This is a genomic window from Bacillus cereus group sp. BfR-BA-01381 (assembly GCF_022663555.1).
GTDB classification, from domain to species: Bacteria; Bacillota; Bacilli; order Bacillales; family Bacillaceae_G; genus Bacillus_A; species Bacillus_A pacificus.
Genome location: NZ_JAKUFR010000033.1, coordinates 1 through 51,492, shown reverse-complemented (window position 1 = coordinate 51,492; position 51,492 = coordinate 1). Strand labels below are relative to the sequence as shown.

The window sequence follows — 51,492 nt, the reverse complement described above, 5'->3', positions numbered from 1 at the left end:
ATGGATAACAATCAACCACCGAATGTGATGCCGCCGAATCCGTATTATCAACAACAAAATCCATACTATGGTATGCCGTATCAGCAAGGAGTGCCGTTTGGACCACAGTATACGTCTATGCCAAATCCAAATATGATGCCGATGGATAATAATATGCCGCCGCTTGTGCAAGGCGAGGAAGATTGTGGATGCGGTGGAGAGAGTAGGCTATATAGTCCACAACCTGGAGGGCCACAATACGCGAATCCTTTATATTATCAACCAACTCAATCAGCATATGCACCACAGCCAGGAACGATGTATTATCAACCAGATCCACCAAATGTATTTGGGGAGCCAGTTTCAGAAGAAGAGGATGAAGAAGTTTAAAAAAGGTGGGATTATTCCCACCTTTTTTGTATGTAGATTCATTCTGGAAACGAAAGGTTTACACCAAATGTTAGAAAATTCCCAGTGAAATATTAACAGTGTAAAAACCTGCTCTGTTACTCATCATAAGAGGGAGCTTTTCAGAAGAGAAGTTCATTCTAACAGAGGGGGTTTTTCTATTGAATACGAAAGTAAAAGTGATTGCTGCTTCTTTGTTAGTTACTAGTGCATTAGCTGCATGTGGTACACCAAAAAACAATGCAATGGATGGACGTAACTACAATTACGAGCGTACATCTTATAATGATACACACCAGTATCGTGATAATGTGACGCGTAACGATCGATATACAGACTATGTAACATATAGAAATGGTCGTAACGATACAGGATACAACTATTACCGTGATGTAAATTACAACGGTCAAATTGCTAATCCGCATCCAACACGTAATATTACAATGAACAATTCATACATTAACAATGATGGTAAAACTGCAGAAAGAATTACAAATCGTGTGAAACGTATGAATAACGTAGACCGCGTGTCTACAGTTGTATATGGCAACGATGTAGCGATTGCAGTAAAACCACGTAATACAGTGACAAATGAAACGGCGATGGCGAATGAGATTCGTCAAGCAGTTTCAAATGAAGTTGGAAACAGAAACGTATATGTTTCTGTAAGAAATGATATGTTTACTCGTGTCGATGCAATGAGTACACGTCTACGTAACGGTACAGTTACAAACGATTTTAATCGTGACATAGGAAATATGTTCCGAGACATTCGTTACGGTTTAACTGGTACAGTGCGATAGCAAAATAAAAGAGGAAGGGTAGCCCTTCCTCTTTATTCATCGTTATCCTGTAAACGACGCTTTTTTATAAAATAACTAACGGAGTAAGATACTAAAAAGCATATGAAGAGAATACTGCCTGTTAAAATGGCTTCAAAGAGAGGTCTTTCTGGACTGAAAATAATATAAATAATAGCCATAACACTCCCAACGATAAGGGAGCGAAAGACAAGTTTATAATAAGGAGTTAATTGTATGTCCTTTTCGCTTTCTTCTACATCGATTGAAATGCTTAACTGTAAATAACTAAGCACAATACTCGTAAGAATAAATAATAGCCATAATGGAGATTTCGTCATTTGATCTAGTCCTTCAGTGAATCCAATATAGCCTAAAATTCCAATTATACCAAGTGATTGAAAAAGAAAGGCAATACGTATATTTTTTAATGTTTGCAGAATGAGACGTTCATCTTTTATTTTTTTCACAATATCCATCTCCTGTTTATGATGATTTTGCTGTTATATTAATTGTAACATATATGTTGCATTTATCAATTTATAATTTACATATAATTTGTTTGGATGAAAGAGGAAATAAAATATTTTTATAAACATGTTGCACTTATACTTTATTAATGTTATATTAGCAAAGCGATGAGCTAATTTACGTAAGACGAGAGATATGCTTAAGTGCTAAACACGCGAATGTGGTCGCCTGGTCTCTCGCCGTAAACGCATCAAGACGCCTGCTTTGCAGGCGTCTTTCATTTTATATGAATGTAATGGGAAGAGTGGAGGAATCCAATCTTCCTTTTTTTATCGAAGAAAAGTCTGAAAATAAAGTTATTTACAACTGCGAATGAAAGAGTTACTATTTAATGGTAATATATTACATGTTATATATATAAGGTTGGGATGAATAGGATATGGAGAATTTTGAATGTAGAAATACAGAAGTTGTATTAGAGAAATTTCAGGTCGTAACACCTATATTTCAGGCGTTGGGAGATGAGAATCGTCAGCAAATTATTATGCTGTTATTAGAAAATAAACAGATGAATGTCACGCAAATAACAGATAAAATGGGGATTTCTAGACCAGCTGTTTCGCATCATTTGAAAATTTTAAGACAAGCAGAACTAATTGTAGCGAATCGAAATGGAAAAGAAATTTTTTATTCTATAATAGCCGGAGAATTTTTAAAACAGGTGAAAGATTTACTTCAAGCAATAGAATCAAATTATTAATTTTTTTTAACTAACAAGTAAACAAGTTTAAACTTTTAAACTTGTTTACTTGAAAGGGGTAATAAAAATGAAAAAAATAAATCGTATGTATGTCATTATGTTACTTGTTCCTTTATTTTGGGGTGGGTCTTTTGCAACAGCAGAGCATGTTATTACTGAAATTCCACCGATTACTGCGGCAACAATTCGTTTTGGTCTAGCAGGTTTTATTTTAATAGGCATAGTTTTTATGAAATCTGAGTGGAATACAAGTTTGTTATTAAAGAATTGGAAAGGGTTGTTATTTGTATCATTAACAGGTATTTTTGGCTACAATGTTTTTTTCTTTATGGGACTTAACTATACTTCCACTTTGAATGGCTCGCTTATTATTGCTACAATGCCCGTTTTTGTAACATTAGGAGCAATATTATTTTTTAAAGAGTCTTGGAGTATAAAAGTCGGAATAAGTTTAATGTTGTCTCTTATCGGTGTAATAGTTGTTATTACGAGTGGTTCAATGAATACACTTATGTCTTTGTCATTTAATAAGGGCGATCTTTTATTTATAGCAGCTTTAATCTGCGGGGTGTTATATAGCTTAACAGGAAAAAAAGTTATGAGTGGTGTCTCCCCTTTGTTAACTACAATGAGTATGACGGTATTGGGTACTTTGTTTTTAGCAGGCCTTTCTCTATATGAAGATGGATGGGGAAAGGTTGGGACGTTTTCTTTACAGGGATGGATAGAAATGTTGTATATGGTCATATGCGGGACGTTAATTGGATATATCGTGTTTAATAAAGGAGTAGAAGAGCTAGGTGCAAGCAAAGCGAGTATGTATTTAAATCTAACTCCTATTGTAGCTACTTGTATATCAGTTGTCCTATATGGAGCAGCTGTTACGTGGCAACAAATAGTTGGAATGGCAATCGTATTAATTGGAGTCTATATAGCGACAGTACAATCAAATAAAGATATAAAAAAGCTTTCAAGTAATCAATATGTTTCGAAATAGGTAGAAATCATTGGACTCTATAAGTCTTAATGAGAGTAATCTATGAATTAGGGATAAAACCCCCATTTCCGGAAAAACTACTAATGAAAGTTTGATCATGCCTAAAAGAGGTGAACGGAAATGAAATGGATACTGATTACAATGCAAGCGTTCGTTATGATGTTTTGTTTAGTTTATGAAACGAGTGCAAGGGCGGAAGGGCCAGTACCAGAAGTAACAGAAAAAGAACCGGAAGTTACAATTTTATTAGAGCGCATGTATGTTGATGGAGAAGTAAGTGAAGAAATATTTACAGAAAAAGTAGCGGATTTAGAAAAGTTTTTACAGCAATATAAAGAATGGCAACTCGTTGATCGCGATGATGTACAAATTGTATTACAAAAGAAAGTTGATGATATTTCTCCTTTATTAAAAACGAGTGGTTATTTCGGTGTTTCAGAGGAAGGGATATTACAAATCTTTAAAGGTGTGCCGAAAAGTGATAATGCGATTCATTCCTTTTTTCAAATTGATATGAAAAAGCTAGAGAGTTATGAACGGGCGAAGTTGAAGCGTGGTATTCGTATTAAGTCAAAAGAAGGATTCGTGAAGACAATCGAAAAAATGAAGCAATACGCAGTACAAAGTAAGAAAAAAAGCAGCTCATGGTGAGCTGCTTTTTCTTATTTATTTTTATCTAAAATTTGTTTTGCGATTTCATCAATTAGCATATCTTTTCCGATTGGATTGAAGGCTTTCGTATTGAATATTTCGTTTGATACTTCATATACGTGATTGCTTTTTACTGCGTTATTATCTTTCCAAACGGCACTGTTTTTATAGTCTTCGTACACTTTATCAGCTTCTCCGCCGAAGTTTACAACGAACATTTGGTCAGGCTGGAATGCAACAAGACCTTCTAGCGATACTTGCGCCATCGTTTGTTTTAAATCTGTACCTTTTGTTGCTGGAAGTTTTAAGTCGTTAAAGATGATGTCACCGTACCCGAAGCTACCGTATACACGGAAGTTTTGTGGTGTAACTGCGACGAACATAAAGCTCTCATCTTTTGTTTTCTCTTTAATCTTTTTAGATAAAGAGTAGGCTTTTTTATCGTAGTCTGCAATCCATTTGTCGGCTTTCTTTTCTTCGTCAAATAGTTTACCTACTTCTTTAAACTTACCGCGCCAATCTTCTAAGTTTGTTTCTAGAACAACTGTCGGTGCTACTTTTTCTAGTTGATCATAAATTTTTAATTGACGATTGTTCAAAATAATTAAGTCTGGTTTTAAAGCAGTAACAGCTTCTAAATCAACTTTAGGTGCCCAATACCAACCTACTGCTTTTACTCCGTCTAGCTTTTCTGTCAAATGCTTTTGGATTTTATCTTTATATGTATTTGCTGTACCAACAGGTTTGTGTCCAAGAAGTAATAATTCTTCTGTTGAACCAGATAAATCAACAATTCTCTTTGGATTTACTGGAATTGTAGCTTCCCCTTTAGCGTGTTTTACAACTTTTGTTTTCGGTTGTTCTTTTGCTTTGGATTCTTCCTTTTGAGAAGAACAGCCAACGATAGAAAGAACGACTAGCATGATAGTAAATAAAATAAATACCTTCTGTTTCATCCTGATGTAACCCCTTTAATTAGTATTGATAATCATTATCGACTTCTGTATATTAATGTGCTTCAACCTTTCTGTCAATGGAAAATAACAGAAGTTTCAAATAGAGAACATTTGTTGGGGCAGTCTCGCTTTTCTATCATTAAATATGTTAAAATGGAATACATGATTTAAGAGGGAGAGATTGTATTTTGTTTGAATATGTTACAGGTTACGTGGAGTATGTAGGGCCGGAATATGTCGTAATTGATCATAATGGAATTGGTTATCAAATTTTCACACCGAATCCGTATGTATTTCAAAGAAGTAAGCAAGAAATCCGTGTCTATACATATCATTATGTGAGAGAAGATATTATGGCGCTTTACGGGTTTAAAACACGTGAAGAGCGTTTATTATTTACAAAGTTGTTAGGTGTGTCTGGTATTGGACCAAAAGGCGCTCTTGCAATATTAGCTTCTGGTCAAACAGGACAGGTCGTTCAAGCGATTGAACATGAAGACGAGAAGTTTTTAGTGAAGTTCCCGGGCGTAGGAAAGAAAACAGCGCGCCAAATGATTTTAGATTTAAAAGGAAAACTAGCAGACGTTGTACCAGATGCATTTGTTGATTTATTCTCAGACGAAGAACGTTTTGATGAGAAGAAAGGTTCGTCAGCGGAGCTTGATGAGGCGCTGGAAGCTCTGCGCGCACTTGGATACGCGGAACGAGAAGTTTCTCGCGTTGTACCAGAGTTATTAAAAGAATCATTAACGACGGATCAGTATATTAAAAAGGCACTTAGTCTTTTACTAAATGGTAAGAGGTGAGTATAATGGACGAACGTCTCCTTTCAGGGGAATCTGCATATGAAGATGCGGATTTAGAATATTCATTACGGCCACAGACGCTCCGTCAGTATATTGGCCAAGATAAAGCGAAACATAATTTAGAGGTGTTTATTGAAGCGGCGAAAATGCGTGAAGAAACGTTAGATCACGTGCTTTTATATGGACCACCAGGTCTTGGTAAAACGACGCTTGCGAATATTATTGCCAATGAAATGGGCGTAAATGTTAGAACAACTTCAGGACCGGCAATTGAAAGACCAGGTGATTTAGCAGCTGTATTAACAGCACTTCAGCCAGGGGATGTATTATTTATTGATGAAATTCATCGTTTGCATAGATCAATTGAAGAAGTACTATATCCTGCGATGGAAGATTTTTGTCTTGATATTGTAATTGGAAAGGGACCTTCAGCACGGTCTGTACGATTAGATTTACCGCCATTTACATTAGTTGGAGCAACGACGCGTGCAGGTGCGTTATCAGCGCCGCTTCGTGACCGTTTCGGTGTGCTTTCAAGATTAGAGTATTATACAGTAGATCAGCTTTCTGAGATTGTTGAACGTACAGCAGAAGTATTCGAAGTTGAAATTGACTCGTTAGCCGCACTAGAAATTGCAAGACGTGCTCGTGGTACACCTCGTATTGCAAATCGTTTATTACGACGTGTACGAGATTTTGCACAAGTTCGTGGTAATGGAACGGTTACGATGGAAATTACACAAATGGCATTAGAGCTACTGCAAGTAGATAAATTAGGTCTAGATCATATTGACCATAAATTATTGCTTGGTATTATTGAGAAGTTCCGTGGTGGTCCAGTTGGATTAGAAACGGTTTCGGCAACGATTGGAGAAGAATCTCATACGATTGAAGATGTGTATGAGCCGTATTTATTACAAATTGGCTTTTTACAACGAACGCCAAGGGGGCGAATTGTAACGCCACTTGCATACGAGCATTTCGGAATGGAGATGCCAAAAGTATGACGGAGATGCCAAAATTGCTTATTACAGCAGGTATCTTACTTATCGTTGTTGGCTTAGCTTGGAAGTTCATTGGAAGGCTTCCAGGCGATATTTTTGTGAAAAAAGGAAACGTTACCTTTTATTTTCCTGTCATCACATGTATTGTGTTAAGTATTGTATTATCTTTTATTATGTATATAATAAATCGATTCAAATAAGAAATAGGTGGATATAGTTATGGATATTAATCTGTTTGATTTTCATTTACCAGAAGAACTTATTGCACAAGTTCCATTAGAAGAGCGTGAAACATCAAGATTAATGGTGTTAGACCGTGAAACAGGCGATATTGAGCATAAACATTTTACGGACATTCTTTCTTACTTACATGAGGGGGATTGCTTAGTTTTAAATGAAACGAAAGTAATGCCTGCTCGTCTGCATGGTGTGAAAGAAGATACAGGCGCACACATTGAAGTACTTCTTTTAAAACAAGAAGAAGGCGATAAGTGGGAGACGCTTGTTAAGCCAGCGAAACGTGTAAAAGAAGGAACTGTTATCTCTTTTGGCGAAGGGAAATTAAAAGCAACTTGCACAGGAACTGCAGATCAAGGTGGACGTCAGCTTGAATTTTCATATGACGGCATCTTCTATGAAATTTTAGATGAACTTGGAGAAATGCCACTTCCTCCATATATTAAAGAGACGCTAGAAGATCGCGATCGCTATCAAACAGTATATGCGAAAGAAATCGGTTCAGCAGCAGCGCCGACTGCAGGACTTCACTTTACAGAAGAGTTACTGGAGAAGTTAAAACAAAAAGGCGTTGAGTTAGCATTTATTACACTTCACGTAGGGCTTGGAACATTTAGACCAGTTTCTGCTGATACGATTGAAGAACACCATATGCACGCAGAATATTACCATATGTCTGAAGAGACGGCGGCATTATTAAACCGTGTAAAAGAGAATGGTGGACGTATCATTACGGTAGGTACGACATCAACTCGTACGTTAGAGACAATTGCGACAGATCATGATGGCAAGCTTTGTGCTGCTTCTGGCTGGACAGACATTTTTATGTACCCAGGTTACGAATTTAAAGCAATTGATGGTTTAATTACAAACTTCCATTTACCGAAATCAACATTAATTATGCTTGTAAGTGCATTTGCAAACAGAGATAATGTACTTCATGCTTATAATGAAGCAGTAAAAGAAAAATATCGTTTCTTTAGCTTTGGTGATGCAATGTTCGTTGCCTCTCACGCTAAAATGGGAAACAAATAAAAGGAGTAAATTATGACAGCAATTCGTTATGAATTTATTAAAACTTGTAAACAAACAGGTGCCCGTTTAGGACGTGTGCATACGCCGCACGGTTCATTTGATACACCAACATTTATGCCAGTTGGTACACTTGCAACAGTTAAGACAATGTCACCAGAAGAATTAAAAGCAATGGATTCTGGCATTATTTTAAGTAATACGTATCATTTATGGCTACGTCCAGGTCACGAAATCATTCGTGAAGCAGGCGGTTTGCATAAATTTATGAACTGGGATCGTGCAATCTTAACGGACTCTGGTGGTTTCCAAGTATTCAGTTTAAGTGACTTCCGTCGCATTGAAGAGGAAGGCGTTCATTTCCGTAACCACTTAAATGGAGATAAATTATTCTTATCACCAGAAAAAGCGATGGAAATTCAAAATGCATTAGGTTCAGATATTATGATGGCATTTGATGAGTGTCCACCATTCCCAGCTACTTTTGAATATATGAAGAAATCTGTAGAGCGTACAAGCCGCTGGGCAGAGCGTTGCTTAAAAGCACATGAACGTCCACAAGATCAAGGTTTATTTGGTATTGTACAGGGCGGAGAGTTCGAGGAGCTTCGCCGTCAAAGTGCAAAAGACCTTGTTTCAATGGACTTCCCTGGTTACGCGGTAGGTGGTTTATCTGTAGGTGAGCCGAAAGATATTATGAACCGTGTACTTGAGTTTACAACACCACTTCTTCCAGATAATAAGCCACGTTACTTAATGGGAGTAGGTTCTCCTGACTCATTAATCGATGGTGCAATTCGTGGTATCGATATGTTTGACTGCGTACTTCCAACTCGTATCGCTCGAAATGGTACATGTATGACAAGTGAAGGCCGTCTAGTTGTCAAAAATGCGAAATTCGCAAGAGACTTCGGTCCGCTTGATCCAAACTGTGATTGCTATACATGTAAAAATTACTCTCGTGCGTACATTCGTCACTTAATGAAATGTGATGAAACGTTCGGAATTCGTTTAACGTCTTATCACAACCTTCATTTTCTGTTAAACTTAATGGAGCAGGTGAGACAAGCTATTCGTGAAGACCGTCTTGGCGATTTCCGCGAAGAATTCTTTGAACAGTATGGCTTTAATAAACCGAATGCTAAAAACTTCTAATACATAATTTAAAAGGAGGAACAAAAGATGAATCCAGGTATGATGAATATCGTTATGATCGTTGCGATGTTTGCGATTTTCTATTTCTTATTAATTCGCCCGCAACAAAAACGTCAAAAAGCAGTTGCTCAAATGCAAAGTGAGTTAAAAAAAGGTGATGCTATCGTAACAATCGGTGGTTTACACGGTACAATCGAATCAGTAGATGAAACGAAAATTGTTATTAAATCTGGTGGCTCACACTTAACTTTCGATCGTAATGCGATTCGTGAAGTTGTGAAAAACTAATGAGGAAGGCCCTGCATGAAATGTGCAGGGCTTTTTTTAGTTATTTTGTTTGGACATATTTACACCGAAAATGCCACCGAGTGTACTCGCGCCCATTAATGCTAATTGATAAAGTAACTGTGAGTTCGATAAAGTTTGAGAGAAACCTAAATAGTTAACTAGAAAAACAAGTATAGTGAATGTAAGTCCTGTTGTGAAGCCTACTAGCCAACCTTTCCCTTGTGCTTTTTTGCCGGCAGTAAACCCGGATATAAGCATAGATAAAAGTGCTAGTATAAAAATAGTAATAGCTAATGTTCCTTCATTCATATCTGTAAATTTTAATAAAAGAGCCATAATCATGCTAGTAACTGTTGCGAGAATTAATAGGATAACGATACCGAAGCCGATTGCAGTTGATAATTTTTTCGTTCCATCCATTTATACATTCCCCCTTTTTAATACAAGCATATTTTCCTTTTGCCTAAGTTAGACTATTTTCTTTTTTATAGGGGAGTCTATACGTAAAAAGGAGATGTAGAAATGGAATGGGTATCAATCATTGGCCGGACGATGCTGTTGTATATCATCATCTTAATTATTTTTCGTCTTATGGGTAAACGTGAAATTGGAGAGCTAAGTGTATTAGATTTAGTCGTATTCATTATGCTTGGTGAAATGGCAGTAGTCGCAATTGAAAATACCGATAAATCACTTTGGCACCAATTAGTTCCGATGACGTTTCTTATGTGTATACAAATTATTTTGTCAGTTATTTCGTTAAAGTATCAACGCTTTCGGCATTTAATAGAAGGTGAGCCAGCCATTCTTGTAAATGCAGGAAAGATTGATGAAAAGAAGATGAGAAAGCAACGTTATAATATAGATGATTTAATGATGCAATTAAGGGAACAAGGAGTTGGAGATATCCGGGATGTAGAATACGCTATTTTAGAACCATCTGGGAAGTTATCTGTCTTTCAAAAACAAAAAGGTGGGCAGGATGCATTGCAGTTTACGCTTCCCCTTATTATCGATGGAGAAATTCAATCTAATCATTTACAAATGATTGAACATACAGATGAGTGGCTTGTTGAAAAATTAAAAAACTTAGGCTATAACGATGTAACAAAAATTTTATACTGTAGCTTTCAAAATGGACAATTTTTTGTTGATTTGAAAGAAAACTAGAGGCTTACTATACGACATAGTAAGCCCGTTTACTTCAAAAATGAAAGTTTTCGAATGATAGGGAGACGACTTAACTCTTCTTTTCGAATGAGCTTGAAAATGAAGAGGAGCACAATATAAACGAGTGTTGTTAAAGTGATTTCCCATAATGTTTGTATGCCAAGTGAATGAGAGAAAACTATATACTTATGAAGGTAAAAACCGAAGGAGCCTGCGATACCGATGGCAAGTCCGCCAAAAATATAGTCTTTTGCGTAAATGGTAAATGTAATTTTCTTTAAAACAGTAGCGTAATGAAGAAATGTTACCGTTACGATATTTGCTGCAATTGCAAGGGCAACCCCCATCATTTGAAACTCTGGCCTTGAGGCTAGTACGAAAATAACGATTAATTTCACGATTGCACCAATAAACGTATTCATCATGGCCGCACGTGCTAAGTTTAAAGCTTGTAAAACAGAGGTAAGTGGACTTTGAAAATAATGAAATAAAAAGCAAGGTGCAAGAAGCTGGATGAACGCTGTTGCACTATCCGATCCATACATAAGAGTTAAAACAGGAGAAGCAAATACGTATAATATAACGACTGACCACCCGCCAGTAATGAGTGAGATCCGAAGAGCTTGTTGTAAGCGGTGTTCTACTAATTTATGTTGTCTTTTTGCCATTGCCTCGCTAATAGATGGAACAAGTGCTGTCGAAAGAGCGTATGTAATAAAGGCTGGCAGTGAAAGAAGGGGGAATGCATACCCGTTTAATATACCGTATTGCTGAGTTGCGACGGAGGCAGCAACGCCGGCAATCGCTAAGCTTTGCATAACGACGATAGGTTCAAAAAAATAGGAAACGGAACCGATTAAACGACTTCCTGTAGTTGGAAGTGCAATATCCATAAGAGAATAAAATGTCCCTTTGCTTTCTTTTACAGTAGTGAAAAATCCAGAGCGTATAGATAAATGTTTTTCACGCTGGAATAAAGTGAGTAAAAATAATAACGATGCCACTTCACCGAGAACGGCTGATAACATAGCGCCAGCTGCAGCATATTCTACGCCGTAAGGTAAAAATAATTGAATACATATAGCGATAATTGTAATGCGGACAATTTGTTCTATAACTTGGGCGTAAGCGCTAGGTTTCATATTTTGTTTCCCTTGGAAATAGCCGCGTAAAACAGAAGAAACAGCAATAACAGGAACGACAGGCAAAATGGCCATTAATGGATAATACGTTCGTTCATCAGTTAATAATGTTTTTGCTAAAATAGGTGTGAGGAGCATAATTCCAATTGTTAAAATGATACTAATAACGGATGTAACAGCTAATGATACGGTTAATATTTTTTTAACTTTTTGTTTATCATTCACAGCTTCTGCTTCTGCTACAAATTTTGCGATTGCGACAGGAAGACCGATTTGTGTTAATGTAATTGCTAGAATAAATGTAGGGACGGCCATCATATAAAGGCCAACGCCTTCTTCTCCTAAAATACGTGCCATTACAATACGATTAATAAATCCTAGAATTTTGGTAATAAAGCCGGCTATCATTAAAATAAATGCGCCTTTTAAAAAGCTTTGTCTCGTCATGGTCTTCTCCTACCTTCTCAAAATCAGTGGAATGATTTACAATAATTTATATGCACGTACGAGACAAGAATGACAAGCATTTAAGAGAGTGCTCTTGAAAGTAGTTATTGCTGTCCATTAGAGCGGGATTAAAAGCGACTTTTCGTGCTGAAATAAGAAGGAGATGTTATATATGTTAGATAGAGAGGCTTTGGTAGAATCATACCGCGGACAGTTACAAGTCGTTTTAGAAAGTAAAGTAGAAGAGTTCCAAATGTTCGGCTACGACCGAGTAACAGATGATGACATTTGGAAGTTTCTTAAAGTGAAAAAGTGGAAGAAGATAGACAGTGACGTTAGATTGTATGAATTAGTTAATGACGTATTAACAGTAACAGCTAATGAATATATGACGTATTTAACTGTTGAAGCATATCAAGCGCCACTTTGGTCATTTGATGAATATGAAAATAAATAACCGACTGCAATTGGTTTGTTCTTCCTTTTGCAGTATAATGATAGGTATTGATAATGAGGAAATAATTATGTCTAAGATTATATATAAAGGGGGTAGTGAAGAGAGAAAACAAATAATGAAAGTGTAGGTAATGTGAAAACTTACCGGCACAGCTAGTGATGAGCTAGCAAAATTATAGAAAGGAAGTCTACTAACTAGGCGTATGCACACGTGTGAAAGTGAATCGTAAAAGATTTATTTGAAGTGTTAGTAGCGGAAAGAGGGTACATATGGCAAAGCGTGGTACGAGAATTGCCGCCTTTTTCCTCATCGTTTTATTAATCGGTGGAGTAATTGGTGCGGCAGGAAAAGACATAGCAAAAGGAATTAGTCTAGGACTAGACCTTCGCGGTGGTTTTGAAATTCTTTATGAAGTAAAACCAGCCAAAAAAGGTGATAAAATTGACCGAGAGGCACTTGTAAGTACAGTAGGTGCTCTTGAAAATCGTGTCAATGTACTCGGTGTAAGTGAACCGAACATTCAAATTGAAGGGCAGGACCGAATTCGTGTACAGCTTGCTGGTGTACAAGATCAGCAAAAAGCACGTGAAATGTTATCAACGCAAGCGAAATTAACATTCCGTGATGTAGATGACAACCTTCTTATGGATGGAACGGATTTAAAAGGCGGCGGAGCGAAGCAAACATTTGATGACCAAGGCCGTGCGAGCGTAGGTCTTACATTAAAGAGTGCTGAAAAATTCCGCGAAGTAACTGAAAAAATTTCAAAAATGCCACCACCAACGAATTTAATGGTAATTTGGCTTGATTTTGAAGAAGGAAAAGATTCGTACAAAGCAGAATCTGCAAAACCGAATCCGAAGTTCTTATCAGCAGCAACAGTAAACCAAGTGTTTAACCAAGCTGAAGTATCTATCGTAGGTGGAAACTTTACAGTTGAAAGCGCGAAACAACTTTCATCTTTATTAAATGCAGGTGCACTTCCTGTTGATTTAAAAGAAATGTATTCAACATCTGTTGGAGCGAAGTTTGGTCAACAAGCGTTAGAGCAAACAATTTTCGCTAGTGCGATTGGTATCGCTCTTATTTTCTTATTTATGCTTGTATTCTACCGTTTACCAGGACTTGTAGCGGTTATTATGTTAGGTCTATACATTTTCGTTACATTACTTGTCTTTAACTGGATGCATGCAGTTCTTACGTTGCCAGGTATTGCGGCGTTAGTGCTCGGGGTAGGTATCGCGGTTGATGCGAATATTATTACGTACGAGAGACTGAAAGAAGAGTTGAAAATTGGTAAGTCAATGATGTCGGCATTCCGTGCTGGTAACCACCGTTCATTAGCAACCATTTTAGATGCGAACATTACAACACTTGCAGCAGCTGGTGTATTATTCGTTTATGGTAATAGCTCTGTAAAAGGGTTCGCAACAAGTTTAATCGTAAGTATTTTAGTCGGTTTTATTACGAACGTATTCGGTACTCGTTTCTTACTAAGTTTACTTGTAAAGAGCCGTTACTTCGATAAGAAACCAGGATACTTTGGTGTGAAACAAAAGGATATTATTCCATTAACAAAAGGTGTAGTACATCCACCGACAAGATTTGATCGTATTAACTTCGTAAATGTCGGTCATAAATTCCTTATCTTCTCGATGGTAGTTGTAATTGCAGGTGCAATTATTTTACCAATTTTCAAATTGAATCTTGGTATTGACTTTGCGAGTGGTACACGTATCGACTTGCAATCAAAACAAGCAGTTACTGTGTCTGATGTTCATAAAGATTTCAAAGAATTGAACATTGACGTGAAGGAAGAAAATATTGTACCGACTGGAGATGACAATAAAGGATTCGCAGTTCGTACATTAGGTGTTCTATCAAAAGATGAAATTGCGAAAACAAAAACATTCTTCCACGATAAATATGGTACAGATCCAAACGTAAGTACAGTTTCACCAACAATCGGGAAAGAAATTGCACGAAATGCATTTATCGCAGTATTAATTGCTTCTGCGGTTATCATTTTATACGTAAGTATTCGTTTCCGATTTACGTATGCATTATCTGCAGTACTTGCATTATTACATGATGCATTCGTTATGATTGTTATATTTAGTATTTTCCAGTTAGAGGTAGACTTAACGTTTATCGCTGCGGTATTAACAATTATCGGTTATTCTATTAATGACTCGATCGTTACATTTGATAGAAACCGTGAATTATACAAACAGAAAAAACGAGTACGTGATATAAAAGACTTAGAAGAAATCGTAAATGCAAGTATTCGTCAAACGCTTGGTCGTTCGATTAATACCGTATTAACAGTGCTATTCCCAGTAATTGCATTGCTTATTTTCGGCAGTGAGTCACTACGTAACTTCTCGTTTGCGTTACTTGTTGGATTAGTTGTAGGTACGTATTCTTCTGTTTTCGTTGCTTCTCAAATTTGGTTAATGCTTGAAAACCGTCGTTTGAAAAAGGGCAAAAACAAGAAAAAGGTTGAGAAAGTAGAATCTGAACCGCAAGTATAAAAAAGATGATGTCTCTTTATGAGGCATCTCTTTTTTCGTTTGTGGATACAATAAGATAGCAACTTTTAAAAGTGGGAATGGAAAAAAGTGGAGATATTATCGCTGTTTTTGTTACAATAAAGTGAAACTTTAATCAGTGGCGGTTTTCTTCATCCCTCACTGATTATTAGTTGAACCAATCGGACTTTAATGGGCAGCCCGACCCCCACCTTACTTCTTTGCTTTCGCTGAATTTTGAGGTGGGGGTCTTACTGCCCGTTAAAGTGGGATAAAAAGATAGGTTAAGAAAAGAAGGGATTTTAATGATGGAAAAAGATGAGCGTTTTAAACAGGCCGAGTTCGGTGCTATTGTCGGGATCGTTGGTAATATTATATTAGCAATTATAAAGGCGGTAATTGGTTATATTGGGAACAGTAAAGCGCTATTAGCGGATGCTGTGCATTCTGCATCAGATGTAATTGGTTCGCTAGCTGTACTGTTTGGATTGCGAGCAGCAAAGCAGCCGCCCGATGAAGATCATCCGTATGGTCATGGTAAAGCGGAATCGATTTCAGCGATTATTGTTGCAGTATTATTATTTATTGTGGGAATCGAGATAGCAATTTCGTCCATAAAAGCTTTTTCGCAGGAACTAGAACCGCCGAAGGGAATTACGATTTTTGCTGTTGTTCTTTCGATTATCGTGAAAGAAGGAATGTTTCAATATAAATTTCGATTAGGGAAAAGGGTAAATAGTGATGCAATTATTGCAAATGCATATGAGCACCGTTCAGATGTATTTTCTTCAATTGCAGCTTTAATCGGTATTTGTGCAGCGATTATTGGTGGTAAGTTCGGGTTCGATTGGCTTGTGTATGCTGATCCAATTGCAGGATTATTTGTTTCACTTCTTGTTGCAAAAATGGCATGGAGTATTGGGGCAGAAGCAATTCATGCAACGCTTGATCATGTTCTTCATGAGGAAGATGTTGTTCCGCTTAGAGAAGCAGTACTTCAAATAGATGGTGTGAAAAAAATCGGTTCGTTATATGCGAGGGAGCATGGTCATTACGTTATTGTAGATATTAAAGTTTCTGTAGATCCATATATTACTGTAGAAGAAGGGCATCGCATTGGCAAGCATGTGAAAGAAACGCTTATGCAGCAAGATAACGTACAAAATGTGTTTGTACATATAAATCCGTATTCTCCAAATTAAATATTATTAACATTTTAGTATATAGATATTGCAGCGTAGTTTGCATTATATTGTCACCCCTTAATCTGTCTTGTATAATGAACAGGTTAAGGGGTGATTTCGTGTTACAACCGAAGACGCGTTGGAAAGAAAAAGAATATAATAGCGAGCGAGTGAGTGAATTAGCAAGTAAATTACAATTATCACCACTTGTCGTTTCGTTATTCCTCGGTAGAGGAATAGATACAGAAGATAAGATTTTAGATTTTTTAAATACAGAAAATCAAGAATTTCATGATCCGTTTTTATTAGAAGGAATGGATAGAACGGTAGAACGTGTAAATAAGGCGATTCAAAATGGAGAGCAAATATTAATATTTGGTGACTACGATGCGGACGGAGTAAGTAGTACAACTGTTTTATATGTTGCCTTACAAGAATTAGGTGCAGACGTAGAATTTTATATCCCAAACCGTTTTACAGAAGGTTATGGACCGAACGAAGAAGCATTTCGTTGGGCGCATAGCGCAGGATTTTCACTCATTATTACTGTCGATACTGGTATTGCAGCTGTACATGAAGCGAAGGTAGCAAAGGAACTTGGGATAGATCTAATTATTACAGATCACCATGAGCCACCACCAGAATTGCCAGAAGCACTTGCGATTATTCATCCGAAATTAGATGGCGGTGTGTATCCGTTTCACTATTTAGCTGGTGTAGGTGTTGCGTTTAAAGTTGCACATGCACTACTGGGCCGTATACCAGAACATTTATTAGAAATTGCAGTGATTGGTACGGTAGCTGATTTAGTATCACTTCACGGTGAGAATAGATTGTTAGTGAAGCGCGGTTTAAAACATATGCGCATGACGAAAAATATCGGACTAAAGGCGCTATTTAAAGTTGCTAACGTTTCGCAAAGTGAAATTACAGAAGAGAGTATTGGCTTCTCAATCGCACCTCGTATTAATGCAGTTGGACGTTTAGAAGATGCTACGCCGGCTGTACATCTTTTATTATCAGAGGATCCCGAAGAAGCGAAAGAGCTGGCTGAAGAAATTGATGAGCTGAACAAACTGCGAAAAGATATTGTAAAGCAAATTACAGAAGAAGCTATTGCTGAAGTGGAAACGAATTTTCCGCCTGAAGACAATAAAGTATTAGTGCTTGCAAAAGAAGGATGGAATCCAGGTGTAATTGGAATTGTCGCTTCTAAATTAGTTGAACGTTTTTATCGTCCAACGATTGTATTATGCATTGATCCTGTAAAAGAAACTGCAAAAGGTTCAGCGCGTAGTATTGCAGGATTTGATTTGTTTGCAAACTTGTCAGATTGTAGAGAGTTATTGCCACACTTCGGAGGACATCCGATGGCAGCGGGAATGACGCTACATATGAATGATGTAGATGAATTACGCCGCCGTTTAAATGAACAGGCAGATACAATTTTAACAGAAGAAGATTTTATTCCAATTACAGCTGTCGATGCCTTTTGCAAAGTGGAGGACGTAACACTTGCAGCGATTGAAGATATGCAAAAGTTAGCGCCATTTGGTGTTGGAAATCCAAAGCCACGTATTGCGGTGAAAGATGCGGAGTTAGAAAGTATTCGTGCAATCGGATCAGATGGTTCTCATTTAAAGATGTCTCTTCGTGATGGACAAGCAACATTGGATACAATTGGATTCGGTTTTGGCGCATATGCGAAAGAAATTTCTCCAGTTGCAAAAGTATCTGTAATAGGAGAAGCGTCTATCAATGAATGGAATAATTTTAAGAAGCCGCAATTAATGGTACAAGATATTGCTGTAGAAGCATGGCAATTATTCGATTGGCGTAGTATGCGTAACGTAGAAGCAAATTTAGCAGAACTTCCGAAAGGGAAAATCACGATGGTGTATTTTTCTGAAGAGGTATTGAATAAATTTTCTTTAGAAGACTATAAAGAGCATATGATGCATGCATCAGAAGTGACCGAGTTAGATGATCAATACATCGTATTCCTTGATTTACCAAAAGGGACAGATGAATTAAGAGAGCTATTTAAAGTAGGATTCCCGTCGCGAATTTATACACTATTTTATCAAGAGAATAATCATTTATTTAGTACTGTTCCAACGAGAGAACATTTTAAATGGTACTATTCGTTCTTGAGCCAAAAATCACCATTTTCTTTAAGACAATATGGAGCGCAACTATGTCAGCATAAAGGTTGGTCAAAAGATACAGTAAATTTCATGACACAGGTGTTTTTTGAGTTAGAATTTGTTACAATAAAAGATGGCGTCATTTTTATGGCAGAAAAAAAACAAAAGCGTGATTTAATTGAATCGAGCACATATCGTGAGAAAATGAACCACTTACAATTAGAAAAAGAATTGGTTTATAGCACATATCAGCAACTATATACATGGTTTGAAACGATTCGTAATCATAAAGAAGTAGAACAGTTAGGGTAAAGGATTTGTATTTACAAACCTTTTAGATCTGAGGAGGATTCAGAAATATGGATTTCAAGCAACATATCGCAATTGTACCGGATTATCCAAAAGAAGGTATTGTGTTTAAAGACATTACACCGTTAATGAACGACGGTAAAGCATACAAAGCAGCAACAGATGCAATCGTTGAGTATGCAAAAGAGAGAGACATCGATCTTGTAGTAGGACCAGAAGCTCGTGGTTTCATTATCGGTTGCCCAGTTTCTTATGCATTAGAAGTAGGATTTGCGCCAGTTCGTAAATTAGGAAAATTACCACGTGAAGTAATTACAGTTGACTACGGTAAAGAATATGGTAAAGATGTTTTAACGATCCATAAAGATGCAATTAAACCAGGTCAACGCGTATTAATTACAGATGACTTATTAGCTACAGGTGGAACAATTGAAGCGACAATTAAGTTAGTTGAAGAGCTAGGCGGAGTTGTAGCAGGAATTGCATTCTTAGTAGAACTTACTTACTTAGATGGTCGTAAAATGTTAGATGGTTACGATGTATTAGTATTAGAAAAATACTAATCACTATATAGGTAAAACTACGGTGATAAAAAGTACCCGTGAATCTCTTGGAGAGGAGCGGGTACTTTTGTATAATTGAACAAAAAATTATAGTGAAATGTCAGTAAAATCTTTTCCTTTTCACAATTCACAATCATTGGGTTATAATGATAGAATATAATTTATTCTATTCAATAAAGATAAAGTCAATTTTCAATAAAAGGTGATTCGATGGCAAATGAGCAGGTACTAACAGCTGAACAGGTACTCGAGAAAGCAAGTCAATATTTAGTGGATGAAGATATTGAGCTAGTAGCACGTGCCTATGAATATGCACGCGATGCGCATAGCGAACAATACAGAAAATCGGGTGAACCATACATTATTCATCCAATTCAAGTTGCAGGTATTTTAGTTGATTTACACATGGATCCAGCTACAGTATCAGCAGGTTTCTTACATGATGTAGTAGAAGATACAGAGATTACATTAGAAGATATTGAACGGGAATTTAATAAAGAAATTGCTATGCTTGTCGATGGTGTGACAAAGCTCGGAAAGATTAAATATAAATCTCATGAGCAACAACAAGCAGAAAACCATCGCAAAATGTTTATTGCAATGGCTCAAGATATTCGAGTTATTTTAATTAAACTAGCCGATCGTCTTCATAACATGCGTACATTGAAACATTTGCCTCAAGAGAAGCAGCGTCGCATTGCGAATGAAACGTTAGAAATCTTTGCACCTTTAGCACATAGACTCGGAATTAGTACTATTAAATGGGAGCTAGAGGATACGTCACTTCGCTACTTAAATCCACAGCAATATTATCGTATTGTAAATTTAATGAAGCGTAAACGTGCAGAACGTGAAGAGTATTTAGAGGAAGTAATGACTGGTATTCGTGAGAAATTAGATGAAGTTGCAATTCAACCTGAAATTTCTGGAAGACCAAAACATATTTACAGCATTTATCGTAAAATGGCACTGCAAAATAAACAGTTCAATGAAATTTATGATTTATTAGCTGTACGTGTCGTTGTAAATAGTATTAAAGATTGTTATGCAGTACTTGGAATTATTCATACGTGCTGGAAGCCGATGCCAGGTCGTTTTAAAGATTATATTGCAATGCCGAAAGCAAATCTATATCAATCTCTTCATACGACTGTAATTGGGCCGAAAGGTGATCCGCTTGAAGTGCAAATTCGTACGAAAGAAATGCATGAGATCGCAGAATTCGGGATCGCGGCACACTGGGCGTATAAAGAAGGAAAAACAGCAGAAACAGCAGGTACATTAGAGAAGAAACTTACATGGTTCCGTCAAATATTAGAATGGCAAAATGAAGCTTCTAATGCAGAAGAGTTTATGGAGTCATTAAAAATTGATTTATTCTCTGACATGGTATTCGTCTTTACACCGAAAGGCGATGTAATGGAATTACCACTTGGATCTGTTCCAATTGACTTTGCATATCGTGTGCATTCAGAAATTGGAAATAAAACAATTGGTGCAAAAGTAAACGGGAAAATGGTGACACTTGATTATAAATTAAAAACAGGTGACATCATTGAGATTTTAACATCGAAACATTCGTATGGACCAAGTCAAGATTGGGTGAAACTTGCTCAAACATCTCATGCAAAAAACAAAATACGTCAGTTCTTTAAGAAACAACGTAGAGATGAAAATATTGAAAAAGGCCGTGAACTTGTTGAGAAAGAAGTGCGTAGCCTAGAGTATGAGATGAAAGAAGTGTTAGCTCCTGATAATTTAAAACGAGTTGCTGAAAAATTCAACTTTGCAAATGAAGAAGATATGTTTGCGGCAGTTGGATATAATGGCATCACTGCATCGCAAATTGTTACGCGACTAACGGACAAGTTCCGTAAGCAACGTGAAGAAGAAGAGATTGTTGAAGTTAAAGAAGTTCGTAAACCGATGAAAATTCGAAAATGGGATTCTGGCGTTAAAGTAAGTGGTGCAGATAATTTATTAATTCGTTTATCAAAATGCTGTAACCCAGTACCTGGTGATGATATCGTTGGGTATATTACGAAAGGCCGAGGCGTATCGATTCACCGCCGTGACTGTGTAAATGTTCATACAGAAGAAGCTATAGAACGTTTATTAGAAGTAGAGTGGGAAGGTAGCCCTGAAAAAGAAATTGAGTATAACGTTGATATTGAAATTTCAGGTTACGATCGCCGTGGTTTATTAAATGAAGTATTACAAGCTGTTACAGAGACGAAAACGTACATTTCGGCAGTTTCTGGTAGAAGTGACCGTAATAAGATGGCGACAATTAATATGTCAATCTCTATTCGTAACTTACAGCACTTGAAAAAAGTAGTAGAACGCATTAAACGTGTTCCAGAAATTTATGCAGTACGACGCATGATGCATTAATAGGGAGTGTAGAAAAGATGAGAGTTGTTTTACAACGATCAAAGGAAGCGTCTGTCACAGTAGACGGTGAGATCGTAGGACAAATTCCGTTCGGTTTAACATTACTAGTTGGCATTACGCATGAAGATACAGAAAAAGATGCAACTTACATTGCAGAAAAAATTGCGAACTTACGTATTTTTGAAGATGAGAGCGGAAAGATGAACCATTCTGTACTTGATGTAGAAGGACAAGTTCTATCCATTTCGCAATTCACATTATACGGAGATTGCCGCAAAGGAAGACGTCCAAACTTTATGGATGCAGCTAAACCTGACTATGCAGAGCGTTTATATGATTTCTTTAATGAAGAAGTACGTAAGCAAGGATTGCATGTAGAAACAGGGAAGTTCGGAGCAATGATGGATGTTTCTTTAATCAATGATGGTCCGGTGACCTTAATTGTGGAAAGTAAATAGTGTTGCTGAAGAAGAGAGGGGATGAGCCCCTCTCTTCTTTTGTGGTTTTTAATGGTATATTTTTCTAGTTATTGTTATGATAGTTAAGAAAATAAACGATATAATCGGGGGATTATGGGAGGTAAATCTTATGGAAACATTTGTACTCGTTCATGGAGCATGGGATGGCGGTTATGTTTGGAAAAAACTAGCTAAACTTTTAAGGGAACAGGGTCATAGTGTATATACTCCTACATTAACTGGACTTGGGGAACGAACACATCTTATGCAACCTAATATAGGGCTGAAAACATTTATTCAAGACATTGTTAATACTATTAAATATGAGGGTCTAAGAGATGTAATTTTAGTAGGGCATAGTTATTCTGGTATGGTAATTACAGGTGTAGCAGAAGAGATTCCCGAGTTTATTAAAGAGTTAGTATACGTGGATGCAATGCTTCCGGAAAATGGTGATTCTGTTATGGATATTTCTGGGCCGGAAATGGCCGCACATTTTATAGAAGAAGTAAAGGTATACGGGGAAGGATGGCGTGTTCTTCCTAGAAATATAATAGATGAAAAAAAATCAGCGATGTCATTGTTGGCTTTTACACAATCGATTGAAATAAAAAACTCTAAAGCGCAACTTATACCTCATATATACGTAGAAGTAAAGGATAATCCAGAACATTGGCCAATGACGCCTATCTTTTTAGAATCAGCAAAAAAAGCAAGGGATAGAAAATGGGAAGTTTTTTCTATTGAAGTTGGTGGGCATTGGGTAATGGAAACTAATCCAGAGGCGTTGGTTCGTATATTGAATCAGTGTGTAGAAGTAGTTTAATGTATGCTTTATTTCCTGTGGAAGAAAGGGAAGTGCAAGGTATATTACATGTAATGTTAGAAATGATCGTATTTGGGCTAGGTATTGCAGTGTTGTTATATTCATTTGAAGCATCATATGCTAGCGAGTGGACTGGCTAATTATTATAAATACAATAATACTAATGTTTATTTTGAGTCAATAGCTTTTTCGTTTATGTATAACTCTCTAATCAATATGGAACAATAAAAAGTAAAACATCCATATTGAATGTGAGGGATATACGTATGCGTATGAATGAAAAAGGGCATTCTGTTACAAATGGTGCAAATCAACTGTTTAACGTGAATTTTCATGATTTTATTTCAAAAGAGCAAAACAATACTTCGATGGAGCTTGCTTCTGAGTTTGGCATTTCTCTTCAAGATGTAAAGCGTCTAAAGAAGCAGATTGAACGCTCTTAGAGCACTTGACAATCCTACTGAACAAACGTATAGTAATTTTATATTTACATATGAATATAACCGTTGATAGAGAAGAGTAAATGAGACACACATGGAAAGAGAAGAAATGTCTTAGGCTGAAAACATTTCTACATGATGACTGATTGAATGACACTCTAGAGGTTTCAACTTGAACGGCATATACGCTTAGTAGGGATGAACGCACATTTAAGCGTTATTAAAAAAGTGGAAGCATACGTGCTTCAATTAGGGTGGCACCACGGGTATAATACTCTCGTCCCTACTGTTCAAACAGTAGAGGCGGGAGTTTTTTTATTTTTATTAAGATTAAAACAATTTGAGGAGGAACTGAATATGTCTATTCAAATCCCACGCGGAACGCAAGATATTCTTCCAGGCACTGTTGAGTTATGGCAGTATATCGAAGGGCAAGCACGCGAAATTTGCCGTCGTTACAATTATAAAGAAATTCGTACACCAATTTTTGAACACACGGAGCTATTTTTACGTGGTGTTGGTGATACGACAGATATCGTACAAAAAGAAATGTACTCATTCCAAGATCGTGGAGAGCGTAGTTTAACATTACGTCCAGAAGGTACTGCACCTGTTGTACGTTCTTACGTTGAAAATAAAATGTTCGGTGACGCAACACAACCAACGAAATTATATTATATCGGTCAAATGTTCCGTTACGAAAGACCGCAAGCAGGTCGCTATCGTCAATTCGTACAATTTGGTATTGAAGCAATCGGTAGTAACGACCCTGCAATTGATGCAGAAGTAATTGCACTTGCTGTAGAGTTTTACCGCGGCATGGGCTTAAAAAATATTAAAGTTGTATTAAACAGCTTAGGTGATGCGGCGAGCCGTCAAGCGCACCGTGATGCGTTAATCGCACACTTTGAGCCACGTATCGGTGAGTTCTGTTCTGACTGTCAATCTCGTTTAGAAAAGAACCCTCTTCGAATTTTAGATTGTAAGAAGGACCGTAACCATGAATTAATGGGAACAGCACCATCTATTACAGAATACTTAAATGAAGATTCAGCAGTATACTACGAAAAAGTTCAAGAACTATTAACGATGATGGATGTTCCATTTGAAAAAGATCCGAACTTAGTACGTGGTTTAGACTACTACCAGCACACTGTTTTTGAAATTATGAGTGAAGCAGAAGGTTTCGGTGCTATTACTACATTAAGCGGTGGTGGACGTTACAACGGACTTGTACAAGAAATCGGTGGACCAGAAATGCCAGGTATCGGTTTTGCGATGAGTATTGAACGTTTAATTATGGCGCTAAAAGCTGAAAACATTGAATTACCAATTGAACATAGCATTGATTGTTACGTTGTAGCGCTTGGTGAAAAAGCGAAAGACCATGCTGCAAAAGTTGCGTTTGATCTTCGTAAAGCTGGATTATCAGTTGAAAAAGATTATTTAGACCGCAAAATGAAAGCACAATTTAAATCAGCAGATCGTCTAAAAGCGAAATTTGTAGCTGTATTAGGGGAAGATGAGCTAGATAAAGGCATCATTAACTTAAAAGATATGGCAACAGGCGAACAAGAAGAAGTGGCGTTAGATGTATTTGCTTCATACGTAGCAGAGAAATTAATATAGGGGGAACTTACAGTGGCTGAAAGAACACATGCATGTGGAAAAGTAACAGTAGAAGCAGTTGGACAAACAGTTCAATTAAAAGGTTGGGTACAAAAACGCCGTGATTTAGGTGGATTAATCTTTATCGACTTACGTGACCGTACAGGTATCGTACAAGTTGTATTTAACCCAGAAACATCAAAAGAAGCGCTAGAAGTAGCAGAAGCAATTCGTAGCGAATACGTATTACACGTAGAAGGTACAGTTGTTGAGCGTGGTGAAGGCGCAATTAATGACAATATGGCAACTGGTCGTATTGAAGTACAAGCAACAAAGGTAAACGTATTAAACGCAGCGAAAACAACGCCAATCATTATTGCTGATGATACAGATGCATCAGAAGATGTGCGTTTAAAATATCGTTATTTAGACTTACGTCGTCCTGTAATGTTCAATACATTCAAAATGCGTCATGACGTAACAAAAACAATTCGTAATTTCTTAGATACAGAAGAGTTCTTAGAAGTAGAAACACCAATTTTAACGAAGAGCACGCCAGAAGGAGCTCGTGATTATTTAGTACCAAGTCGTGTACATGATGGTGAGTTTTATGCGTTACCACAGTCTCCACAGCTATTTAAACAGCTTCTTATGGTCGGCGGATTTGAGCGTTACTATCAAGTAGCACGCTGTTTCCGTGACGAAGATTTACGTGCGGACCGTCAGCCAGAATTTACGCAAATCGATATTGAAGCTTCATTCTTAACACAAGAAGAAATTTTAGATATGATGGAGCGCATGATGACGAAAGTTATGAAGGATGCGAAAGGTGTAGAGATTAGTGCACCATTCCCTCGTATGACTTACGCTGATGCAATGGCTCGTTACGGTTCTGATAAGCCAGATACACGCTTTGAAATGGAACTAACAGACTTATCTGAGTTTGCAGCAGGTTGTGGATTTAAAGTGTTTACAAGTGCTGTAGAAAGCGGCGGACAAGTAAAAGCAATTAATGCAAAAGGTGCTGCGAGCAAGTACTCTCGTAAAGACATCGATGCATTAACTGAATTTGTAAAAGTATACGGTGCAAAAGGTTTAGCTTGGCTTAAAGTGGAAGAAGACGGCTTAAAAGGACCGATCGCGAAATTCTTCGGTGAAGAAGATGCAAACGTGTTAATGACTACATTAGAAGCTACTGCTGGTGATTTATTACTATTCGTAGCAGATAAGAAGAGCGTTGTTGCAGATAGCTTAGGTGCACTTCGTTTACGTCTAGGTAAAGAGCTTGGGTTAATTGACGAAAGTAAATATAACTTCCTATGGGTAACGGATTGGCCGCTTCTTGAGTATGATGAAGATGCAGATCGTTACTTCGCAGCTCACCACCCATTCACAATGCCATTCCGTGAAGATGTTGAGCTATTAGAAACAGCACCAGAAAAAGCACGTGCACAAGCATATGACCTTGTATTAAACGGTTACGAGCTTGGTGGTGGATCACTTCGTATTTACGAGCGTGACGTACAAGAAAAAATGTTCAAAGCACTTGGATTCTCACAAGAAGAAGCGCAAGAGCAATTCGGATTCTTATTAGAAGCATTCGAATACGGTACTCCACCACACGGTGGTATTGCATTAGGTTTAGACCGTCTTGTTATGTTACTTGCAGGTCGTACAAACCTTCGTGATACAATTGCATTCCCAAAAACAGCAAGCGCAAGCTGCTTATTAACAGAAGCTCCAAGCCCAGTTGCAGAAGCACAGCTTGAAGAACTGAACTTAAAGTTGAACGTGAAAGAAGAGAAGTAAGAAAAAAGTCTAGATGGTTATACTATAGCCGTCTAGACTTTTTTTGAGAGGTTGTTTAAAAAGTCCGGTTTACACTATGTTTTTATTTTCGAAATATGTATTTTTAGGAATTCTATAACTTTTTCTATACAAATAGTCGGAAAAACGCTAGAATACATGGTAGACCATTTTTGTAATAGGAGTGTAGAGCTGAATGTTACATCAATTTTCACGTAATGAATTAGCCTTCGGTAAAGAAGGACTTGAAATATTAAAAAATAGTACAGTCGGTATTTTAGGAATTGGCGGCGTAGGTTCTTTTGCAGCTGAAGCGTTAGCACGTTCTGGAGTTGGGCGTCTCGTATTAGTAGATAAAGATGTTGTAGATATTACAAACGTGAACCGTCAAATTCACGCTTTAGTATCTACTGTAGGACGTTCAAAAGTAGAATTAATGAAAGAGCGTATTGCAGACATTAACCCAGAGTGTGAAGTAATTGGACTAGAAATGTTTTATACAGATGAAACATATGAAGAGTTCTTTAAACACGGTTTAGACTTTGTAGTGGATGCATCTGATACGATTACGTTCAAAATTCATTTAATTAAACAATGTTTACGTCGTAAAATTAAAATTATCTCAAGTATGGGTGCAGCAAATAAAATGGACCCAACTCGTTTCCGTATTGCGGACATCTCTAAAACACATACAGATCCAATTGCGAAAGTCATTCGTACGAAGCTTCGTAAAGAGGGTATTAAAAAAGGTGTAAAAGTTGTCTTCTCTGACGAAAACCCAATCGTAATTCGTGAAGAAGTACGTAAAGAAATTGTACCAGACGAAAATGCAAAAATTCGTAAAGCGAAATTACCACCTTCATCAAATGCATTCGTCCCATCTGTGGCAGGCTTAATTATGGCAAGTCACGTTGTACGTGAACGCATTAAAAATGTAGAAGTGAAACGTGTAGGACAAGAATAAAATGAAAGCATATATCCATTTCGGATATATGCTTTTTTAGATGTGCTAAAAAAATAGGGGTATTTGCATTGCTACTAGTTCAAATATAAGCAAGGCCAGTAAGTAATAATCATATTTGTCTGATTTATAACCTGAGGTCTTTTTTAAACTATGAATGGTAAAAAGGCCTAACGTTAGAACGAGAATACCGAGTGTTATTTTGAAGGCTACTAATGAAATGGCAATCAGCTCCTTTCAATCGTATATGTTTATAGTAACATTTAAGTAAAAAATATCCAGTTAATTCAGGGAGTTCTTTGTATAGCAGGTCTACTTATTTTGTAAATATTTGTCGGTAAATCGATATTCCTTGTCGAATAGTCGATATAATTAAAAAATCGTTGATATGTTGTAAGTTACGATAGATATATTCGAAAAATCGCCGATATAATTTCATTTACCAATACGCTATCCATCGAAGAAACAAAAAAAGGATGTCACTTAGCCGGAAAATAGGGCTAGGTGACATCTTTTTTAATTCTCTGCAGAATAAATAATATCTAAATTTCCATTTTGATCTGTCTTGAAAATGGGAGCGATCTGCTCTTCTTGTTCTTCAACTGAAACGAGTTTTCGAGCACGATCCATAATTCTAACGAGCATTGCATAATCTTCTTCGATTGCTTGTTGTTTTTTTGTGAGTACAGCTAATTTAGTTTCGAGCTCATCATTCGTTTTTTGCAAGGAAGTGAGCTGAGTTTGTAATACTTCATTTTCAGTTTGTAACTTTGCGAGTGAAGGATTATTGTGCTCCAAGTTTTGCAAAAACGAGATGACATTTTGCATTGTAAGTTCTTGTTTACTTGGTACAATATCTTCTGAAAACTCAGCATCGATTACGAGTTGTTTCGTTTTTGTGAACTGATCTTTTTCTATTTTAGCTTCAGAGCGCTTTAATTCTTTACGTTGTTTTTTCGCAAGCTGTACCGCATCTTCATAATTCGGTCTTACTTCAGCGTTCCATCTAAAACCGCAAGCTGCGGAAGTGCGGTTTAAAGCATCGCCGACTTCATCGAATGCTTTTATTTGTGTACTGCCGCTGCGAATATGTCGTAAAACAGTTTCTGCTAAAAGGAGATCGTCTTCTTTTGTCCATGCATCTTGACGTGTTTTCATAAGCGAAGCCTCCATAATGGTGACGTTTTCGCTTATGTTACCCTTTATTTTTCGTTTTATTCGAACTTTGTAATCTTTCATATACAGTAGAAAGTGCTTGTTCAAATTTCCCTGTCATTTTCGGTTTATAATATTGTTTGTTTTTTATTTTATCAGGTAAGTATTGTTGCTGTACCCAACCATTTGGATGGTCGTGTGGATATAAGTATCCAATGCCTCTTCCAAGTGCCTCTGCGCCTTTGTAATGACTATCTTTTAAATGACTTGGGATGTCGCCTGTTTGACCGTTCCTTAAATCGTGTAAGGCAGCATCAAGTGCTTTATAAGCTGAGTTTGATTTTGGTGATAGGCAAAGCTCAATAACGGCATTTGCAAGTGGTATGCGTGCCTCTGGGAATCCAACTCGTTCAGCTGATTCTATTGCGGCTAGTGTACGCGGTCCAGCTTGCGGGCTGGCAAGTCCAATATCTTCATATGCCATAATAAGAAGACGTCTACCAATGCTTTGCAGGTCACCGGCTTCAATAAGACGTGCTAAATAGTGAAGTGCTGCGTTTACATCACTTCCGCGCACTGATTTTTGAAATGCTGATAATACGTCATAATGAGCATCTCCGCCTTTATCGTGAACGAAGCTCTTTTTTTGTAAGCATTCTTCGGCGATTTCCAGCGTAATTTCCGCAGCTTTGTCATCAGTTGTAAAGCTAGATAAAACAGCGAGTTCCAGTGCATTATAAGCGGAACGCATATCTCCGCCTGATGCATTTGCGAAGTGATGTAATGCTTCAGGCGTAACAGTTACATCATATTCCCCAAGACCTTTTTCTTTATCTTCAAGTGCTCGTTTTAAGCCAATTAAAAGATCATTTTCTGTTAATGCGTGTAATTCGAAGATTTGACACCGACTTCGAATAGCAGAATTAATAGCATGGAACGGATTACTCGTCGTCGCACCAATTAAGGTAAGGAGTCCACTTTCTAAATGAGGTAATAGAAAATCCTGTTTTGCTTTATCTAGACGGTGTACTTCATCTAAAATTAAAACGAGGTGTCGATGCATCTTTGCCTCTTGTACGACAACTTCCATATCTTTTTTATTGTGAGTAACAGCGTTTAATAGGCGAAAAGGGGTTCCGGTACTTCCTGCAATTGCGCTCGCGATGGATGTTTTTCCAGTGCCTGGAGGGCCATATAAAATCATAGATTGAAAATGATTTGCTTGGACCATTCGCCATAAAATTTTTCCTTCACCAACTAAATGTTGTTGTCCGATAATTTCTTGAATATTTGTAGGGCGCATTCGATGTGCGAGTGGTTGTTTCATTTTTACCGTCTCCCTTAATGTGTAATCTCTTTCTATCGTATCATTTTTTTTAGTGGAATTTGAAATAGGATGCTGTTTTGTGGGAAAAATGAATATGAATATTTTCATTTTTCTTTCAATTGTAATAATTTCCGAGTTTTTCAATGTGATTTTATGTTATCATTTTGATACACAAGTTGAAATTTCTTATAATACTATATTATGCTATAATTTCATAGGATTTTAAATTGTGTTCTTTTATAAATAAGATATAACCAATAGAAGTGAAAATTTGAAAAGAGGTGCAAAATAGATGAAGATTTCAACGAAAGGCCGTTACGGCTTAACAATTATGATCGATCTTGCAAAAAAGTTTGGTGAAGGTCCAATTTCCTTAAAATCAATTGCGCAGGCACATGATTTATCGGAACATTACTTAGAGCAATTAATCTCACCACTTCGTAACGCGCGTCTAGTAAAGAGTACACGCGGAGCATATGGCGGGTATGTATTATCAGATCAGCCAGCTAACATTACAGCTGGGGATGTAATCCGTGTATTAGAGGGTCCGATTAGTGTTGTAGAAATGATAGAAGAAGAAGAACCAGCACAACGCCAATTATGGATGCGTGTTCGTGATGCGGTGCAAGAAGTGTTAGATAGTACAACGTTAGAAGATTTAGTACGTTATGAGGAAGAAAATCACGGGGGCTATATGTTTTACATTTAATTCCTTGTGAAACGATTTGGAAAGAAGGAGATTTAATGGAACGCATTTATTTAGATCATGCTGCGACATCTCCGACTCACCCGGAAGTGGTCGAAAAGATGATTCCATATATGACAGAAACATTCGGAAATCCGTCTAGTATTCACTTTTATGGACGTCAAACGCGCCATGCAGTAGATGAGGCGAGACGCGCATGTGCACGTAGCATTCATGCGAATCCGAATGAAATTATATTTACGAGTGGTGGTACGGAAGCGGATAATTTAGCGCTTATCGGTGTAGCACGTGCGAATCGTCATAAAGGTAACCATATTATAACGACGCAAATTGAACATCATGCAATTTTGCATACGTGTGAATTGTTAGAACGTGAAGGATTTGAAGTGACATATTTACCTGTTGATGAAACAGGACGCGTTCAAGTTTCTGACATACAAAAAGCATTAACAGAAGAGACAATTCTTGTATCTATTATGTTTGGGAATAATGAAGTTGGGACGATGCAACCAATTGCGGAAATAGGTAAGTTGCTAAAAGATCATCAAGCTTATTTCCATACAGATGCGGTACAAGCTTACGGTTTAGTAGAAATTGATGTGAAAGAGTTTCGTGTTGATTTATTATCAATTTCGGCTCATAAAATTAACGGACCAAAAGGTGTCGGGTTCCTATATGCTGGTGCAAACGTGAAATTTGAACCGTTATTAATAGGTGGGGAGCAAGAAAGAAAACGCCGTGCTGGTACTGAAAATGTACCGAGTATCGTTGGGTTGCAACATGCAATTTTGCTAGCTGAAAAAACTCGTGAGCAAAAAAATGCCCAATATGAAGAGTTTAAAGATATAATGGTATCTGTCTTCAAAAATGAAGACATTACTTTCGAGGTAAACGGAAACTTAGAATATCGCTTACCGCATGTGCTTAATATTAGTTTTACAGGAACGAACATCGAACCGTTTCTTGTGAACTTAGACTTAGCTGGCATTGCAGTATCAAGTGGTTCGGCTTGTACAGCTGGTTCGATTGATCCATCACATGTATTAGTAGCGATGTTCGGAAAAGACTCCGATCAAATACGTTCATCCGTACGCTTTAGTTTCGGACTTGGAAATACGAAAGAGCAAATTGAGAAAGCGGCGTACGAAACAGTGAAAATCGTGAAGCGATTAACACAAAATTAGCATGGGAGGTGACAAGATGAACAAACTACCTCACGAAACACGCGTTGTCATTGGGATGTCCGGTGGCGTCGATTCATCTGTAGCGGCTCTTTTATTAAAAGAGCAAGGTTATGATGTAATCGGAATTTTTATGAAAAACTGGGATGATACAGATGAGAATGGTGTCTGCACAGCAACAGAAGATTACAATGATGTAATTGAAGTGTGTAACCAAATTGGTATTCCGTATTATGCAGTAAACTTTGAAAAACAATACTGGGATAAAGTATTTACGTACTTCTTAGATGAGTACCGAGCTGGTCGTACACCAAACCCAGATGTAATGTGTAACAAAGAAATTAAATTTAAAGCATTTTTAGAGCATGCCATTGCGCTTGGTGCTGATTATGTAGCAACAGGCCATTATGCACGCGTTGCTTATATGGACGGCGAATATAAAATGCTTCGCGGCGTTGATGACAATAAAGACCAAACGTATTTCTTAAATCAATTAAGCCAAGAGCAATTATCAAAAACAATGTTCCCGCTTGGTGAACTGAAGAAACCACAAATTCGTGAAATGGCGAAAGAAGCTGGTTTAGCAACAGCGGCGAAGAAAGATAGTACAGGTATTTGCTTCATTGGTGAGCGTAACTTTAAAGATTTCTTAAGTAACTATTTACCAGCGCAACCAGGTGTGATGCAAACATTATCTGGCGAAGTGAAAGGAAAGCATGACGGTTTAATGTACTACACAATTGGACAACGTCATGGCCTTGGTATTGGTGGTAACGGTGATCCGTGGTTTGCTGTTGGGAAAAACTTGAAAGAAAACATTTTATATGTTGATCAAGGATTCCATAATGAACTTCTATATGGCGATGAAGTTATTGCTACGAATGTTGGCTGGGTAAGTAATGAAGCGAAAGAAAAAGAATTTAAGTGCACAGCGAAATTCCGTTATCGTCAAGAAGACAATAAAGTAACGGTTCAAATCGTTGATGAAAATACAGTTCGTATTCTTTGTGACGAGCCAATTCGTGCAATTACACCAGGACAAGCAGTTGTTTTCTATGATGGAGATGAGTGTTTAGGCGGTGCCACAATTGATGAAGTGTACCGTAGCGGTAAGAAATTGGATTATTTAGGATAAAACGAGGAGCCTCTGCCGATTCGCGGTTAGAGGTTTCTTTTACATAAGGAGAATTTTCGTTCGCTTGGAAAATACATTCTTTGTTATAATTTGTTGTAGAGGTGAAGGACATGTCAAATAAACTTGAAACAGGTATTCAATATATGCAAGAAGGAAACTGGGAAGAAGCTGCTAAAAATTTCACAGAAGCAATCGAAGAAAATCCGAAAGATGCGCTTGGATATATTAATTTTGCAAATTTATTAGATGTACTAGGTGACAGTGAGAGAGCAATTTTATTTTATAAACGTGCATTAGAGTTGGATGATAAATCAGCGGCTGCATATTATGGATTAGGAAATGTATATTACGGTCAAGAGCAATTTGCAGAGGCTAAAGCTGTATTTGAGCAAGCGATGCAAGCTGGATTACAATCAGCTGATGTAACATTTATGCTAGGTATTACACATGTGCAACTTGGAAATGATCGTCTTGCACTGCCGTTTTTACAAAGAGCAACAGAATTAGATGAAAACGATGTAGAAGCTGTGTTCCAATGCGGACTTTGCTTTGCGCGACTAGAACATATTCAAGAGGCGAAACCTTACTTTGAAAAGGTATTAGAAATGGATGAAGAGCATGCAGATGCGTATTATAATTTAGGTGTTGCGTACGTATTTGAAGAAAATAACGAGAAGGCTCTTGCTTTATTTAAGAAAGCAACTGACATTCAGCCGGATCACTTTTTAGCTGGTAATGGTGTTCGTTTATTAGAGCAAGAAGCTGAATAAGATGAAAATATAGTTTAATGGGTAGTTATCCCTCATCTAAAGAGGTGGGGGATGTACTGCTCATTAAAGTGAAAAGAATTCGGAAAGGAGAGGAAAGATGGGAAATCAACATGCAATGGATTTGTTTGAGGAAGAGAAAAAGTTTATAAAAGCGCAAGTTCTTCATACCATTTTCCACAACGAAGAAAACCTCTATTCCGTTGTCAGTATGAAAGTCATTGAAACGAATGAAACGTACGACGAAAAGAAAGTAATGATAAACGGTCATTTTCCCCGCATGCACGAAGATGAAGTGTTTACATTGACAGGTCATTTTAAAGACCATCCGAAGTATGGAAAACAATATATGGTTGAAACATTTAAGAAAGAATTGCCACAAACAAAAGCCGGTATGGTGCAATATTTAGCGAGTGATTTATTTAAAGGAATAGGAAAGCGTACAGCTGAAAAAATTGTAGATCATCTCGGAGAACATGCTATTTCTAAAATTATGGATGACCCTGAGGCATTAAATGGTGTTGTTAATAAACAAAAGGCTCAGGAAATATATGAGACAATTGTTGAACATCAAGGATTAGAGAAAGTAATGAGCTTTTTAAATGGCTACGGTTTTGGAACGAAACTTTCTATTAAAATTTACCAGCAATATAAAGAGATGACATTAGAAGTGATTCGTAATAACCCGTACCAACTTATCGAAGAAGTGGACGGGATTGGTTTTGGAAGAGCGGATGATATAGGGCGTGCGTTAGGGATATCGGGTAATCACGACGACCGTGTACGCGCAGGATGTTTTTACACGTTAGAGAATGTTTCACTGCAACTTGGTCACGTTTATATGAGGAAAGATCAACTTGTAAGAGAAACGATGTCACTTTTAAACAATCAAGAAGGAAGAGTGGCTGAGGAAGACGTTGTAGGCTGTATTGAAATGATGCAAAGTGAAGGGAAAGTCATCATAGAAGAAGAGCGAGTGTATTTAGCGACGCTGTTCTACTCTGAAAAAGGTGTTGTAAAGTCTATTCGCAGGCTTATGAATCAAGAAGAAACACCTTCATTTCCAGAAGCAGAAGTGTTAAAAACATTAGGTGAAATTGAAGAACAACTGAACGTACAATATGCACCGTTTCAGCAAGAAGCGATTCAAACGGCACTTCATAAACCGATGATGTTATTAACAGGTGGACCAGGAACAGGGAAAACAACAGTTATTAAAGGAATTGTTGAGATGTATGCTTCACTTCACGGGTTATCGTTAAATCCGAATGAATACAGTGATGATAATCCATTTCCGATATTATTAACGGCCCCAACAGGAAGAGCAGCGAAGCGAATGAGTGAATCAACAGGTCTTCCAGCTTGTACAATTCACCGTTTACTTGGCTGGACGCCAGAAGGGTCTTTCCAGCGTAATGAAACGGATCCGGTACAAGGGAAATTGCTCATTATTGATGAATTCTCAATGGTTGATATTTGGCTTGCAAATCAGCTATTTAAGTCATTGCCCACGAACATTCAAGTTATCGTTGTAGGAGATGAAGATCAATTGCCATCTGTAGGACCTGGACAAGTGCTGAAAGATTTATTGAATGCAGGTGCAGTTCCAACAGTAAAGCTTACTGAAATTTATCGTCAGGCGGAAGGCTCATCAGTTATTCAACTTGCCCATGCGATAAAAAATGGAACACTCCCTCCAGATTTAGCGCAAAATCAAAAAGATCGTTCATTTATCGGCTGTACAGGAGCTCAAATTGTTGAGGTTGTTAAAAAGGTTTGTGAAAATGCTAAGACAAAAGGGTTTAGCGCAAGAGATGTACAAGTATTGGCCCCGATGTATCGTGGCCCGGCCGGTATTAATGTACTAAACGAAGCGTTGCAAGAAGTGTTTAATCCGAAAAGGGAAAAAAGTAAAGAAATTGCTTACGGTGATGTTGTATATCGAAGAGGCGATAAAGTCTTGCAACTCGTGAATCAGCCTGAGAGCCAAGTGTTTAATGGTGATATCGGAGAAATTGTTTCGGTGTTTTATGCGAAAGAAAACGTTGAGCAACAAGATATGATCATCGTTTCATTTGATGGAATTGAGGTAACATATACAAAACCAGATTTAAATCAAATTACACATGCCTATTGCTGTTCGATTCATAAATCACAAGGCAGTGAGTTTCCGATTGTGATTATGCCGATAGTAAAAAGTTATAATCGTATGTTACGTCGTAATTTAATTTATACTGGTATTACAAGAAGTAAGAAGTTCCTTATTATTTGCGGGGAGGAAGCCGCTTTCCAGTCTGGTGTAAATCGCCTTGATGATGCAATGCGTCAAACGACTTTAGCTAATCGCTTGCAGGAATCACAAGGAGAAGTACAGATGGTAACAGTTAATGGCGAAGAAATGGACGTGGAAAACATTTCACCGTATGATTTCATGTAACAAGGTGAAATTATATAGTGAAACTTTCAAACGTATAACGTTGAAAGGCTCCAGCAATGTATAAATGAATGTAGTTTGGACATAATGGCGAATAGAATCCGGGAGACTGTAAGGAGATGAACGCCATATGTTTATTTGTCCAAATTGCAAAGGGAAAGACATTGGAAAAATAGGTGTCAACCAATTTTATTGCTGGAATTGTTATATCGAATTATCGGTTTCAAAGGGGAAAATCCATACGCATCAAGTAGAAGAAGATGGTTCGTTAAGCTCTCTTGATGATTTATTTGATGAGAATGAAAGAACAATCGGATAAGGAAAAGGGGGATTTACTTTGAATCTACGCAATTCATTAATCGCATTAGGTGTTGGAGCGGCAGCATATCAATATGCTCGCAAACAAGATGTATTTTCAAAACGCAATATGAAAAAAGCACGTAAGATGATTAAATCTTATTTATAAGCGTAAAAAACTCCCTTCATCAACAAGGGAGTTTTTTTATGCATTTGTATGCAAATATAAAAGTCCAATTTCAGAGAAGAGATAAGATAGGCCGTAACATCCAACGCCAAGCATTCCGTAATGAAATAAATGCTTCGCTCTTTCTTTTCGTGAGGAACGAATAAAGAAACCTTTCCAAATACCAAACCCGATACAAATCCATTCAAGAATCATAAAAAGTGCTGATAATACGAGCATAAATAAAACCATTATGAGCCCTCCTGATTAAATTGTTTCAAGTTGCGTTCTCAGGGGTGGTTGTCCTTGTTATGTATGTATATGTGCGTCTTTATAAAACAGTATGGTCTGCACGAAAAGATTTTAAAACTTTTGCACATAACCTACCCTATTTATTTTCACAATAAAGGTGGAGGAGGTTTTTCGTGTGAAGAATCTTAAAATCATTTGGATATACCGTTTAGGATTATTGTTACTTGTCTTTCTTTGTTTGCTCGTCTTTTTAAAAATTAAGCCGCTATGGGCACCGATTATTTTTGTGTTTAAAGTGGCCATTACACCGTTTCTTATTGCATGTTTTATTGCGTATTTATTGCATCCTTTAATCGAAAAAATTCATAAGGAAGGGATGCCGCGCACACTCGCTATTTTGCTCATTTACATCCTTTTCTTTGGTGGAATTGGTTATGGGATTTATAAAGGAACGCCGGTTGTGATTAAGCAATTACAAGAAATCAATGAACAATTCCCACAGTTTACAAAAATGTATGATTCTTGGATGGATGGTGTTACAGAACAAACAGCGAACTTCCCGTCATTTATTCATGAAAAGGTGAAACAAATTTTTGTTGGAGTAGAGACGAAGATACAAGCACTTTTAAATAAAGTGATGAGCACAGCTCGCGGTGTACTGGATTCGTTACTCATTATTTTCTTAATTCCGTTCATTGTATTTTACATATTAAAAGATTACGGCGAGTTTTATCATATCTTTTGGAAACTAGTTCCGAGTAAGTGGCGTAGTACGGGGCAAATGTTGGCGAAAGAAATTGATAAATCACTTGGAAGTTATATTCGAGGACAATTATTTGTTTGCTTAGTATTAGGGGGCGTATCTGCACTTTCCTTTTGGTTTATCGGTATGAAATATCCATTGTTACTCGGGATTATTATTGGGGTGACGGATATAATACCGTACTTTGGCCCTATTTTAGGGGCGATTCCGACATTAATGATTGCGGCAACGGTATCAACAAGTTTACTCATTAAAGCGGGGATTACGATTGCTATTTTGCAATTCGTAGAAAGTAACATTTTATCCCCTTATATAGTTGGTAAGTCGCTTCGCATGCATCCTGTCATTATTATGCTTGCACTACTAGTTGGGGGAGAAGTGGCAGGAATTATAGGATTATTAATATCAGTTCCTGTTTTAGCGGTCATTCGTACAGTGATCGTTCATGTAAGGCCTCTTTGGAAAAAAGAAGATGTGTAATAGGAAGGCCCTCTACTTATAAAAGTAGAGGGCTATCATTATTTAGAGAGTTGCTCGTTTATTTTTTGAATGAGAGAGCTTACATCATTTGTTTGAATATGTTTTATTTTTTTCCATTCATTATCGTACATAAATACAATTTGATTGCTGAAAAGCCGCTTTTGCTCTTTTAAATTTGAAATTTTCGCGAAAGCGTACTCTTCAAATAATGGGTTCTTACTTACATCTGGTCCATAGAAGAAGAGCCGTTTGTCCGTTAAAATTAACAGGCCTGGCCTTGCGACGGAACGATAAATAAATATATCTAGTGAACAGGCTACGTAAAACAATATTGTTTCATCAGTCTTTAACATATTTTTAGCTTTGTTCAATAAGGTTGTCACTATAATCGCTCCTTTATTATTGATAATTTAATTATAACAAAAATGAAATATTCGGAAAAGTGCGCGGGAGTAGTACAATTTAGTAATACATGCATAATATATGAAAAGGCTGTTAAGAATGAATAGTAGAATAGCTATGATTAATAAGTAATTGATATAATATAAATGATTATCTACATTGACAAACTTAAGAGAATTCTATTATATTTAGTCATATAATACATTAAATCAATGACGGAACAAGTACGTTACAGTCCATTTATAGAGAGAAGCTTCCATATGGCTGAAAGAAGCTTTAAATGAAGGGTAACAGAAAGCTAATCCTGAGAGCAGCTAATCACTGCCGTTTTGCCACGTTACGGCACCATGAGGTGATGAATTGATTCATATAGTAATCAATTCATAATTAGGGTGGTATCGCGAGTTAACTCTCGTCCCTTTTATAGGGGCGGGAGTTTTTTATATTTAAGGAGGAAAATACAATGAAACAACTAACAGGCGCACAAATTCGTCAAATGTTTTTAGACTTTTTCCAAGAAAAAGGACATGCAGTAGAACCTAGTGCATCACTAGTTCCACATGAGGATCCATCTCTTTTATGGATTAATAGTGGTGTAGCAACATTAAAAAAATATTTTGATGGACGTGTAATCCCGCAAAATCCACGTATTACAAATGCTCAAAAATCAATTCGTACAAACGATATTGAAAACGTAGGGAAAACAGCTCGTCACCATACATTCTTTGAAATGTTAGGAAACTTCTCAATCGGTGATTACTTCAAAGAAGAAGCAATTACTTGGGCTTGGGAATTCTTAACGAGCGACAAATGGATCGGATTCGATAAAGAATTACTATCCGTTACAATCCATCCAGAAGATGAAGAAGCATTCACAATTTGGAATGAGAAAATGGGTGTTCCAAAAGAGCGTATCATCCGCTTAGAAGAAAACTTCTGGGACATCGGTGAAGGACCAAGTGGACCGAATACAGAGATTTTCTATGACCGCGGAGAAGCTTACGGTAATGACTTTAGTGACCCAGAATTATACCCAGGCGGAGAAAACGAGCGTTACTTAGAAGTATGGAACCTTGTATTCTCTCAATTTAACCATAATCCAGATGGTTCATATACACCACTTCCTAAGAAAAACATCGATACAGGGATGGGTCTAGAGCGTATGACATCTATCGTTCAAGATGTGCCTACAAACTTTGACACAGACTTATTCATGCCAATGATTGGTGCAACAGAAACAATCTCTGGCGAGAAATATCGTAATGGTGATTTAGAAAAAGATATGGCGTTTAAAGTAATCGCTGACCATATCCGTACAGTAACATTCGCTGTTGGTGACGGTGCTCTTCCATCTAACGAAGGCCGTGGTTATGTGTTACGTCGTTTATTACGCCGTGCTGTTCGTTACTCTAAGAAATTAAACATTAACCGTCCGTTCATGTTTGAATTAGTACCGGTTGTTGGAGAAGTAATGAAAGACTTCTATCCAGAAGTACTTGAAAAGAAAGATTTCATCGCAAAAGTTGTGAAAAATGAAGAAGAGCGTTTCCACGAAACACTTCATGATGGTGAAGCAATTTTAGCTGAAGTTATTGCAAAAGCGAAAGAAGAAAAAACAACTGTTATTTCTGGAGTAGATGCGTTCCGTCTATATGACACATACGGTTTCCCAATTGAATTAACAGAAGAATATGCAGAAGAAGCTGGTATGACAGTTGATCATGAAGGCTTTGAAAATGAAATGGAAAAACAACGTGAGCGCGCACGTGCTGCTCGTCAAGACGTTGATTCTATGCAAGTTCAAGGCGGTGTCCTTGGAGAAGTGAAAGTAGCGAGCGAGTTCGTTGGTTACGGTACGGTTGCAACAGAAAGTAACGTTGTTGCACTTGTGAAAAACGGTGAATACGCAGACAGCTTGCAAGCAGGTGAAGAAGGACAATTAATGCTTGATGTAACACCATTCTATGCTGAGAGCGGCGGACAAATTGCAGACCGTGGTTACCTTCTTGCTGACGGCGTGAAAGTTCTTGTAAAAGACGTACAAAAAGCACCAAACGGCCAAAACTTGCACAAAGTTGTAGTTGAAGAAGGTACATTAACGAAAGATGCGGCTGTAAAAGCTATTATCGATACGAAAAACCGTAGTAGCGTTGTGAAGAACCATACAGCAACTCACTTACTACACCAAGCGTTAAAAGACGTACTTGGAACGCACGTTAACCAAGCAGGTTCTCTTGTAACTTCTGAACGTTTACGCTTTGACTTCTCTCACTTTGGTCAAGTACAAGCTGACGAATTAGAAAAAATTGAGCGTATCGTAAACGAGAAAATTTGGGAAAGTATTGATGTTGAGATTTCTCAAAAAGCAATCGAAGAAGCAAAAGAAATGGGCGCAATGGCATTATTCGGTGAAAAATACGGTGATGTTGTACGCGTTGTACAAGTTGGCGACTATAGCTTAGAGCTTTGCGGTGGTTGTCACGTTGATAACACAGCTTCTATCGGTATTTTCAAAATCGTTGCTGAGTCTGGTATCGGTGCAGGAACTCGTCGTATTGAAGCAGTAACTGGTAAGTCTGCTTATGAATTAATGAACGATCAAGTAGGTTTATTAAAAGAAGCAGCTGGAAAAATGAAAACAAATCCAAAAGACATTTTAACAAGAGTAGATGGTTTATTTGCTGAAGTAAAACAACTTCAAAAAGAAAACGAATCTCTTGCAGCAAAATTAAGTAATATTGAAGCTGGAAACTTAACTGATTCAGTAATGACAGTTGATGGCGTAAACGTATTAGCGGCAAAAGTAAATGTTGCAGATATGAACAACTTACGTACGATGATGGATGACCTGAAAAATAAATTAGAATCTGCAGTTGTCGTATTAGCGTCTGTAAATGATGACAAAGTAAACATCTTAGCTGGCGTAACGAAAGATTTAATTAGCCAAGGATACCATGCTGGTAAACTTGTGAAAGAAGTAGCTTCTCGTTGTGGCGGTGGCGGTGGTGGCCGTCCTGATATGGCACAAGCGGGCGGTAAAAACCCAGCGCAAGTTGAGGAAGCTTTAGCATTTGTACAAGAGTACGTTAAATCTGTTTCAAAATAAAGAGATAGTAGTGTACAATGGTAGGGAGAGGAGAAGTTCTTCTCCCTATACTTACTATATAAGTGAGGTGCTTGAAATGGACGGTTTTGATAAAACAATGAAGTTTAGCATTCAAGATGAAAAACAGAGTGTCCATGTAAATGATGTACTTTTAACTGTGTATGATGCACTTCAAGAAAAAGGCTATAATCCGATTAACCAAATCGTCGGTTACTTATTAAGTGGAGACCCAGCATACATACCTCGCCATAAAGATGCGCGAAGCATCATTCGCAAGCTTGAACGTGATGAATTAATTGAAGAGCTTGTGAAGTCTTACTTGAAACATCATCGTGAGGAGTAATTTATGCGGATATTAGGTTTAGATGTAGGTACAAAAACAGTCGGAGTTGCAATTAGTGACGAAATGGGCTGGACAGCACAAGGGCTTGAAACCATCAAGATTAATGAAGAACGAGGTCAATTTGGTTTTGACCGCATTTCTGAGTTAGTAAAACAGTATGATGTGGACAAGATAGTAGTAGGTTTACCTAAAAATATGAATGGTACAATTGGCCCGCGTGGTGAAGCATGCCAACAATTTGCAGAAAACCTACGAGAGCTGTTACAATTAGACGTTGTAATGTGGGACGAGCGTTTGTCAACGATGGCAGCGGAACGTCTACTAATTTCAGCCGATGTAAGCCGTAAGAAGCGAAAGCAAGTAATTGATAAGATGGCTGCAGTCGTAATCTTACAAGGATTTTTAGATAGTAAATAAGAGGTGACCAAAATGGAAGAAAATCAAATTACAATTGTAGACGAAAAAGGTAACGAACATTTATGTGAAATTATTTTCACTTTTGACGCTGAAAAATTTGGCAAAAAATCATACGTAGTCTTCTCTCCAATCGGTGAAGTAGACGAAGATGGAGACCAAATTTATGATGCAATGGCTTATGAGCAAAATGAAGAAGAGGGCGGAACTTTACTTCCAATCGAATCTGAAGAAGAGTGGGAAATGGTACAAGAAATGTTTAACACTCTAGCTGATGAGCAAGAAGCTGAATAATAAGTACTGAAAAGGTGGACGGTATATCGTCCGCCTTTTTTATATGTAAAATGAAAGATTTTTTGTCGAAACGGCGCAATCCTTTGTAGTATAATGAGACGGATTGTAGAAAATAAAGTATCTGTCAAAAATGATAGGTAAATGTATTGTGATTTTTCATCGTGTTGTATAGAAAGATGTACATATGGCCTACAATTGAATAAGGAGGAAGAGTTTTGGTAGAGAATCAAGTGAAAAAGAAGCGTAGACGCATTTTTTTATTCTCGATAATTGCACTGCTTTTAGTTTGTGGTTCAGTCTATGCGTATATTTCATCCGCATTAGGACCGGTTGATAGCGGGAATAAAAAAGAGATTGAAGTAGAAATTCCAAAGGGATCATCTACTAGTAAAATTGGTGAGATTTTAGAAGGAAAAGGTGCTGTGAAAAACGGTACAGTTTTTAGTTTTTATACAAAGGCTAAATCTAAAAATTTACAAGCGGGTACATATTTATTAAATCCTTCAATGAGTGCAAAAGATGTTATTGAGCAAATGTCATCTGGTAATGTACATCGTCCAGCTCTTTATAAAGTGACGGTAAAAGAAGGGGCACAAGTAACTGAAATTGCAGAAACGGTTGCAAACGAATTAAAGTGGAATAAAGATGATGTTGTACGTCAATTAAACGATAAAGCATTTATTCAAAAAATGCAGCAAAAGTATCCAAAGTTGTTAACGGATAAAATCTTTGATAGCAATATTAAATATCCATTAGAAGGTTATTTATATCCTGCGACGTACTCTTTCTATAAAAAAGATACGACGTTAGAAGAAATTGTCATTCCAATGCTTGAGAAAACGAATGCAATCATTGTTCAAAACGAAGCAAAAATGAAAGCGAAAAACTGGGATGTTCATCAGCTTTTAACATTGTCTTCACTTATTGAAGAAGAGGCAACAGGCTTTACAGATCGTCAAAAGATTTCTAGTGTCTTTTATAATCGTTTAGCAAAAGGTATGCCGCTGCAAACGGATCCAACGGTATTGTACGCACTTGGAAAGCATAAACAACGTGTATTATACGAAGATTTAAAGATAAACTCACCGTACAATACGTACGTTGTGAAAGGATTGCCGGTGGGCCCGATTGCAAACTCTGGTAAACATTCAGTGGAAGCAGCGCTAGAGCCTGCGCAAACAGATTATTATTATTTCTTAGCTGCACCAACTGGTGAAGTGTACTATGCGAAAACATTGGAAGAGCATAATGCACTAAAGCAAAAATATATTACGAAAAAACAGTGAAATGGGGAGGGATAGCGAAAAAGGTCGCACATCCCTCTTTTTTGTGGTAAAATATATCGGGTTAAAAACTGGCAGAAGAATCGTTTTTAATATCAAAACGGGACGTACAAGCTAAGGGTAAAGCTGGCTTGTATTTTTATTGCATTCTATGTGTGAAAAGACGTCATAGAGGCACTTCTCCATGTAAATAAGGAGGACCATTATGGAGGATGCAGTTAACGAGTACCTATTATCATTTATTGATCCGAAAGATAAATTAATTCTTGAAATGGAAGACTATGCGAAAGAAAATCATGTGCCAATTATGGATCGACTTGGAATGGAATTTATGTTGCAATTTTTACGTTTAATTGGACCGAAGAGCATTTTAGAGCTAGGTACAGCAATTGGCTATTCTAGTATTCGTATGATGCAAGCTATTCCAAATTCTCGCATTGTGACAGTTGAGCGCAATCGCGATCGATATGAAAAAGCACTTGAATATATAGAACGTTCACCAGTTAAAGAGCGTATTTCCGTTATTTACGGTGATGCGTTAGAAACAGGCGAGCAAGTAGAAGAACATGGAACATTTGATGTTATTTTTATTGACGCAGCAAAAGGACAATATCGTCGCTTTTTTGACTTATATGAACCGTTATTAAATCCTGGTGGCGTAATTATTTCAGATAATGTTATGTACCATGGCCTTGTAACGACGAAAGAGAAAATTGAAAACAGACGTACACGTGGTTTAATCCGTCGCATTAAGACGTACAATGAATGGCTTATGAACCATGAAGGATATGATACAACGATTTTCCCAATTGGTGATGGAGTAGCTGTTAGTAAAAAGAGAGGGTGACCAAGGTATGAAGAAACCTGAATTGTTAGTAACGCCAAAAGCAGTGGCGGATATCGAATCTCTTGCGAAAGCAGGAGCAGATGCGGTAATGATCGGTGAGCAAAAGTTTGGTTTACGTTTAGCAGGGGAATTTTCACGTGAAGATGTGAAACAAGCTGTGAAGATTGCACATGAAAATGGTGTAAAAGTATACGTAGCAATGAACGCTATGTTCCACAACGATAAAGTAGAAGAATTAACAGATTATGTTGCATTTTTAAATGAAGTACATGTAGATGCAATTGTTTTCGGAGATCCAGCAGTATTAATGGCGGTTCGCGAAGTAGCGCCAAATATGCAATTGCACTGGAATACAGAAACAACAGCAACAAACTGGTTTACTTGTAACTACTGGGGACAAAGAGGGGCAAAACGTGCTGTATTAGCTCGCGAGCTTAGCTTAGATGAAATTGTTGAATTAAAAGAAAATGCTGAAGTGGAACTTGAAGTGCAAATTCACGGTATGACTTGTATGTTCCAATCGAAGCGTTCGTTAGTAGGAAACTACTTTGAGTATCAAGGACGTCATCTTGACATCGAAAAGAAAAAATATGAAGAGAATATGTTCTTATATGACCCAGAGCGTAACAATAAATACCCAATTTATGAAGATGAAAATGGTACTCACATTATGAGTCCAAATGATATTTGTTTCATCGATGAGTTAGAGGAGCTAATTGATGCTGAAGTCGATAGCTTAAAAATTGATGGTGTACTAAAAAGCTCTGCATACATTATTGAGGTAACGAAGAAATATCGTAAAGCAATTGATTTATGTGTAGAAGATCGTGATGCGTATTATGACGTGAAAGACGATTTATATAAAGAGATAGAAGAAATGCAACCAGTAAATCGTCCGTTAGATACAGGATTCTTCTTTAAAGAGACGGTTTACTAAACGAGGAGGGTGTAGGAAATGACTGTACAAGAAATTTCACGAGTGATCGATGGCAAACGCGTTATTGTGAAGAAACCTGAACTGTTAATCCCTGCGGGTAACTTAGAAAAATTAAAAGTAGCTATCCATTATGGGGCAGATGCTGTATATTTAGGTGGACAAGAATTTGGTCTTCGTTCGAATGCAGGTAACTTTACACTGGAAGAAATGGCAGAAGGTGTGGAATTTGCAAAGAAATATGGAGCAAAAATATATGTAACAACAAATATCTTTGCGCATAATGAAAATATGGACGGGCTAGAGGAATATTTAAAAGGGATCGAAAAAGCTGGCGTAACGGGAATTATCGTTGCTGATCCGCTTATTATTGAGACTTGTAAACGTGTAGCGCCTTCTGTTGAGGTGCATTTAAGCACACAGCAATCACTATCCAACTGGAAAGCAGCACAGTATTGGAAAGAAGAAGGTTTACATCGTCTTGTATTAGCTCGTGAAGCAAGCTATGAAGAAATGAAAGAGATTAAAGAAAAAGTGGATATTGAAATTGAAGCATTCGTCCATGGTGCAATGTGTATCGCATATTCAGGAAGATGTACGCTAAGTAACCATATGACAGCGCGTGACTCTAACCGTGGTGGTTGTTGTCAATCTTGTCGCTGGGACTATGATTTAGTTCAAACAGTATCACAACATAAAGATGCAAAAGAGCTTCCTCTATTCCAAGAAGAAGATGCTCACTTTGCAATGAGTCCAAAAGACTTAAATTTAATTTTATCAATTCCGAAAATGATTGAAATTGGAATTGATAGCTTAAAAGTTGAAGGACGTATGAAATCAATCCATTACGTAGCGACTGTAGCGACAGTATACCGTAAAGTAATTGATGCATATTGTGCGGATCCTGATAACTTTGAGTTTAAACAAGAATGGTTAGATGAGCTTGATAAATGTGCAAATCGTGATACAGCTCCTGCATTCTTTGAAGGGGTTCCAGGACATCAAGAGCAAATGTTTGGAAATCATAGTAAGAAAACAACGTATGATTTCGCTGGTTTAGTGTTAGATTATAATGAAGAAACGGGCATCGTAACGATTGAGCAACGTAATCATTTCAAACCAGGACATGAAGTGGAGTTCTTTGGGCCAGAAATAGAAAACTTTACGCAAACGGTGGAGAAAATTTGGGATGAGGATGGAAACGAATTAGATGCAGCGAGACATCCGTTGCAAATCGTGAAATTCAAAGTGGATCAACCAGTGTATGTGAATAATATGATGCGCAAAAGCATACTTCAATAAGAAAGAGTGATAGTCGAATGGGGACGAATAAGCCTGTTGTAATTGGAATTGCTGGTGGTTCAGGGTCAGGTAAGACAAGTGTAACGAAAGCGATTTTTGACCATTTTAAAGGTCATTCCATTTTAATCTTAGAGCAAGATTATTATTACAAAGATCAAAGCCATTTACCAATGGAAGAGCGTTTAAAAACAAATTATGATCATCCATTAGCGTTTGATAATGATTTGTTAATTGAACATTTGCAGCAGTTGCTTGCATATAAACAAGTAGATAAACCTGTATATGACTATACATTGCATACGCGTTCAGATGAAATTATTCCAGTTGAGCCGAAAGATGTAATCATTTTAGAAGGAATTCTTATTTTAGAAGACCCGCGTCTTTGTGAGTTAATGGACATTAAGTTATTCGTTGATACAGATGCTGACCTTCGTATTTTACGCCGCATGCAGCGTGATATTAAAGAACGTGGTCGTACGATGGATTCAGTTATTGATCAATACGTAAATGTTGTACGTCCAATGCACAATCAATTTATTGAGCCTTCTAAGAAATTTGCGGATATTATTATCCCTGAAGGTGGACAAAACCACGTTGCAATTGATATTATGGTTACAAAAATTGCAACAATTCTTGAACAAAAAGTAAATTTGTAATAGCATAGTAAAAGATATACGATAGGAAGGGATTTTTTCCCTTCCTATCGAATACAATGAAACATGCAACCTCATCTATATATAGGTGAGGGCATATTTATATCAACTTTCCATACATATCTTCTTTATATAAAGAAGAATTGGGAATACGGGGTTGTATGTGACAACTCCGCTAGTACAGGCGTGCTAGAAACCTCCGCTATACATATAAGCGGGGGAGTTTTCATATGGAACTCCTCTTTTTTTCGGGGGATTGGTATATAAAAGGAGTGGAAAATATGGCAACAGAAAAAACATACCCTATGACGCAAGAGGGTAAGCAAAAGTTAGAGAACGAACTTGAGGATTTAAAAACGGTAAAACGTAAAGAAGTTGTAGAGCGCATTAAGATTGCACGTAGCTTCGGAGATCTTTCTGAGAACTCTGAGTATGATGCAGCGAAAGATGAGCAAGCGTTCGTAGAAGGACGTATTACACAATTAGAAAACATGATTCGTAACGCAGTTATCATCACAGATAACGGTGAAGAATCTACAGTTGTTACATTAGGTAAAACAGTAACATTTAAAGAACTACCAGATGGAGATGAAGAAGCTTACACAATCGTAGGTAGCGCAGAAGCAGATCCATTTGAAGGAAGAATTTCTAACGATTCTCCAATCGCAAAAAGCTTATTAGGTAAGCAAATTGGCGAAAAGGTAGCAATCCAAACTCCAGGTGGAGAAATGCAAGTAGAGATTATCTCTGTAAAATAATTAAAAATCACTCGTGTAAAAGCGAGTGATTTTTTTATCCCGCATTAACGGGCAGTAAGACCCCCACCTCAAAAATCAGCGAAAGCAAAGAAGTTAGGTGGGGGTCGGGCTGCTCGTAAAAGCCCGATTGGTGAGGGCTGATAATCAGTGGGGGATGAATAAAACCCCCACTGATTAAAGTTTCACTTTATTTGTATAAAAGATGAAACACTCCGTCCAAACTATAGTAGACGAGGTGTTTTTTTTTATGAAAATAAAACAGAGAATTACAATTGTTTTAATTTGTTTTATATGTGTCATGTTTATGTTACTTTGTCGTTTAATTCAAATACAAATTATAGATACGGAATCATTTACGGATCGTAAGATTAATTTAATTGAAAAAAGTGTTACACAACGGACGCAATCCATTACGGTAGATGATGGACGAGGCCATTTTATAGATCGTAATGGTAAGGAAATAGGTGAGAAAAAGTATCCTGTTTTAATTGTTTTTCCATTTCTACAATTAAAAAATGACATGTTGGAGAAAATTGCGCATATCATTGGTATGTCGAGACAAGAGATTGAAAGTCAAATGAAACATAAGAAAAGTGCATTTATCCTGCAAAGAGGAAATGAACCACTTCGCTTGGAACGAGAGCAGATGGAGAAGGTGAATCAATTAAATGTATTAGGCATTGTAGCAGCTGAAGTTCGTTTGCGGCAAACTAGCGTGATGAATCATTTAATTGGCAATGTGGGTGAAAATGAACGAGAATTTCAAAAACGATACGGAGAAGTAAGAAAAATTTCAAAACAAACGCCGATTGGCATTTCAGGATTGCAGCAATCATTTGATGAATTTCTTTTGACCGATGGAGAGGCAAAAGTATTGTATCAAGTGGACCGGCAAGGAGAACCGATTTTTGGAAAACAAGCGAAATATACATCGCCTGGAAATCCGTTTTATCCAGTGACGATTCAAACTACTTTACATAACGAGTTACAGAAAAAAGCAGAAGAAGTAGTTGAAGCAAGTGAGATTAAGAAGGGAGGAGTAGTGCTACTTGATGTAAAGAAAAATGAAATTTTAGCAATGGTTAGCAAACCATCTGTACAGGTGAAAGATGAGAGTTTATATAAAACTACACTTGAAAATCAAATGTTAACACCACATTTTCCCGGTTCTGTTTTTAAAACAATAATTGCGGCGGCAGCGATTGATCAAAATGAAAATGTTTTTAATCGCGTATTTAATTGTAATAAAGATTTATATGGTGAAGATCACCCACAAGTTAAGATGGGGACACTTAGTTTTAAAGAGAGCTTTGCTAGAAGCTGTAACAGGACATTTTCAGAGTTAGGCAATGAGTTAATACAAAAGGATAAGACGGTATTAGAAACTTATGTAGCGGCTTTAGGAGGCGCTGAGAGGGTTGGATGGAGAGGTTCTGTATTTCATACAACTCATTTTGAGCAAATGCCAGAGGAGAAGAGTGTTACGATTTGGGGGAGTGAAGGAAATAAGAATAGTAAAAAAGCGGTAGCGCAAACAGCAATTGGACAGAAAGATGTACGTATGTCACCTCTAGCGATTGCAAATATGATGGCGACGATTGCTAGAGGGGGAGAAAAGATGGAAGTGAAAGCTGTTGAAAAAATAATGTATAAAAATGGAACGGAGTTTTATACATTTGAAGACCATACATTAGGTGGAAAACAGCTTTCATATGAAACAGTGAAAACATTACAACAGTTATTAAGGAGCGTTGTAACAACGGAGAAAGGCACAGGAGCAGCATTCAGGTCGTTACCATTAAGTGTCGCTGGAAAATCTGGGACAGCACAAACAGGAAAAGGAACGAAAGAGAATCGATGGTTTGCAGGTTATTTTCCATATGAAAATCCAAGGTATGCTTTAGTTGTCGTGGATATAGAAACGAATAGCGATGTAAATAAAGTTACACCTATTTTCAAATCTATCGTAGAATCAATCTATCGATTAGAGAATGAAAAGTAATCTTGCAATTCATAGTAAAATGTTTTCATTTCATGAAAATATTATTGTAAATGTTCAACCTTTCTAGATTTAATGTTACAATAGCAAGTATGAAAAACTGCATGGAGGTTTGAAGAATGGCAGGAGGATCTAGATTCCAACAGAAACAACAAAAACGTCGTCAAAACGGTGTTTTAAATATTGCAATCGCTATTGTACTAGTAGCAGTAGCTATTGTAGCATACCAATTGTTTGTTCCTGACACGAAAGAGCAAGCGTCTTCTAGCGATAAAAAAGTAGCTCAGCAAACAACGAAAGAGAATAAGTCTGAGAAAGCTAAAGGCAAAGAAGAGACGAAGAAGAATGAACAAGAGAAAACAGAGGCTAAGAAGAAAGAAGAAGAGAAGCTAAAGGCTGAAGAAGAACAGAAAAAAGCTGAAGAAGAAGCGAAAGCTAACGAGAAAGTACCAGCTGAAAAAACACAGTCAAAGGCAACTGACGCTTATACGAAACCTTCTTGGAAGC

Annotated in this window: 50 protein-coding genes, 3 pseudogenes and 2 other annotated features; of the genes and pseudogenes, 45 read left to right on the top strand and 8 right to left on the bottom strand. The window is 37.3% G+C overall.

The window, feature by feature from the left end:
• Positions 1-369, top strand: a pseudogene (locus MR079_RS13645) (peptigoglycan-binding protein LysM); the annotation flags it as partial.
• Positions 370-548: 179 nt separating this feature from the next.
• On the top strand, positions 549-1,190 hold the full coding sequence (locus MR079_RS13640; RefSeq protein WP_139866536.1) for a YhcN/YlaJ family sporulation lipoprotein: 642 nt from the start codon (positions 549-551) through the stop codon (positions 1,188-1,190).
• Positions 1,191-1,222: 32 nt separating this feature from the next.
• Here MR079_RS13640 and MR079_RS13635 read toward each other — a convergent pair whose 3' ends face one another.
• Positions 1,223-1,657: a branched-chain amino acid ABC transporter substrate-binding protein gene (locus MR079_RS13635; RefSeq protein ID WP_242294140.1), complete on the bottom strand. Its 435-nt coding sequence runs from the start codon at positions 1,655-1,657 to the stop codon at positions 1,223-1,225.
• Between the two features lie 440 nt (positions 1,658-2,097).
• On the opposite strand from MR079_RS13635, the gene MR079_RS13630 reads away from it, so the two are divergent.
• From MR079_RS13630 to MR079_RS13620, 3 genes are all read left to right on the top strand, one after another.
• Entirely contained in the window at positions 2,098-2,418 is a 321-nt protein-coding gene (locus tag MR079_RS13630) for an ArsR/SmtB family transcription factor (RefSeq protein ID WP_242294139.1), read from the top strand.
• Between the two features lie 67 nt (positions 2,419-2,485).
• A complete protein-coding gene (locus MR079_RS13625; protein ID WP_139866540.1) occupies positions 2,486-3,415 on the top strand; it encodes a DMT family transporter in 930 nt (309 codons plus the stop codon).
• 120 nt (positions 3,416-3,535) lie between these two features.
• Entirely contained in the window at positions 3,536-4,066 is a 531-nt protein-coding gene (locus MR079_RS13620; protein WP_139866541.1) for a BofC C-terminal domain-containing protein, read from the top strand.
• Positions 4,067-4,077: 11 nt separating this feature from the next.
• Here the strand turns inward: MR079_RS13620 and MR079_RS13615 are convergent, their stop codons facing one another.
• On the bottom strand, positions 4,078-5,022 hold the full coding sequence (locus MR079_RS13615) for an iron-hydroxamate ABC transporter substrate-binding protein (RefSeq protein WP_242294138.1): 945 nt from the start codon (positions 5,020-5,022) through the stop codon (positions 4,078-4,080).
• A 188-nt stretch (positions 5,023-5,210) separates the two neighbouring features.
• Between MR079_RS13615 and ruvA the strand changes: the two genes are divergently transcribed.
• From ruvA to yajC, 6 genes are read left to right on the top strand one after another with little or no spacing between them, the layout of a single operon-like run.
• Positions 5,211-5,828: a Holliday junction DNA helicase RuvA gene (gene ruvA, locus MR079_RS13610; RefSeq protein WP_000464508.1), complete on the top strand. Its 618-nt coding sequence runs from the start codon at positions 5,211-5,213 to the stop codon at positions 5,826-5,828.
• Between the two features lie 5 nt (positions 5,829-5,833).
• Entirely contained in the window at positions 5,834-6,835 is a 1,002-nt protein-coding gene (ruvB, locus tag MR079_RS13605) for a Holliday junction branch migration DNA helicase RuvB (RefSeq protein WP_046197784.1), read from the top strand.
• On the top strand, positions 6,832-7,032 hold the full coding sequence (locus tag MR079_RS13600; protein ID WP_000138163.1) for a DUF2905 domain-containing protein: 201 nt from the start codon (positions 6,832-6,834) through the stop codon (positions 7,030-7,032). The genes ruvB and MR079_RS13600 overlap by 4 nt, the downstream gene beginning before the upstream one ends.
• Before the next feature lie 19 nt (positions 7,033-7,051).
• Positions 7,052-8,104: a tRNA preQ1(34) S-adenosylmethionine ribosyltransferase-isomerase QueA gene (gene queA, locus MR079_RS13595; protein ID WP_000354028.1), complete on the top strand. Its 1,053-nt coding sequence runs from the start codon at positions 7,052-7,054 to the stop codon at positions 8,102-8,104.
• Between the two features lie 12 nt (positions 8,105-8,116).
• Positions 8,117-9,256 carry a tRNA guanosine(34) transglycosylase Tgt gene (gene tgt, locus MR079_RS13590; RefSeq protein ID WP_000125362.1) on the top strand — a complete coding sequence of 380 codons (1,140 nt, stop codon included), beginning with the start codon at positions 8,117-8,119 and terminating at the stop codon, positions 9,254-9,256.
• Between the two features lie 27 nt (positions 9,257-9,283).
• On the top strand, positions 9,284-9,544 hold the full coding sequence (yajC, locus tag MR079_RS13585; protein WP_001068066.1) for a preprotein translocase subunit YajC: 261 nt from the start codon (positions 9,284-9,286) through the stop codon (positions 9,542-9,544).
• Positions 9,545-9,580: 36 nt separating this feature from the next.
• Here yajC and MR079_RS13580 read toward each other — a convergent pair whose 3' ends face one another.
• Complete coding sequence (locus tag MR079_RS13580) at positions 9,581-9,964, bottom strand: TIGR04086 family membrane protein (RefSeq protein ID WP_242294137.1); 384 nt, start codon at positions 9,962-9,964, stop codon at positions 9,581-9,583.
• Between the two features lie 102 nt (positions 9,965-10,066).
• Here MR079_RS13580 and MR079_RS13575 point away from each other — a divergent pair, with 102 nt between their 5' ends.
• A complete protein-coding gene (locus MR079_RS13575) occupies positions 10,067-10,714 on the top strand; it encodes a DUF421 domain-containing protein (RefSeq protein ID WP_000455381.1) in 648 nt (215 codons plus the stop codon).
• A gap of 29 nt (positions 10,715-10,743) precedes the next feature.
• Here the strand turns inward: MR079_RS13575 and spoVB are convergent, their stop codons facing one another.
• Positions 10,744-12,303, bottom strand: coding sequence for a stage V sporulation protein B (spoVB, locus tag MR079_RS13570; protein WP_000198281.1), 1,560 nt, complete (start codon positions 12,301-12,303; stop codon positions 10,744-10,746).
• A gap of 172 nt (positions 12,304-12,475) precedes the next feature.
• Here spoVB and MR079_RS13565 point away from each other — a divergent pair, with 172 nt between their 5' ends.
• The 13 genes and pseudogenes from MR079_RS13565 (at position 12,476) to MR079_RS13505 (ending at position 27,990) form a co-directional block, all read left to right on the top strand.
• The gene (locus MR079_RS13565; RefSeq protein WP_000886980.1) at positions 12,476-12,760 is read left to right on the top strand and encodes a post-transcriptional regulator; all 285 of its coding nucleotides are present in this window, start codon (positions 12,476-12,478) and stop codon (positions 12,758-12,760) included.
• A gap of 269 nt (positions 12,761-13,029) precedes the next feature.
• Positions 13,030-15,294 carry a protein translocase subunit SecDF gene (secDF, locus tag MR079_RS13560; protein ID WP_242294136.1) on the top strand — a complete coding sequence of 755 codons (2,265 nt, stop codon included), beginning with the start codon at positions 13,030-13,032 and terminating at the stop codon, positions 15,292-15,294.
• A gap of 305 nt (positions 15,295-15,599) precedes the next feature.
• Positions 15,600-16,493, top strand: a complete 894-nt coding sequence (locus MR079_RS13555) for a cation diffusion facilitator family transporter (RefSeq protein WP_139867098.1) — start codon at positions 15,600-15,602, stop codon at positions 16,491-16,493.
• 101 nt (positions 16,494-16,594) lie between these two features.
• The gene (recJ, locus tag MR079_RS13550) at positions 16,595-18,934 is read left to right on the top strand and encodes a single-stranded-DNA-specific exonuclease RecJ (protein ID WP_242294135.1); all 2,340 of its coding nucleotides are present in this window, start codon (positions 16,595-16,597) and stop codon (positions 18,932-18,934) included.
• A gap of 47 nt (positions 18,935-18,981) precedes the next feature.
• The gene (locus MR079_RS13545) at positions 18,982-19,494 is read left to right on the top strand and encodes an adenine phosphoribosyltransferase (RefSeq protein ID WP_000346214.1); all 513 of its coding nucleotides are present in this window, start codon (positions 18,982-18,984) and stop codon (positions 19,492-19,494) included.
• Between the two features lie 210 nt (positions 19,495-19,704).
• Positions 19,705-21,888 (top strand): GTP diphosphokinase, encoded by a 2,184-nt coding sequence (gene relA, locus MR079_RS13540; RefSeq protein ID WP_001262814.1) that lies wholly within the window; start codon positions 19,705-19,707, stop codon positions 21,886-21,888.
• A gap of 17 nt (positions 21,889-21,905) precedes the next feature.
• The gene (locus MR079_RS13535; RefSeq protein ID WP_001266956.1) at positions 21,906-22,346 is read left to right on the top strand and encodes a D-tyrosyl-tRNA(Tyr) deacylase; all 441 of its coding nucleotides are present in this window, start codon (positions 21,906-21,908) and stop codon (positions 22,344-22,346) included.
• A gap of 130 nt (positions 22,347-22,476) precedes the next feature.
• Positions 22,477-23,172, top strand: a complete 696-nt coding sequence (locus MR079_RS13530; RefSeq protein ID WP_139866550.1) for an alpha/beta fold hydrolase — start codon at positions 22,477-22,479, stop codon at positions 23,170-23,172.
• A 14-nt stretch (positions 23,173-23,186) separates the two neighbouring features.
• A pseudogene (locus MR079_RS13525) lies at positions 23,187-23,356 on the top strand (YrdB family protein); the annotation flags it as partial.
• 82 nt (positions 23,357-23,438) lie between these two features.
• Positions 23,439-23,615, top strand: a complete 177-nt coding sequence (locus MR079_RS13520; protein ID WP_001242605.1) for a hypothetical protein — start codon at positions 23,439-23,441, stop codon at positions 23,613-23,615.
• Between the two features lie 54 nt (positions 23,616-23,669).
• Positions 23,670-23,900 (top strand) — a binding site (T-box leader).
• Between the two features lie 69 nt (positions 23,901-23,969).
• On the top strand, positions 23,970-25,241 hold the full coding sequence (gene hisS, locus MR079_RS13515) for a histidine--tRNA ligase (protein ID WP_000027087.1): 1,272 nt from the start codon (positions 23,970-23,972) through the stop codon (positions 25,239-25,241).
• 12 nt (positions 25,242-25,253) lie between these two features.
• Positions 25,254-27,029 (top strand): aspartate--tRNA ligase, encoded by a 1,776-nt coding sequence (aspS, locus tag MR079_RS13510; RefSeq protein ID WP_242294134.1) that lies wholly within the window; start codon positions 25,254-25,256, stop codon positions 27,027-27,029.
• Between the two features lie 193 nt (positions 27,030-27,222).
• Positions 27,223-27,990 (top strand): tRNA threonylcarbamoyladenosine dehydratase, encoded by a 768-nt coding sequence (locus tag MR079_RS13505; protein WP_000903177.1) that lies wholly within the window; start codon positions 27,223-27,225, stop codon positions 27,988-27,990.
• Positions 27,991-28,503: 513 nt separating this feature from the next.
• On the opposite strand, the gene MR079_RS13500 is transcribed toward MR079_RS13505, so the two are convergent.
• Together MR079_RS13500 and MR079_RS13495 are read right to left on the bottom strand one after the other, a co-directional pair.
• Positions 28,504-29,145, bottom strand: a complete 642-nt coding sequence (locus tag MR079_RS13500; RefSeq protein WP_000857700.1) for an RsfA family transcriptional regulator — start codon at positions 29,143-29,145, stop codon at positions 28,504-28,506.
• Between the two features lie 37 nt (positions 29,146-29,182).
• On the bottom strand, positions 29,183-30,469 hold the full coding sequence (locus MR079_RS13495; RefSeq protein ID WP_139866554.1) for a replication-associated recombination protein A: 1,287 nt from the start codon (positions 30,467-30,469) through the stop codon (positions 29,183-29,185).
• Positions 30,470-30,761: 292 nt separating this feature from the next.
• Between MR079_RS13495 and cymR the strand changes: the two genes are divergently transcribed.
• The 7 genes from cymR to MR079_RS13460 all read left to right on the top strand — a co-directional run bounded on the left by cymR (position 30,762) and on the right by MR079_RS13460 (position 37,158).
• On the top strand, positions 30,762-31,178 hold the full coding sequence (gene cymR, locus MR079_RS13490) for a cysteine metabolism transcriptional regulator CymR (protein ID WP_000704116.1): 417 nt from the start codon (positions 30,762-30,764) through the stop codon (positions 31,176-31,178).
• A gap of 35 nt (positions 31,179-31,213) precedes the next feature.
• Entirely contained in the window at positions 31,214-32,359 is a 1,146-nt protein-coding gene (locus tag MR079_RS13485) for a cysteine desulfurase family protein (RefSeq protein ID WP_139866556.1), read from the top strand.
• A 16-nt stretch (positions 32,360-32,375) separates the two neighbouring features.
• A complete protein-coding gene (gene mnmA, locus MR079_RS13480; protein ID WP_001038006.1) occupies positions 32,376-33,491 on the top strand; it encodes a tRNA 2-thiouridine(34) synthase MnmA in 1,116 nt (371 codons plus the stop codon).
• 110 nt (positions 33,492-33,601) lie between these two features.
• Positions 33,602-34,261, top strand: coding sequence for a tetratricopeptide repeat protein (locus MR079_RS13475; protein ID WP_139866558.1), 660 nt, complete (start codon positions 33,602-33,604; stop codon positions 34,259-34,261).
• A 97-nt stretch (positions 34,262-34,358) separates the two neighbouring features.
• Positions 34,359-36,695 carry an SF1B family DNA helicase RecD2 gene (gene recD2 / locus MR079_RS13470; RefSeq protein WP_087954231.1) on the top strand — a complete coding sequence of 779 codons (2,337 nt, stop codon included), beginning with the start codon at positions 34,359-34,361 and terminating at the stop codon, positions 36,693-36,695.
• Positions 36,696-36,822: 127 nt separating this feature from the next.
• The gene (locus tag MR079_RS13465) at positions 36,823-37,011 is read left to right on the top strand and encodes a hypothetical protein (RefSeq protein WP_000469281.1); all 189 of its coding nucleotides are present in this window, start codon (positions 36,823-36,825) and stop codon (positions 37,009-37,011) included.
• An 18-nt stretch (positions 37,012-37,029) separates the two neighbouring features.
• Entirely contained in the window at positions 37,030-37,158 is a 129-nt protein-coding gene (locus MR079_RS13460) for a YrzQ family protein (RefSeq protein WP_001053553.1), read from the top strand.
• A 36-nt stretch (positions 37,159-37,194) separates the two neighbouring features.
• On the opposite strand, the gene MR079_RS13455 is transcribed toward MR079_RS13460, so the two are convergent.
• Positions 37,195-37,407 (bottom strand): hypothetical protein, encoded by a 213-nt coding sequence (locus MR079_RS13455; protein WP_000242550.1) that lies wholly within the window; start codon positions 37,405-37,407, stop codon positions 37,195-37,197.
• Positions 37,408-37,582: 175 nt separating this feature from the next.
• On the opposite strand from MR079_RS13455, the gene MR079_RS13450 reads away from it, so the two are divergent.
• The gene (locus tag MR079_RS13450) at positions 37,583-38,650 is read left to right on the top strand and encodes an AI-2E family transporter (RefSeq protein WP_139866560.1); all 1,068 of its coding nucleotides are present in this window, start codon (positions 37,583-37,585) and stop codon (positions 38,648-38,650) included.
• A 38-nt stretch (positions 38,651-38,688) separates the two neighbouring features.
• Here MR079_RS13450 and MR079_RS13445 read toward each other — a convergent pair whose 3' ends face one another.
• Complete coding sequence (locus tag MR079_RS13445) at positions 38,689-39,033, bottom strand: PH domain-containing protein (RefSeq protein ID WP_139866562.1); 345 nt, start codon at positions 39,031-39,033, stop codon at positions 38,689-38,691.
• Between the two features lie 222 nt (positions 39,034-39,255).
• Positions 39,256-39,475 (top strand) — a binding site (T-box leader).
• Between the two features lie 40 nt (positions 39,476-39,515).
• Between MR079_RS13445 and alaS the strand changes: the two genes are divergently transcribed.
• From alaS to MR079_RS13385, 12 genes and pseudogenes are all read left to right on the top strand, one after another.
• Entirely contained in the window at positions 39,516-42,158 is a 2,643-nt protein-coding gene (alaS, locus tag MR079_RS13440; RefSeq protein WP_139866564.1) for an alanine--tRNA ligase, read from the top strand.
• A 76-nt stretch (positions 42,159-42,234) separates the two neighbouring features.
• Complete coding sequence (locus tag MR079_RS13435) at positions 42,235-42,501, top strand: IreB family regulatory phosphoprotein (RefSeq protein ID WP_000348590.1); 267 nt, start codon at positions 42,235-42,237, stop codon at positions 42,499-42,501.
• A gap of 3 nt (positions 42,502-42,504) precedes the next feature.
• The gene (gene ruvX, locus MR079_RS13430) at positions 42,505-42,918 is read left to right on the top strand and encodes a Holliday junction resolvase RuvX (RefSeq protein WP_001221197.1); all 414 of its coding nucleotides are present in this window, start codon (positions 42,505-42,507) and stop codon (positions 42,916-42,918) included.
• A gap of 12 nt (positions 42,919-42,930) precedes the next feature.
• Complete coding sequence (locus tag MR079_RS13425) at positions 42,931-43,209, top strand: DUF1292 domain-containing protein (protein ID WP_000392247.1); 279 nt, start codon at positions 42,931-42,933, stop codon at positions 43,207-43,209.
• Positions 43,210-43,424: 215 nt separating this feature from the next.
• Entirely contained in the window at positions 43,425-44,495 is a 1,071-nt protein-coding gene (mltG, locus tag MR079_RS13420; protein WP_000230089.1) for an endolytic transglycosylase MltG, read from the top strand.
• Between the two features lie 202 nt (positions 44,496-44,697).
• Positions 44,698-45,339, top strand: a complete 642-nt coding sequence (locus MR079_RS13415) for an O-methyltransferase (RefSeq protein ID WP_000389090.1) — start codon at positions 44,698-44,700, stop codon at positions 45,337-45,339.
• Positions 45,340-45,346: 7 nt separating this feature from the next.
• Positions 45,347-46,276, top strand: a complete 930-nt coding sequence (locus MR079_RS13410; RefSeq protein ID WP_029439987.1) for a peptidase U32 family protein — start codon at positions 45,347-45,349, stop codon at positions 46,274-46,276.
• 18 nt (positions 46,277-46,294) lie between these two features.
• Positions 46,295-47,575 carry a peptidase U32 family protein gene (locus MR079_RS13405; protein WP_000217969.1) on the top strand — a complete coding sequence of 427 codons (1,281 nt, stop codon included), beginning with the start codon at positions 46,295-46,297 and terminating at the stop codon, positions 47,573-47,575.
• A 17-nt stretch (positions 47,576-47,592) separates the two neighbouring features.
• Positions 47,593-48,231: a uridine kinase gene (gene udk / locus MR079_RS13400; RefSeq protein ID WP_074601505.1), complete on the top strand. Its 639-nt coding sequence runs from the start codon at positions 47,593-47,595 to the stop codon at positions 48,229-48,231.
• Positions 48,232-48,509: 278 nt separating this feature from the next.
• Positions 48,510-48,986, top strand: a complete 477-nt coding sequence (greA, locus tag MR079_RS13395) for a transcription elongation factor GreA (RefSeq protein WP_000179963.1) — start codon at positions 48,510-48,512, stop codon at positions 48,984-48,986.
• A 247-nt stretch (positions 48,987-49,233) separates the two neighbouring features.
• Positions 49,234-50,988, top strand: coding sequence for a peptidoglycan D,D-transpeptidase FtsI family protein (locus tag MR079_RS13390; protein ID WP_139866568.1), 1,755 nt, complete (start codon positions 49,234-49,236; stop codon positions 50,986-50,988).
• 116 nt (positions 50,989-51,104) lie between these two features.
• A pseudogene (locus tag MR079_RS13385) lies at positions 51,105-51,492 on the top strand (YrrS family protein); the annotation flags it as partial.

What these genes read in the sequence shown, in the direction of transcription:
- MR079_RS13600 (WP_000138163.1), top strand. Translation starts at nt 6,832, where the DNA reads ATGACGGAGATGCCAAAATTGCTTATTACAGCAGGTATCTTACTTATC.
- mnmA (WP_001038006.1), top strand. Translation starts at nt 32,376, where the DNA reads ATGAACAAACTACCTCACGAAACACGCGTTGTCATTGGGATGTCCGGT.
- spoVB (WP_000198281.1), bottom strand. Translation starts at nt 12,303, where the DNA reads ATGACGAGACAAAGCTTTTTAAAAGGCGCATTTATTTTAATGATAGCC.
- ruvB (WP_046197784.1), top strand. Translation starts at nt 5,834, where the DNA reads ATGGACGAACGTCTCCTTTCAGGGGAATCTGCATATGAAGATGCGGAT.
- alaS (WP_139866564.1), top strand. Translation starts at nt 39,516, where the DNA reads ATGAAACAACTAACAGGCGCACAAATTCGTCAAATGTTTTTAGACTTT.
- recD2 (WP_087954231.1), top strand. Translation starts at nt 34,359, where the DNA reads ATGGGAAATCAACATGCAATGGATTTGTTTGAGGAAGAGAAAAAGTTT.
- MR079_RS13425 (WP_000392247.1), top strand. Translation starts at nt 42,931, where the DNA reads ATGGAAGAAAATCAAATTACAATTGTAGACGAAAAAGGTAACGAACAT.
- MR079_RS13625 (WP_139866540.1), top strand. Translation starts at nt 2,486, where the DNA reads ATGAAAAAAATAAATCGTATGTATGTCATTATGTTACTTGTTCCTTTA.
- MR079_RS13620 (WP_139866541.1), top strand. Translation starts at nt 3,536, where the DNA reads ATGAAATGGATACTGATTACAATGCAAGCGTTCGTTATGATGTTTTGT.
- MR079_RS13500 (WP_000857700.1), bottom strand. Translation starts at nt 29,145, where the DNA reads ATGAAAACACGTCAAGATGCATGGACAAAAGAAGACGATCTCCTTTTA.
- MR079_RS13580 (WP_242294137.1), bottom strand. Translation starts at nt 9,964, where the DNA reads ATGGATGGAACGAAAAAATTATCAACTGCAATCGGCTTCGGTATCGTT.
- MR079_RS13465 (WP_000469281.1), top strand. Translation starts at nt 36,823, where the DNA reads ATGTTTATTTGTCCAAATTGCAAAGGGAAAGACATTGGAAAAATAGGT.
- MR079_RS13475 (WP_139866558.1), top strand. Translation starts at nt 33,602, where the DNA reads ATGTCAAATAAACTTGAAACAGGTATTCAATATATGCAAGAAGGAAAC.
- udk (WP_074601505.1), top strand. Translation starts at nt 47,593, where the DNA reads ATGGGGACGAATAAGCCTGTTGTAATTGGAATTGCTGGTGGTTCAGGG.
- cymR (WP_000704116.1), top strand. Translation starts at nt 30,762, where the DNA reads ATGAAGATTTCAACGAAAGGCCGTTACGGCTTAACAATTATGATCGAT.
- ruvX (WP_001221197.1), top strand. Translation starts at nt 42,505, where the DNA reads ATGCGGATATTAGGTTTAGATGTAGGTACAAAAACAGTCGGAGTTGCA.
- MR079_RS13520 (WP_001242605.1), top strand. Translation starts at nt 23,439, where the DNA reads ATGCGTATGAATGAAAAAGGGCATTCTGTTACAAATGGTGCAAATCAA.
- hisS (WP_000027087.1), top strand. Translation starts at nt 23,970, where the DNA reads ATGTCTATTCAAATCCCACGCGGAACGCAAGATATTCTTCCAGGCACT.
- MR079_RS13495 (WP_139866554.1), bottom strand. Translation starts at nt 30,469, where the DNA reads ATGAAACAACCACTCGCACATCGAATGCGCCCTACAAATATTCAAGAA.
- MR079_RS13575 (WP_000455381.1), top strand. Translation starts at nt 10,067, where the DNA reads ATGGAATGGGTATCAATCATTGGCCGGACGATGCTGTTGTATATCATC.
- MR079_RS13390 (WP_139866568.1), top strand. Translation starts at nt 49,234, where the DNA reads ATGAAAATAAAACAGAGAATTACAATTGTTTTAATTTGTTTTATATGT.
- MR079_RS13545 (WP_000346214.1), top strand. Translation starts at nt 18,982, where the DNA reads ATGGATTTCAAGCAACATATCGCAATTGTACCGGATTATCCAAAAGAA.
- MR079_RS13485 (WP_139866556.1), top strand. Translation starts at nt 31,214, where the DNA reads ATGGAACGCATTTATTTAGATCATGCTGCGACATCTCCGACTCACCCG.
- MR079_RS13505 (WP_000903177.1), top strand. Translation starts at nt 27,223, where the DNA reads ATGTTACATCAATTTTCACGTAATGAATTAGCCTTCGGTAAAGAAGGA.
- MR079_RS13555 (WP_139867098.1), top strand. Translation starts at nt 15,600, where the DNA reads ATGGAAAAAGATGAGCGTTTTAAACAGGCCGAGTTCGGTGCTATTGTC.
- greA (WP_000179963.1), top strand. Translation starts at nt 48,510, where the DNA reads ATGGCAACAGAAAAAACATACCCTATGACGCAAGAGGGTAAGCAAAAG.
- yajC (WP_001068066.1), top strand. Translation starts at nt 9,284, where the DNA reads ATGAATCCAGGTATGATGAATATCGTTATGATCGTTGCGATGTTTGCG.
- tgt (WP_000125362.1), top strand. Translation starts at nt 8,117, where the DNA reads ATGACAGCAATTCGTTATGAATTTATTAAAACTTGTAAACAAACAGGT.
- MR079_RS13455 (WP_000242550.1), bottom strand. Translation starts at nt 37,407, where the DNA reads ATGGTTTTATTTATGCTCGTATTATCAGCACTTTTTATGATTCTTGAA.
- MR079_RS13530 (WP_139866550.1), top strand. Translation starts at nt 22,477, where the DNA reads ATGGAAACATTTGTACTCGTTCATGGAGCATGGGATGGCGGTTATGTT.
- MR079_RS13410 (WP_029439987.1), top strand. Translation starts at nt 45,347, where the DNA reads ATGAAGAAACCTGAATTGTTAGTAACGCCAAAAGCAGTGGCGGATATC.
- MR079_RS13565 (WP_000886980.1), top strand. Translation starts at nt 12,476, where the DNA reads ATGTTAGATAGAGAGGCTTTGGTAGAATCATACCGCGGACAGTTACAA.
- MR079_RS13535 (WP_001266956.1), top strand. Translation starts at nt 21,906, where the DNA reads ATGAGAGTTGTTTTACAACGATCAAAGGAAGCGTCTGTCACAGTAGAC.
- MR079_RS13630 (WP_242294139.1), top strand. Translation starts at nt 2,098, where the DNA reads ATGGAGAATTTTGAATGTAGAAATACAGAAGTTGTATTAGAGAAATTT.
- relA (WP_001262814.1), top strand. Translation starts at nt 19,705, where the DNA reads ATGGCAAATGAGCAGGTACTAACAGCTGAACAGGTACTCGAGAAAGCA.
- MR079_RS13615 (WP_242294138.1), bottom strand. Translation starts at nt 5,022, where the DNA reads ATGAAACAGAAGGTATTTATTTTATTTACTATCATGCTAGTCGTTCTT.
- MR079_RS13435 (WP_000348590.1), top strand. Translation starts at nt 42,235, where the DNA reads ATGGACGGTTTTGATAAAACAATGAAGTTTAGCATTCAAGATGAAAAA.
- secDF (WP_242294136.1), top strand. Translation starts at nt 13,030, where the DNA reads ATGGCAAAGCGTGGTACGAGAATTGCCGCCTTTTTCCTCATCGTTTTA.
- MR079_RS13405 (WP_000217969.1), top strand. Translation starts at nt 46,295, where the DNA reads ATGACTGTACAAGAAATTTCACGAGTGATCGATGGCAAACGCGTTATT.
- queA (WP_000354028.1), top strand. Translation starts at nt 7,052, where the DNA reads ATGGATATTAATCTGTTTGATTTTCATTTACCAGAAGAACTTATTGCA.
- MR079_RS13415 (WP_000389090.1), top strand. Translation starts at nt 44,698, where the DNA reads ATGGAGGATGCAGTTAACGAGTACCTATTATCATTTATTGATCCGAAA.